Here is a 57,164-nt window from a genome sequence, read left to right on the forward strand (position 1 = left end):
CTGTTATGAAGTCTGTTTTCCTCGCTGCAAGGGAAGCATCGAAAAAATGGACTATGCCCATTCGAGACTGGGGTACTATCCTTAACAGTTTCCTGCTTATATTTGGTGATAGGGTCAGGCTTCTTGAAACCTGACCATAAAATCATAATTTAAAGTTTACACACTTATCGGGATAGTGTCCGTAAACCCCTTAACCCTGATCGTTTAACACTTAACATTCAACACTTAACACTCATCACTTCTCACTAACCACTAATCAACCAATCCCTAATTAACCAATCAACTATTCACTAAATAACTAATCACCAATCACTAAACCCCCTCAATCGCTTCCAAAATCATCCTACAGGCTTCTTCGATTTCGGTATGGCTGATAATCAGTGGAGGGGCGATGCGCATAGAGTCATCACAAAACAGGAACCAATCTGTGATCACGCCTTTATTTATGGCACGGTCAATAATAGGTTTGAGCACACCAAAGGATTCAAATTCTACAGCCATCATCAGTCCTTTGTTTCTAATGCCTTTGATAATGGGGTGTACCAATAATTTTTTGAATAATGCTGCTTTTTCTTCTACCTGATCCAAGAGGTTTTCTTTTTGAATTACCTGAATTGTAGCTAATGACGCTGCAGCAGAAACAGGATGCCCCCCAAAGGTGGTAATATGGCCTAACAATGGATTGTTTTTAAACACCCCCATGACTTCTTTATTGGCAATGAATGCACCAATCGGCATACCACCTCCCATTCCCTTGGCACAGACAAGTATGTCGGGTTCTATGTCAAAATGCTCAAAAGCCCAGAATTTCCCTGTCCTTCCAAATCCTGCCTGAATCTCATCCAGAATCAACAATGTTCCTGTTTCATTACAGCGCTTCCTCAATGCCTGAAAATATTCTTTACAAGCCACCCGGATTCCTGCTTCCCCTTGGATGGTTTCGATGATGACTGCAGCCGTATCATTTGTTATCTTATCCAGATGATGGAAGGCCCCATATACAATATTCCTGATCCCTGGTAATAATGGGCGGTAAGCTCTTTTGAATATTTCATTTCCACCAACTGAAAGGGATCCGTGTGATGAACCATGGTAAGCATTGATGCAGGAAATAATTTCCCTGCGATTTGTATAGCGTTTTGCCAATTTCAGGGCACCTTCTACCGCCTCAGAACCTGAGTTGACCAGGTACACATTGTCCAATTGTGAAGGGAGGGTGTCTGTGAGTGCTTTTGCCAATTTGACCTGAGGGCTTTGTACATATTCTCCATATACCATAAGGTGCAGGTATTTGTCCAGTTGCTCTTGGATAGCTGCCAAAACCTTTGGGTGACGGTGGCCAACATTGCTGACCCCAATGCCGGATATGAGATCCAAATACTTTTTTCCATCCGGTCCATACATATAGACTCCCTCGGCTTTTTCGATTTCAATCAAAAGCGGAAAATCCGTGGTCTGGGCAAGATGGGAAAGGAAGAGTTGGCGGTTATTCATTTTTAGACTGTTAGTTGCAAGAGATTAGATGCTAGAGTTAAGAGACTAGAGGCAAGAATCAAGAGACAAGAATCAAGAGAAAGAACTTTGTACAAAGTACCAAGAAGCTATTTTGTTCAAAAGTTCAAATGTTCACTAAATCCAAGAACAATTTTTACTTTTTCCCACCCTGCATCCTGTCCCCAAGCTAAAAATATCCATAGAATATTTTCTTAACGCTTGGCCCTCTTGGCTCTTTATACCCTGAAAACTTAAGACATTTTAGACCCGTAGCAGATACTATACCTTCCTAAACCGGTAGAAGATGCCCAAAGGCAATTTCTTACCATATTTATCTTTAAGGTACAATTCCCCATGTTCTGCGTTAGCCACATCACCAAAATTGGACTGGATCAGGTTGGCCGCAATCATGGAGCTAAAACTGAGGGAATACATGTTAAGTATCAGGAAGTGCTGATTTGGGTCCAACAATTGTGCACAAAGCTTGAGCATTTCATTGATCTGTTCTTCTAGAATCCATTTTTCCCCATCAGGTCCTCTGCCATAGGCTGGTGGATCGAGTATAATACCATGGTAGGTGTTGCCTCTCCGTACTTCTCTTCTGATAAACTTCATAGCATCATCCACAATCCAACGGATGCCTTCAAGTCCTGAAGCTTCCATATTATGCTTGGACCAGGTCACTACTTGCTTTACAGAATCAAGATGTGTCACATCAGCCCCACAGGCACGGGCTGCTACTGAGGCGGCACCAGTATAGGCGAAGAGATTAAGAACTTTTGGGTTTTTAACCGGAAAAGCCTTCAAGGTATCTGAAATATAGTCCCAATTGACAGCTTGCTCTGGGAAAAGCCCAATATGCTTAAATGAAGTCATGGCCAAATTAAGCTTCATTTTCAGACCATCCTGATTTTTATACTTTACCTGCCAGTTGTGCGGAATTTTACTCAATTCTTTCCATTGGCCTTTTTCCGGATTATTTTTTTCTTTGGCAAAATGGGCATGGCTTAATTTCCTCCATTCTTCCTCGCTCAGACTTTTGTCCCAAATGGCCTGTGGTTCGGGACGGCTAAGGATATAGGGACCAAATCTTTCCAGTTTTTCAAATCCTCCAGTATCGATCAGTTCGTAATCTTCCCAATAGATGGGGCAAAGTGATAGGATGGTTTCTTTCATTTTGCAAAATTAATGGAATAATTGAACAGGATTTTGATTTTAATTTTGCGAATAGAATCAGTAATTTAGGATTATATTCAAAATCTGCTAAAAAGAAATGAAAAAGATAATTTTCACGTTGGCATTGGGTCTGGTATTGCTGGTGGATTTGGCTTGGTCACAGTCAGTTTCTACTCTTAAGCAGAATGACATTGACTATGGACGTGCGTTTCGGTTAAATGCAAAGAGTGATGGGGTTAAAGGAACTCCTTTCCTTTACGATGAACCAAAATCAGCCAAAATATCACTGATAGGAGGAAAGGTTTACGAGGATATTCCATTCAACATTCTTCCTGAAAAGGAAGAAATCTACATACAGACTGGTGGTGTAGATAGTGAACCTCTGGTATTGAAAAACTGGGAATGGCTCCAAACACTTGAGGAAGAACCCAAACTTTTCCGGTTGGAATACCTGGAGGGAAAACAAAGGATTGTTGAAGTATTGTTTGAAAAAGACAAGGAAAAGTTTGTTGCCATCCACAGCAAATATTTAGTTGAGCCCACTGTACTAAAGGATGGATATACTGGGCCACAATATGATACTTACAAACAAAACACGAGATTTTATAGAATTTCTGGTTTATCAAGCAAGGAATTCAAGTCCAACAATAGTAGTATTAAAGAATTGGCAGGACCTAAATTCAATGAGGTGAATGCCTTTATCAAGACCAATAACATCAAGGCTGACAGGGCTTCAGGTATGAAACAGATATTGGAATTTATCAACAGGTAGAGATTCCTAGATGAGCTCTCATATACCTAGGAAGAAAAAGAAATTGATAATAATCATTGGAAAGGGCTTTTGGAAATGGCATTACAGCCATTTTTCCAAAAGCTCTTCACTTTTTAACCATAACTTTTCCCTCATGTTTTTAGATATGGCCATCCTTGAGGGGGATGCAGGTTTGGAATTTTTGAAATAGAATCCATTTTGTGATTCCGGTAATTGTGTTTTTGCAAGGAAAACCGTCGTTTTGGCTCCATTCTGGGCATTGATCATAAATGGCTTGGCTATAGTCCAGAAAAGTTTAAAAATACCGTTAGCTTCATTTCCAAAATTGGTTTTCACGACCCCGGGATGCAGGGCATAGGACTTTAAGCCTTCCTTGCCAAATTTTTCAACCAATGACTTTGTAAATAGGATGTTGAAAAGTTTGACATTGGCATAAGCAGTAAAAGCACTGTATTTTGTTTGACTGTAATTGAGGTCTTCGAAATTTACTCTTGCTACTTTATGTGCTTCCGAACTAACATTGATGATTTTGGGGTTTTCTGCCTTCAAAAGTGCAGGCATCAATTTATTGGTCAAAAGAAAATGCCCCAAATGGTTGGCTGAAAGTGTCAACTCAAAGCCATTTTTGGTAATAACTTTTTCCGGAAATATACCACCTGCATTATTGATCAGTAAGTCAATGCTATCAGTCAACCTTTCGATTTGTTGAGCGGAATTATTTACCGATTCAAAATCTGCCAGATCGGTGTAAATAAATTTGACTTTATTTTGCTCTTGGAGAGGAAGTTTGGCTATTTCTTCTTTGGCTTTAGCTTCATTTCTTGCCAAAAAAAATATTTGTTTACAGATTGGGGTCAATTGTTGGAATGTCACTGCCCCAATCCCTGATGTAGGTCCCGTTATGGCTAATTTCATAGGTGTTTTTCTTTTTAAACCTGATTACAGGTAATTTGGTTTGAAAAGAAAATTCTGTTGAAACTAAGTAATACCAAGGATTCCGCAAAAATTTGTACTTTTGGGTCGAAATAATTTCAAAAAATCACCCAAAACAAAAGTATAGGACTGTTGAGTTCACGGGTATACTTTTGGATATCAGTCAATTAAATAGAGGCTATTAAGTTAGGGGCTACATTTAAATTACAAGGTTTTGGAGGTTAAGAAACCCTTTATTGATATTGAGCAAGTTCTCAAAAGCAAAAATGCCAAATTACATAAATGGCTGCCCGGTTTCGTTATCCGGTATATCAAAAAGATAGTCCACGAGAAAGAAATCAATGCCATAATGGCGAAAATTGGGCATTTGCAGGGATTGGATTTTGTGCATGCCCTGATTGATGAGTTTGGTGTAATGGTAACCATTACAGGTGAAGAAAATATACCATTGGACAGGCCAGTGATTTTTGCGTCCAACCACCCATTAGGAGGGATGGATGGAATTGCATTTATGCATGCTTTAGGGAAATACCGGACCGACCTCCGCTTTTTAGTCAATGATATTTTGACCAATATTAAAAATTTTGAGCCCATATTTATCCCAGTCAATAAACATGGTGCTAATAGCCGAGAAGTCACCAAATTGATAGAGGAGACCTATGCAGGGGAATTTGCTGTTTTGGTTTTTCCTGCTGGTTTGGTATCAAGAAAGCAGGCAGTAGGTATCAAGGACCTTCAATGGAAGAAAAGTTTTATCTCCAAGGCAAAAAGATATGAGAAGGACATCGTGCCTGTCTATATTGAAGGAAGGAACTCTGACTTCTTTTATAACTTAGCAAAATTGCGTAAAAACCTGGGCGTCAAGGCAAATATTGAGATGTTTTATTTGGCTGATGAAATGTTTGCACAAAGAGGTAAAAAAGTTGTCATCCATATAGGAAAACCAATTTCTTACCATTATTTTGATCAATCAAAAAGCGAGAGCGATTGGGCTGAAGAGGTCAAAAATCAGGTTTACCAAATGGCCGAAAAAAAATAACTATGCAAGCAATTATACCCGAAACAGATCGTGGACTATTAAAGAGTGAGTTGACACCTGAAAGATTTCTCAGGTACACCAATAATGGAAATAACCATATATATCTGGTTGATTATCACAATGCTCCCAATACTGTTAGGGAAATAGGACGATTGAGGGAATTGACTTTCCGGGGTGCAGGAGGTGGCACAGGCCTTTCTTTGGACCTGGATGAAAATGATACAATGGATAATTGTTACAAGCAATTGATCACCTGGAGTCCTGAGGATGAGGAGATTGTGGCAGGATATAGACTTATCAAATGTGAAAATGCAGGTTTGGACAAAGATGGAAATATCAATCTTTCTACAGCTCACCTTTTTTCTTTTTCAAAAAAATTCCTGGAAGAATACATTCCTTATACCATTGAATTAGGGAGGTCATTTGTTCAGCCCAAATACCAACCAAGTATTGATAACAGGAAAGGTCTCTTTTCGTTGGATAATCTTTGGGATGGTTTGGGCGCCGTGGTTATGCTCAATCCCGATGTCAAGTATCTTTTTGGAAAAGTTACCATGTACCCTCATTACAATAGGGAGGCACGAGATTTACTACTTTATTTCATGCATTTTTATTTTCCAGATCCGGATAATTTGGTTAGGCCGCTTGAACATTTGAAACTTGGGTATGAGACAGATCCTAAAAACTTCGAAGGTTTATTTGATGGATTGGATTACAAGGAAGGATATAAACTGCTCAATAGTAAAATCAGAGCATTTGGAGAGAATATTCCTCCTTTGATCAATACCTACATGAACTTGTCCCCTACCATGAAAACCTTTGGGACAGCACTTAACGATGAATTTGGAGCAGTAGAAGAAACAGGAATATTGATTACCCTGGAAGATATTTACGAAAGTAAAAAGCATAGGCATTTGGAAACCTTTGATCGGGACAGGGTGTTTGGAAGTCGATGAAGCTACAAGATAAAAAGACAGTGATTCTGGGCGCAAGTGCGAATCCTGAGAGATATGCCTATTTGGCAGCAGAGATGTTAACTGAACGAAATATTCCTTTTGTGCCGGTTGGTATTAAAAAAGGAGATGTTTTTGGACAGTCCATATTGGAAATCAAAGAAAAGCCTCACATCCCAGATGTTCATACCGTGACGCTTTATATTGGTCCACACAATCAGCCCGAGTGGTATGATTACATTTTTTCTTTAAATCCTCAGAGGATCATTTTCAATCCAGGTACCGAAAACCCTGAGCTTTATGACCTGGCCAAATCTAAGGGTATTGATGTATGGAAGGCATGCAATCTTGTATTATTAAGGACTGGCCAATTTTAAGATTTTTTGGTTTCTAAAAAGGAATTCATGTACCAAATATGTGGAGCTGATATCAGTGAAACCAGAATAAAAAAGAGTAAAGTAAGTTCTTCAGGTTTGCTTTCAGGATAAAAAACAGCCAAAATGATCATCATTCCTACTAAGCTTACAGCGGAAAATGGAATCATCTTTATCACAAAGTTTTTAAAGTGATTTTTACCTAAATATATTTTCAAAGACTGGTATTCCTCCTTCATACTTGGGAGTGCATGCCAAAAGCCAAAATATATTACAAAGCTGGTTAAGAGTGGTAATTGGTAAAGCAGAATACCTAAAGCAAGCATTTCAATTACATAAATATGCCATCGAAGAGGTAGGTTCTTTACAATCAATATTAGACTCAAAGAGAAACTGCACAAGATAATTGGCCAAGCCAATACTGCATAAGACTCCAATTGCATTAGGTTGTGTAGAATAATTGATGTCTGTTCAAAACCTCCCCAAAGGATTACAGAAATGTAATATGTACCTATAGACAGATAGGTTAAATTTTTCCAAATTGTGATTTTTTTGCCTATAAAATGGCTTTGACCAAAATGAAATGCTGACATCAAAAGGAAAGCAACCAATGCAAGGATGGGAAAAAAGACCCATACTATCATATATGCGAATATGATTGCCAGGTATTTGAAAATGAAAGTTATCAATTCCTTATTGCTGATCCTTGGATTAAGGATTAAATAATCCAAAGCTCCATGGGGTATACCAATAGTTAAGATTATGGTTCCAAAAAGAATCCATTCAAAAATTTCATTGTCCTGAAATAAAAGCATATATAAAACAGATAGGGCAACTCCAGTTATTTTCCCGATGATTTCAATGTTTTTCATAATGCAACAGGGATTTGATAAATATGGAGAACTGAAGTCTTGACAGAAGTTTGATGTCATCCAAAAAACTACTCTCCTCATTAAGAAAACGAAGGATATCAGGTCCTGTATTCGATTCAAAGAGATTGATGAATACCTCAGGAAGTTTTTTTGGCCACTTTTTAGCAATGTTCAGTAATATATTGTCATAAAAATTATATTGCCATTTTCTCTTCCATATTAATGCTTTACCCTCAGCAGTTGCCAGAGAATTGACAATTAATTGGCAATGCTTTTGAATATTATGAAATGTAAATCCTGTGCTTGGTTTACTGCAACCCGCTAAAGTGCCTATTGGAATGATATTAAATGCTGGGGCTTCCGTAAGGGAATATGTAGTCATAGGTATGCTCCCTTCTTCCCGAAAAGTGATCTCATATCGATCTTGCCCTAATTGATTCCGAATGAAATGATTTATTTTTGATTCCATGAAGCTTCTGTCCATTTGATCAGTAGTAAATTCAGTGTATTCAATCAATGCTTCATTTTCTTTGAAAGGTAGAACATAAAAAAAGGCAGTCTTTGATGTTTTTTTTTGATCAAAATCCATCATGATTGCAGTGTCTACTTCAAAGCATGCTTTTTTTGTTTTGACTTTCCATCCAAGAAAAACCTGTTTGAGTATTTTGTGATGACGCAAGTTTGTGGAAGAATCTGGAACGCTGTTAAAAACCATTTCTGCATAAAAACTTCCATGGTTTTTTGTGCTTACGGTAACACTATTATTTGGACTGCTTTCTATAGTTTGGACGCTGTCTTGAATAAAATGGATATTGGTGAAATTTTTAATCTTGGCTAATATTTCACGGTAAAAATCAGAGGATCGGATGTGGTAATAGTTAAGTTTACCCAAATCTTTTTTTAGCTTTTTTTCCCCTTGAGAAATAACTATGTTTTTCCAGAAGGTCAATGGGCTGTTCTTAGGATGTATGTCCAGGGGCGTTTCGGCCCAATAACACCATGTTCTGTCATTTGTTTTTTTGTCTGAAATGTCTATGATCAGGATTTTTTTATCCCGGAGTTGGCTGTTGAGAAGGTGATAGACCAAGCTCATACCCGCGCAACCAAATCCTGTGATGATATAATCATAAGTCAACAAATGCTTAGACATGGTATTTTGGTTAAATATTGTTGGACTTTCCGAAAAAAATAAAAGAAGGTTGTTCCAAGTCTGGAACAACCTTCAAGATTAGACTAAGCGACAACTGCATTTTTGTTTTTTGCTGTTTCGGCTATGGCTACAGAGTAGATTACCAGACCAAATCCAATTTTGTTGATGGCATCAGCTAAGTTGTAGAAAAGGTCAATACTGCTTACCTCAAAGGCTCCGGATAATAAGTTACCTGGCAATACCATGTATCCGATAGGATAGATCGACCAACCTAAGGTTATGAAGATTTTTAAAAGGAACATGGCCTGGCCCAGTGCAGGGCTATTGGAAGTTTTTGCCAATTTTGCCACATCTCCGGCAAATACCTCATAAACAATGTAGAGGTATCCGATTGTAGAAATTATTCCCCACATTATATTGTTTTCGATCCCTGAGGTTTCCCCGATATATCCTGTGACTAGCATGAGAAGAGAAGCAACAATTAATTTGAATAAGGTTGCACCTTTGGCGCCAAATGGTTTGGTCAACAGGTAAAATTCAACGCACATCAAAGGTACAGTCAATGTCCAGTCCACATACCTGAATGCAGTCGGGCTTTGTCCTGTTTCTAGGTAAAAGTCCCGCATGTAATAATAGTGGACAGCAGCAATACCTGTAATAAGTCCGGATACCAATAGGGAGGTTTTCCACTTCCCATCTACTGATCCTCTTTCTACAAAAAAGAATACAGCAGAAGCAAACATAGCCATATACCCAATAAAAAAGGTAATAGCAATTGGGTCACTGTTGATGATCTTGTCAAGACCAACCAAATCTGCGGTTAAAATGGTGTTCATAGTTAATTGTTTTAGAGTGTTGAAGAATTTTGAAATTTTATATTGGTGATTTAATGATTGATAAATTAATCAGAATTAAATTTGTTTAATGAATTATCGAAAAAGGTAAACAAATGTGTATAAACGTTTGGTTTTTAATGTTGAATTGCTCAAAATAGTGATCGGTAAAAAATCATCAGATACTGATAATTTGGGCAATTGAAGAATAAAATTCTGTATAAGGATTAATCGGTAAAATGGCCTTTTTGGATGTTGAAAGGATCGGATTTCATATTGAAAAAAGGTATGTGCTCTCGTTTTTTTTGCGTATTATTACGGGTTGATTATTGATAGAAAAAATCTCTTTTTTCAGTTAGAAAAAAGCGTTTGAACTTGTTATGAGCGAAAATAAAGAAGGAAATCAGAAGGATTATTCAGCTGGTAATATCCAGGTATTAGAAGGTTTAGAAGCAGTAAGAAAAAGACCCGCCATGTACATTGGGGATGTAGGCATCAAAGGTTTGCATCACTTGATTTGGGAAGTAGTGGACAACTCTATTGATGAGGCTTTGGCGGGACATTGTGATACCATCTATGTTATTGTCAATGAAGATAACTCAATTACAGTAGAGGACAATGGTAGGGGAATTCCTACCGACATTCACCCTAAGGAGAAGAAGTCTGCTCTTGAGGTAGTTATGACCGTACTTCATGCCGGAGGTAAGTTTGATAAAGATACGTACAAAGTTTCCGGAGGTCTACACGGTGTGGGTGTATCCTGTGTGAATGCCTTATCCACTCATTTAAAAGCTACGGTACACCGTGACGGAAAGATATTCGAGCAGGAATATAGTATTGGGGTTCCCCAGTATCCTGTTCGAGAAGTTGGCACCACTGATAAAAGAGGGACCATTATACATTTCAAGCCTGACCTCAGTATATTTACCGTTGGAGAATACAAGTATGAGACCATTGCCAACAGGTTGAGGGAACTTTCATTTTTGAATGCAGGTATAAAAATCCACTTAAAGGACCTTCGTGAATTAGAAGAAGATGGAACACCAAGGTCTGATATGTTTTTTTCCGAAGGTGGATTGGTGGAATTTGTACAATACTTGGATGAGACAAGGGAAAAAATAATCGAAAGCCCAATTTACATAGATGCAGACAAGAACGCTGTACCTGTGCAGGTGGCAATGAGTTACAATTCCTCTTATTCTGAGAATGTAGTTTCCTATGTGAACAATATCAATACCTATGAGGGGGGGACCCATGTATCCGGATTTAGAATGGCATTGACAAGGACTTTAAAGACTTATGCAGATAAATCCGGGATGTTGGATAAACTGAAAATTGATATTTCAGGGGATGATTTTAGGGAAGGATTGACAGCAGTTATTTCTGTAAAGGTAGCAGAACCTCAATTTGAAGGTCAGACTAAAACCAAGTTGGGTAACTCAGATGTTTCCGGTGCCGTTAATAGTGCGGTATCAGAAGTTTTGCAGACCTGGTTGGAGGAGCATCCAAAAGAGGCAAAAATAATAGTTGGAAAGGTAGTCCTGGCCGCTCAAGCAAGGCATGCTGCCCGAAAGGCCAGGGAAATGGTACAAAGGAAGAATGTTCTTGGCGGTGGAGGCCTCCCTGGAAAATTGGCTGATTGTGCCAATTCAGACCCAACTGTCTGCGAGCTTTACCTGGTGGAAGGTGATTCTGCAGGTGGTTCAGCTAAGCAGGGCAGGGACAGGGATTTTCAGGCAATCTTACCATTGAAAGGTAAAATCCTTAATGTGGAAAAGGCACATGAACATAAGATATATGACAACGATGAGATCAAGAATATCCTAACTGCGCTAGGAGTGAAGTTTGGTACTGTCAATGATGAAAAGGAACTGGACCTTTCCAATTTGAGGTACCATAAAATTATCATCATGACGGATGCTGATATTGATGGATCTCATATCAGAACTTTGATCCTGACTTTATTCTTCCGCTATATGAAGACCTTGATTGAAAAAGGGTATGTTTATATTGCACAGCCACCTCTGTACCTTCTCAAAAAAGGTAAAGATGAAAGATACTGCTGGACAGAAGATGAGAGAAAAATACTGATCAAAGAAATGGCGGGAGAGGGGAAGGAAGAATCAGTTAATATCCAACGCTATAAAGGTTTGGGTGAAATGAATCCAGAGCAGTTGTGGAGCACTACTATGGATCCAAATACCAGGACGCTAAAGCAGGTAACAATTGAATCTGCCGCAGAAGCCGATCATTTATTCTCCATGTTGATGGGGGATGAGGTTGCCCCAAGAAGGGAATTCATCGAAAGGAATGCGAAGTATGCCAAGATTGACACTTGATACTTCAACCGATCATGGAAAAAGGGGCCGAGTGCCCCTTTTTTTGTAATAAATTCTTAAACTTACGCATGATGAATCATGCCGATAGATTGTTAGATTTGCATTAATCCGTAAGGCTTATGAGAATAGCAACAACAGATAGATTTGATAGTATCATTGAAAGTAGTGACCTGGTCAGCCGTGACCTGAGTTGGATAAAATTCAATGAAAGGGTATTGGACCAGTCCAAAAAAGAGCGCAGATCAATTTTTGAAAAATTGAAGTTTTTGGCCATTACCGCCTCTAATTTGGATGAATTTTTTATGATCAGGGTAGGGTCTTTGTACAATTATCTTGATTATGAAAAAGAGCGTGTAGATTATTCCGGCTTAAGGGAAGAGCCATTTAAGATGAAGCTGATGTTGGAGTGTCAGCAATTCCATAAAAGACAGCAGGAACACTTTCTGAAAAACCTGTTGCCCAAAATGTCTGAAAGTGGATTCATTTTAAGCAATGTAAGAAACCTGGAACCAGAAGAGCAGGAATACATCAAAACATACTTCAATAAAGCAGTGTATCCTATGTTGACTCCCATGGTGTTTGATGGATACAGAACATTTCCTATTCTTATGAACAAGCTCCTCATTTTTGGGGTGGTTACTTTGGCTCCAGGAGACAAGAAGGAAAACAGAAAACTTTCATTTGTACAGATTCCGGCAAATATCCCGAGGTTTTTTGAAATCGAGCGTGAGGATATGGTGGTTTATGTACCTATTGAAGAAGTAATTCGGGAGAACATTGTTTCTTTGTTCAGAAACGTAAACATTGAGTCCATTAACTTATTCAGGATCACCCGAAATGGTGATTTTACCCTGGAAGAGAGTGAGGATATGGATGCCAACTTTCTGGAAGAAGTTAAAAGAAAATTGAATGAAAGAAAAACAGGAAGGGTTGTCCGAATTGAGATTGAGGAGGGTTATTCCAAATGGATGATCAGCTTACTCAAAGACCGTTGGAATATCAAGGATGACAGCATTTTTAAAGTGGAAAGAGCCAGTATGTTGGACTTCACAGGGTTGTGGCAGGTAGTTGGTAACCGCAGGTTCAAGGACAAAATTCCACAGATGCCAGCCCCTGTTCCCCCGATTTCTTATCCTCAGGATGGAGCAGATGAAATTTTTCAAGTGCTTAAGAATAGAGATATTCTTTTGCACCATCCATACAATAATATTGATCCTATTCTGGACTTAATTGAAAAGGCAGCCGATGATCCCAGCGTAATGGCCATAAAAATGACCATTTATAGGTTGGCCAAAGATTCTAGAATAACCAAAGCATTATTGAGGGCAGCGGAAAATGGTAAACACGTTTCTGTGTTGTTCGAGGTAAAGGCCAGGTTTGATGAGGAAAATAATATCCGTGAAGCCAAAAAACTCCAAAAAGCAGGATGTTTTGTGATATATGGCATCAGTAACCTTAAAACTCATACTAAGCTTCTATTAATCGTCAAAAAAGATGATAATGTAGTGACACGTTTTGTCCATTTGGGTTCAGGAAATTACAATGAAGATACTGCACGGTTATACACAGATATTGGCTTATTGACTACCAATGAAGTGCTTGCCAATGATGTTTCTGAATTCTTCAATGTAATCACAGGCCATTCTATGCCTACGGTGTACCAAAACCTGATTACTGCTCCGAGGGATATGAGAAATCAGTTGATCGAATTCATAGAGCAAGAGGCAGAAAATGCCAGAAATGGACTTCCCTCCGGCATATTTATCAAGGTCAATTCATTGGAAGATTCTGAAATTATTTATGCCCTTTACAGAGCGTCCCAGTCGGGAGTTCCAATAAAATTGATTATCCGAGGGATTTGTTGCCTGAGGCCTGGAAGAAGAGGTCTTAGTGAAAATATTGAGGTAATATCCATTGTAGGTGACTTTCTTGAACATTCTAGGATTTACCATTTTCATAACAATGGCCACACCAGGACCTATGCCGGTTCGGCAGATATGATGGTAAGAAGTTTTGATAAAAGGCTTGAGTCTTTGTTCAGGATTGAAGACCCGGTACTGGAGAAACAGCTGATGAATATTCTTGCTTACAATTTGAAAGATAATGTTAACGCTTACACCATGCTGGAAGATGGCAAATATGTACCCAAATTGCCTCAAGCTGATGAAGAAGAATTCAATGTTCACAAGGAGTTTTTCCATGTGACCCTTGAAGAAGTAATGAAAGTCAAATTGATTTGAAACCTTAAATTAATATAGGTAGATCCTGCCAAGTCAAAAAGCCAAATTCCTGCCAGATATGCTGGATTTTGGCTTTGGCTTTGTAGGTTTTTTTGTTTCTCAGTCTTTACCCAAATAGGCGTTTTTTATTTTTCTTGTAAAGCACTTGCATCAATCCATCTTTGAGTCCAACGTCAGGTACAATCATCTTTTTGGAATTGGCTGCGGTCATTGCAGCGAGATAGATTTTAGAGGCGGGAATAATGACATCTGCCCTGTCGGGGTTAAGGTTCAGTTTGTTGATTCTTTCTTCATAAGTGAAGGATTCAAGGAATTTTTGGATTTCCTTTATCTTGTCAATTTGGATAAAGGTCTTATTTTTTGGGGGATTACTTAGTTCGAAGATTTTACTGATATTTCCACCTGTTCCTATACAGGTAATTTTTTCCTTATTTCCAATATGCTCTTCAATAAACTTATTCATGCTTTTCCAAACTGAAAGTGGAATATTGTCCTCGAGGGCACGGACTGAACCAATTTTGAAAGATTTGGATGCAATTTTGTTTTTTTGTGAATAAATATTCAATTCAGTACTTCCTCCTCCTACATCTATATGCAAGTAGGATTTATCGTCGATATAGGACCAAAGCGCCAGGTTGATAAGTTCTGCTTCCAACTTTCCATCAATGATTTGTATCTTCAAACCGATGTCTTCCTTAACTTCTTCTACGATTTCTTTCCCATTTTCTGATTCCCGCATAGCAGATGTGGCACATACCATATAATCATCTACCTCATACAGGTCTATCAACAGCTTGAATGCTTTCATCAATTTGATGAATTTCCTTTTGTTCTTTTCGGAAATCCTGTTGGTGTGAAATACATCTAGACCCAATCGGAGAGGAAACCTCAGGTATTCCAACTTCTTGAAATTGGTGTTTCCTTCATAATAGGTTACAGTGGTGATTTGGAGCCTAATGGCGTTAGAACCTATGTCGACAGCAGCTAATCTCAAAATATTGTAAAATGGTTGATTTTCCAATATAACTTAAATCTTTGGAATTGTGCCAAATACTTTGGGTTTTGATTGGATTGGAGGGAATTTTGGAAATATTACTTTAAGTAGATTACATCCTTTGGTAATAATGCTTTTTCAGCCTTTTTTTGACTTTGTAAAAATTGAATATCCCTAAAAGTAATAAACCCAGACTCAGTCCAAATGCCAGGTATCCCAAATCCCTGACATGATCCAGTGCATTGACTTCCATCAGGGCTGTACCACTTACTAAAAAATATAAGGAGGTCCTGATATAAGATAAAAGCGTCCTGTCATTGGCTAAATAGGTTCTTTGGCGGGCGAGATAATCCCTTACAATTAATTCGTTTTCGCTTAAATTCTCCTTTTCCATAACAACGAGGTTTTAATGATTTGATTGCTTTATTTTTTCTTCTGATTTTACTTTTTGAGCACTAATTTGGTAATTTGTTGGCTATCTTACCCAATAATAGCTCAGTTTAATTACTTTTGGACCTTGATGATTCAAAAACAAATTTTAGCAACAATATATTCATGAGCAGACCTAATTTTGATGATATTTTTATGGAATTGGCGGTGAATTTGGCCAAGAGGTCTCATTGCATCAAAAAGCACGTAGGTGCAGTTTTAACCAAGGATACAAGAATTATTTCTATTGGTTACAATGGTCCTCCGGCAGGAACACATAACTGTGATGAGGAATTCCCTGATACAGGATGTGCCAGGGACAGCAAGGGAAGTTGCACATTGGCCATTCATGCAGAACAGAATGCTATTCTCTATGCTGTTAAAAATAATGCTTCTGTCGATGGGTCCACCTTATATGTTACTTTAGCACCCTGCCTTGCCTGTGCGCGGATCATTTATTCAATTGGTATTGTCAAAGTGATCTATATGTATTCATATGCAGAATATAAAGGCTTACCTCATGATGAAGGGCTGGCTTTTTTGGAGAAATTTGGTGTGGAGGTAGTGAAATATGGAAAGGAAATACAGTTTGATGATCCATTGATTTAAATAAAATTCACTTCTGGGTGTAGAAGTATTCCAAATTGTTGTTTGACAGAATCTTGTATTTTTTTGCTTAGTTCCCGAATCTCAGCTCCATCCCCACCTCCATAGTTGACCAAGACCAGGGGCTGATTTTTGTGTACACCAATTTTACCAAAAGTTTTTCCTTTCCAACCGGTTTTTTCAATTAGCCAAGCTGCCGGTATTTTTACGCCTTCATCCATTGGAAATGAAGGAATATCAGGGTATGCTTCTTTCAATGCTGCAAATTGATTCTTTGAGATTGTTGGGTTTTTGAAAAAACTCCCAGCGTTTCCAATCATCTTTGGATCAGGCAGCTTGGTCTGCCTGATATGGATGACCGCATCGCTGATGTTTTTGATATTGGGACTGGAAATTCCCATATCTTCCAAAGTTTGCTTGATGGCTCCGTATTCAGTGTGTAAAACAGGTTTTTTACTCAAACGAAATACAACTTTAACAATTATGTATTGGTCTTTCAATTCATTTTTGAAGACACTTTCCCTGTATCCAAAATGACAGGTATTCCAGTCGAAAATTTTTTCTTCTAGTGTTTCTCGGTGGATAGCCTTAAGTTGGTGAAAAACTTCCTTTAATTCTACCCCATAAGCTCCTATGTTTTGCATTGGAGATGCCCCTACAGTTCCTGGGATAAGAGAGAGGTTTTCTACTCCTCCCCAGTTGTTTTCGATACAGTATAAGACAAATTGATGCCAGTTTTCACCGGCACCTACCTCTACCAGTATTTCCTCATTATTTTCTGAGATCACTCGAATTCCCTCAATTTCGATCTTGAGGACCAAGGCCTCAATATCCTTGGTGAGCAGGATATTGCTTCCACCGCCCAAGATAAAAACAGGGACATTAAGTGCCTTTGATCTTTGGACTGCAGATTTGACATTTTCTTCAGTTTTTGCCTGAACAAAAAATCTTGCTTTTTTGTCTATTCCAAAAGTATTATATGGAAGAAGTGAGATGTTTTCCTGTATATTCATAAGCAAATTTGTCCTTGCGAATTAAGTAAGAATTTGATCAAATTGAAAGGTTAAAGGTTAAGGCTTCTAAATTAACTGTATGAAGGAATTGGTAATTAATGGTGTAAGAATACGTCCAGGTCAGACTATTAATATTGATATTGCCATTGCAAGGCTGCCAACGCATACTTTGATTGATTTACCAGTGTATATCAAAAGGGCAAAGGAGGATGGTCCGGTTGTACTGATCTCAGGTGGGGTCCACGGGGATGAAATCAATGGAATAGTAGCCGTCAGGAGAATGTTGGAGGAGGAAGTTATCCATCCCGTTAAAGGGACGATCATCTTTATACCTTTGGTCAATATTTATGGTTTTTTGAGCAATTCAAGGACTTTTCCAGATGGAAGAGATCTCAACAGGAGTTTTCCCGGAAGCAAAAGAGGTTCATTGGCTTCCCAAATTGCTTATATCCTTATGAATGATGTGATCCCTATGGTGGATTTTGGTCTTGATTTTCATACCGGAGGTAGAATGCTTTCCAATTATCCTCAGATAAGGGTTGACTATAAGGATAAGAAGGCACTTGAACTGGCCAAGGCTTTTGGAGCGTATTTTACACTGAATTCACCCCTTATTGATAAATCATTTAGAAAAGAGGCATTTAAAAAAAGGAAACATATCCTCGTATATGAGGGAGGGGAGTCCATGAGATTGGATGATTTTGCTGTAGAAGAAGCAGTGCTAGGTACCAAAAGGATGCTTGCCTATTTGGGTATGATTGATGAGAAGTTTGAACAGTCCCCAACGCTTTTGATACAGGAAAGCTCTTGGGTCAGGGCTAAAGTCTCAGGTATATTTTCTGCATCCGTTAGATTGGGTGATGAAATAAAAAAAGGACAGATTTTAGCAAAGATTTCAGATCCTTATGGTCGGGTAAAAATCCCTATCAAGGCCATCCACAATGGGCATGTGATAGGATTGAACAATAATCCAGTAGTCAATGCAGGAGATGCTTTGGTCCATGTAGGAAGGGTACCAATATAAGAAAAGGCTGCCATTTTTGGCAGCCTTTTCTTATATGCCTTCATTTATTACCAGATCTTATAACCACCCTTTTTCTTAGATAATGGGAAATTGATAAAATGAATATATCATCAAATATTACTCTGTTCGGATTGATGCCACCATGGGTAAAAAGAATTCTCCATCAGTAATTTTAAATGCCTTACGAGCTGATAGTTCGCTTGTAGATTCCAATGGGTCAAATACAATCGCTTCGAATGTCCCATATGCCCCTTCAACTGTAAGGTCTGTGAAAGTCAACTTCCCATCGTCTCTGGCTCCTAAGTTTTCACTCTGAAGTAAGCTGGCAAGATATGCTCTGCCATTTTCATCGTAATAGACAAATGTCAGGGTTGGGGCCAGAACCCCATTGACCATAATTGGATTTTGCATTTCATAGGTTCTCTCCAAATCACCGGTATACCTTAACCCAATGACCATAGAATTTTTCTTGGTATCCTTTCCACTTACCATTGTGAAAGTGGCCAATTTTAGACCGCTTGGAGTATCAATAAATATGATATCGGCTTCCGATGTGGCTTTAAATTCTCTTTGCACCCCTTCAAATTTGAAACGGTAATAGAAATCAGGTCTATTATCCTTTTCACAGGAAGAAAAGACAAGGAATATAAGCAACAATACCAGGTAATTTCTTAAAGCGTTCATTTTGGTTGTAATTATTAAGCCAATAACAAGACGATTTGTGACAGTCTCTTGTTTACTTGTTAGGATCAAAATTAAGGTAAAATTATATTTATCTCGATGAGATGGACTTAAAAAAAGTTAAGCACAATAGATTTGAGGGTTTTCCAAACCTATTGTGCTTTTATCTTTTGAAATAATACGATTTTATTGGAAGTATTTTTTTAGGCCCTCCAATTTTTTGTCAAGAGAGGCTGAAACTGCATCATAAGCAGCTCTGTTAGGCAGCAATTCATTGACAGAGAAATAATATTTGATTTTAGGCTCAGTTCCTGAAGGTCTTGCAGAAATTTTACTTCCATCTTCTAAATAGAACTGTATCACATTGGACTTATCCATTTTAAGTACAGATTCAGTTCCTTTGGCAATGTCATAGACCTTACTTTCTTTGACGTCAACTATTTTCACTACTTTCAATCCATTCATTTCTGTAGGTCTGTTTTTCCTAAAATCAGCCATAAGTTTCTGAATCTGCTCAGCTCCGTCTTTTCCTTTTTTGGTTACAGAAATCAGGGATTCTTTGTAGAACCCAAAGTTCATATAAATTTCAGCCAGTACATCCTGAATGCTCATGCCTTTGGTCCTGTAGTAGGCAACAATTTCTGCTACCATCGCACAGGCAGAAACTCCATCTTTATCCCTGACAAAATCACCGACCAGGTAACCATAGCTTTCTTCTCCGCCTCCGATATACTGTTTTTTACCTTCTAGATTTCTGATCACTTCTGCAATGTTTTTAAATCCGGTCAATACCGAAAAGCAGGTCACTCCAAAACCTTTGCAGATTTCATCGATCAATTCAGTAGTGACGATGGTATTTACCATGAATTCATTTCCGGTCAATCTGCCTTGCTCTTTCCATTTGCTAAGAAGGTAATAGGTCAATAAGGAACCTGTCTGGTTACCGTTAAGTAGTTCAAATCCGCCTTTACCATCTGGTACACAAGCAGCATATCGGTCTCCATCTGGATCACAGGCCAGGACCAGTTGGGCATTTACTTTTTTACCCAATTCCAAAGCCATGGTCAGTGCCTCAGCTTCTTCCGGGTTAGGGTATATTACAGTAGGAAAATTACCATTGGGCTCAGCTTGTTCCTTGACTACATGGATGTTTTGGAATCCAAAAGTTTTTAAGGCTGCAGGAACCATTTTGCCTGAAGCTCCATGGATAGGAGAGAAGACAATAGGCATTTCTTTCTGAAGGCCGTTTTCCAAGGGGGAGAGACTGAGTTTTTTGACTTCGTTCAAGTAAATCTGATCAAAATCAGACTCTATATACTCAATCAGTGCGTCATTCTTTTCCCATTTGACATCATCCATGGAAGTGATTTTTTGTACCTCTGCAATGATGTTATTGTCATGAGGTGCTACCACTTGGCCACCGTCATTCCAATAAGCCTTATAGCCATTGTATTCTTTCGGGTTATGGGAGGCTGTTACCATTACACCGCTTTGGCAACCAAAATAACGGATGGCAAAGGAAAGCATTGGGGTAGGGCGCAATTCCCTGAAATATTTGACTTTGATGCCATTGGCTGTAAACACATTGGCTGTGGTATCTGCAAAGAGCGTATTGTTGATCCTACAGTCATGGGTAATGGCCACCTTGATTTCTTGATTAGGGAAGCTTTCCAACAGATAATTGGCAAGACCCTGGGTAGCCATTGCCACAGTGTATACGTTCATCCGGTTTGAACCCACACCCATGATGCCCCTGAGCCCACCTGTACCAAATTCCAGGTCTCTATAAAATGAATCAATCAATTCTGTTTTATCAGGAGCATCCAATAATGCCTGTATTTCTTGTTTGCTTTTTTGATCAATGTTACCGTTCAGCCAGCTTTGTGCTTTGGCTATGATATTGGGATCTATTGCTGTCATTTTTTGTAAAAAGTTTAAATGAAATTCCAAGATAAAGATTTAGCCAAAAATTGCCATGGATAGATGTGATTTAAGCACAAAAAAGGCAAGAAATACAAAATTTATTTTCCTATCCGATTATGATTTTGAGCCTGACGAAACCCAATTCATCATCAATGTTTTCATGGAACCAAATCATACCATCCTTTACAAATAAATTCCCAGGAACTTTATTGTAACCGGGTACTTGCATTTCCCCCAACATCTTGAATTCTTGATCAAATACAGTCAGGTAAACATTAGCTTTCTTTCCGTCTTCCTGATTTGGGATCCTGTAATAAGATAATCTTAGAAAAGTTTGATTATGATCGTCCCAATACCATTTACCAAATTCTATTTGTTCTTCCACTATTCTCATTTCGTTCCTGAAATCTTCAGGTGTAGAAACCAAGGACTTATAAGTGGGTGATTTGGTGTCAGGAGTCAATGTACTTTTAAATTCAAAATGAGTTAATTCTTCAGTTTCAGGATCCAATAAGTATATTTCATTGACAAAATTTGAAGATATAAGCACCTTGTCTCCAACCTTTACATGGTATATTTTTCCGAAATAATTGATTTTTGGATTTTCAAGCTCAATTTTAAATTTTTCAAAATCTTTGATGGGATCGAAATTGATTAAATTCAATTCTCTAAGGCCCAACTGTAGTTTTACAAGATAAGGTTGGATTTCCTGTACACTCAAAAGTCCTGTCAAAATGGTGGAATCATTGAGGAACACCAGATCGTTTTTGAATCCGAAATTCCCGATGTGATCAGGTATTTGATAATCTTTTGGGCTGAGGGGTATTTCTTTAATCAATTTTCCCTCGGTAGTATAAATCCCGCTTTTTTCAAGGCCCATGATGAAGATTTTATTGTTTTCCAATGCAATAAGCTTTTGCTGAAAACCACTAAGCGCATCAGGTCCGTCTTTTGCAAACTCCACTTGGTCCAATAATACCAGCTTTTGTAGGTCGATGATTTCCAGAGAATGGCTTTTCCTATCAAAACAAAAAAGTCTGTCTTTTTCTGGATTTAAATCAAAATTCACCATGTTTACTGCCGTCATGATGAGCTTGCCTTTTGAATCTATGGTTACAGTATCCTGCTCAATTTTAAAGGAAAATTCACCGGAACTGCCCGTTTTCTCACCGTTTTTACCACAGGCTGTAATGAAAAAAATGATGATGAGGAGTTTTAGATTTTTCATAGACTAAATAGTTTTTAACAAGAATAAAAAAATAGTTGTAAAAATCAAAAGAAGTTCCGGGAAATTAGTTGGTGAAGTTTCCTAATTAAAAGGACGGAATCTTCATTGAAAGCAGAAAACAAAAAAAAATCCAGCATTTCTAAGTCTTAATTTGATCCTTAGAAAATGCTGGATTTTAATATTTATGATAAGATTACAGGTTTCCTCTCAGTTCCTGTTCTCTTTCTATAGCTTCAAACAATGCTTTGAAGTTTCCTTTTCCGAAGGAACGGGCTCCTTTTCTCTGAATGATTTCATAGAAAAGGGTAGGCCTGTCCTGAACAGGTTTGGTAAAGATCTGCAAAAGGTAACCTTCTTCATCTCTGTCCACCAGAATGTTTAGGTCTTTCAACGGTTGAAGGTCTTCGTCTATTTTCCCGACCCTTTCGAACAAATCATCATAATAGACTGCTGGTACTTCCAGGAATTCGACGCCTCTTTTTCTCAATTCAGATACTGTATGGATAATGTCATCGGTAGCAATGGCCATGTGCTGAACGCCTGGGCCGTTGTAAAAATCCAAATACTCTTCAATCTGGGATTTTTTCTTGCCTTCAGCTGGCTCATTGATGGGGAATTTGATATACCCATTGCCATTGGATACCACCTTGGACATCAGGGCAGAATATTCTGTGGAAATATCCTTGTCATCAAAAGTGATCAGGAGGTTGAAGCCCATCACTTTTTCATAGAAATCCACCCATTTGTTCATTTCGCCCCAACCTACATTGCCTACGCAATGGTCAATGTATTTTAAGCCAATTGGAGTGGCTTTATATTCACTTTTTCTTTCCTTAAATCCAGGAAGGAAAACACCAGTATAATTTTTCCTTTCTACAAAAGTATGGATGGTCTCTCCATAAGTTCTGATGGAAGCTACTTTCACTTCACCAAACTCATCAGTCAATGTTTTCGGTGCTTCATAAGATACAGCACCTCTGGAAGTGGTTTCTTTCCAGGATTTTTCGGCATCATCTACCCAGAGCGCCAATACTTTTACGCCATCTCCATGTTTTTTGATATGGTCAGCGATAGGGTGGTTTTCCTGAAGAGGGGTGGTAAGAACCAGTCTGATTTTATCCTGCTTCAAAACATAAGAAGCCCTGTCCCTGACGCCTGTTTCAGGACCGGAATAAGCGATCAGTTCGTATCCAAAAGCATATTGGTAATAAAGTGCGGATTGTTTAGCATTACCTACGTACAGTTCTACATAGTCGGTCCCATTGATGGGAAGGAAATCCTGTTCCATGTGATGTGTTTTTTGGGTTTACAATTCTTGGTGCAAAGATAGCAAATTTGGAGAAGCTTTATAAGGATTCCTATGTCTAAAGGAAGGGAAGCTTATGCCTGGCCATTGGAATTGCTAAGCAAATAGACTATGCTGAGAAAAGCCCAAGGTAATACCCAAGAAGTCCAGCCTAGGCTTGGGAAGCCGAAAAAAATGAAAATATACCAAATGGGGACAAAGACCAATCCAATGACAAATTTGAAAGTTGCTGTGAAAGTAGGATCTTTTATCTTTCCCTTAACCCAAAGCCAAATCCAGTAAACCGGAAAATGAAATACTTTCATTACTTTGTTGGCCAAATAGGGGCCTGATGAAGTTTCATTTTCTTGACTTAATTCTTGGCCTTCAATAAATTGTTTTACTAATGCTGGATCGGTTAGGTCTATTTTTTCATTGTTCATCTTTTTCAGCCATTGGCTGTAATGTTCTCTTGGAATAGTCGTTACCAATGGGCTGAGCCTAATTGTTGTCTCTTTGATAATGCCCTCATAGTTTTTAGGATAATAAGTATTGGCTGGAAATGCTTCACCAATGTAAATGCCTACCTTAGTTCCTGATTTTTTATGGTTGCCATAATTGATGCCTATGGGCAAAATGAGAAGTTCCAACTCAGGGTTTTCATCTAAGGTCTGGAAAGCGATTCTCGCAAAGCCTTTCTTAAGAGGTCTTAAACTCCTGTGCAAATCGTGGTTGCCTTCCCCAAAGATCAAGAGAGAGCCATTATTGGACAGGATTTTCACAGATTTTTCAAAGGTTTCTTTGTTTTTGCCCATATTGTCAATGCCGTCCCTGACCCGGTAAATTGGAATCATTCGGATAAAGGCCAATAGCTTGGATGCAATGGGATGCTTAAAAGCTGAGGCACGGGTTAAAAAATGAGGGTTAAGTTGGGTATGGGTAGCTATCAATATGGGATCAATCAATGCATTTTGATGATTAGCTACTATCAGCACTGCTTTTCCCTTTGGAAGATTTTCCTTCCCAAAGACAGAGATTTTTTTGAAAAATAGATGCAGTGCAAACCAAACAGCCCTTTTCAGCAGGGAGTTAAAGGCATTTTTCATGATTGTTTTTTTCTTTTGCCAATTTCAACCGCTGACAGATAAAGTCTTTCGGCTTTGGAAAGTTTTCCAGATGGTGGCTACCGTCATTCCGGAGATAATGTGCCAGATACCCCACCAAGCAGCAATGATGGCCATTCCCCCCAAACCTTCAAAATAAGTGAAAATAAGTACCAAAGCCAATCCAGAATTCTGAATGCCAGTCTCAATGGTCAAAGTTTTAGTGTCTTCGAGGGACAAGCCAAAACTCTTGGCAGTAAAGAATCCTCCTGCAAGCGCCAGGAAATTATGGGCCAATACCCATACAAATATCAATGCAATGAACCGGATAAAAAGGTCATAGTTACCAATGAATGCAATAACCACAAAACCAACAAAAATCAGCATGCTCATTGGTTTTAAAATTTTTGTAGCTTTTAAAGACCATTCAGGATATAGGGTGTTGATATACATTCCGAGCACCAATGGAATACCCAGAATCAGCGCAACGGTCTGAAAAACATCAAAAAAAGGAAGTGAAATTTCCTTTAAAAGCGAAGCCGAAGGTCCATAAAGCCTTGACCAAAACCCAAAGTTCAGTGGGGTTAAAATTACTGAAAAGGCAGTGGAAAAAGCAGTCAGAGATACTGAAAGGGCTGTATTTCCTCTTGCTAAATGGGTCATGAAGTTTGATATGTTGCCCCCAGGACAGGCGGCTACCAACAACATCCCCAAAGCTACAGAAGGAGGGGGTTCCAAAATATGGACCAATATTAAAGTCAGGGCAGGTAAAAATAAAAACTGTGAAAGTAATCCTGCTGTGAAAGCCTTAGGATGTTTGGCAACATATCTGAAATCTGATACCCTGAGGTCCAAGGCCACACCAAACATGATGATGGCCAAAGAAATATTTAGAATAAGAAGTGAATCTTGATTGAAATTGAGTCTGCTTGTGTCTAGAGCTTCCTGCATAGGCGATGGGTAAGAATATTTTTGGAAGGTAGTCAGACCTCTTTAAAAAGACAAGTTTACAGGAATGAGGTATCAGAAGAAGCTTCTTTTGTCATCTTCTCTGCTATGTCTTTACCTAAATATTGGTCAATGAGGTAATGCCCCAAATAAAGTAAAGGAGTCAGTAGAATGGCTACTGAGAATTTGTAAACATAATTGATGATCCCAACTGAAGCTACCTGAGCCCATGACCAATTACCAAATACATAAAAAGCGATGCCCAGAACCACGAAAGAGTCAATAAATTGGGATACCAATGTGGAACCGGTGGCCCTTAACCAGATCATTTTTGGTCCTGTGATTTTCCGTAGTTTTTGAAATACGTACACATCAATCAACTGGCCCAATAAAAAGGCGGTCAATGAACCGATGATGATACCCAATCCCTGTCTGAAGATGATATTGAAAGCATAATTGATATTGAAGGGATTTCCCTCTGCATCAGGACTATTGACATCCAACCAAAAGGGAGCCGGGGGAAGCTGTGTCACACCTGCAATTACAAAAAAGATGTAAGCAATAAAAAATGCGGTTACAAAACTGATCTTTCTGACCCCTTTTTTTCCATAATACTCATTTATGATGTCTGTAGTCACAAATACAACAGGCCAGATAACTGCACCAGCGGTCAGGTTGAAGTCCAAAATATAGTCCCCGAATATTGTCCAACCTGCAGGTTCCCAGCCTAATGTCAGTTCACCGGAAAAAATTTTAACTCCGATGATTTCGGCAAGGATGGCATTGGTAAGAAAAATACCGCTCAGAATGATGAAAAGGTTAGTTTTTTTAGATTGAAACTCCTTTTCTTGTATAGTGTTTTCCATGTTTTATTGAGTAAAAGGAAGGATCAATCTATACTGTATGTGACACCTTCCTCGCTTAAATAAGAATGTGGGAATTCAGCTTTAGCTTCATCCAAAATCGGGCTTAGGTCAAGATAACGGGTAGAGTAATGGCCTAACAATAACTTTCTAACGCCAGCCGCACTTGCTATTTTTCCTGCTTGGGCAGCGGTGCTGTGGTAAGTCTCTGTAGCCCTATGTTCCTCATCATTACCAAATGTTGCTTCATGGTAGAGCAAATCTGCTCCTGAAATGTAAGGTATGAGTTCTGGATCATAAATTGTGTCCGAGCAATAGGCATATGTTCTCAATTTTCTTTGAGGATGGGCATACTCTTCTACCCCATAAATAATGTTGCCATCTTCATCGGTAAAATCTCTACCTTCCCTTAATTGGTGAATAGCTTCGATGGGAAGCTTATTTTCTATGAGTTTTTCTTTGATCAGATTCCTAAGTCCTGGTTTTTCCTGAATTAAGAAACCTGTGCAGGGTAGTCTATGTTTGAGCGGAAAGCTAAAAACTTTTAAATGCTTTTCTTCAAGGATCAATTCCTTTTGATCGGGATTTGTAGGAACAAATCTCAGCGGGAAATTAAGTCGGGTATTGGAATGTCTCAGCTGGACGGTGATGATTTCATCTAAGCCATTTGGACCAAAGATGGTCAATAGTTTTGACCTTTTGTTGAGGTGAAAACTGGAAATCAATCCCATTAACCCAAAGTAATGGTCTCCATGAAGATGGGAAATGAAAATAAAGTCAATTTTTGAAAACTTGAGTTTGAATTTTCTGAGTTGGATTTGGGTGCCTTCTCCGCAATCTATCAGCAAATAATTATTGGCAATATTAACCAATTGGGAGCTTTGATTTCTCCCATGTGATGGTATCGCGGAGTTTGACCCTAATACAGTTACCTGAAAATCTAAGCTCAATCTTCTTCTTCCTCCTCTTCGTTTTCTGCATCAATTTCATGCATAAATATGGCTTCAGCAGCCTCTTCCAGGGTTTCTACAATATGAAAAACCTTATCTAGCATAGAAATCTTAATCAACTTCATAACATGATCCTGAAGACCGGCTACTATAAAAATTCCCCCATTACGGCTAAACTCCCTATTACCTACCAATAAAGCACTCAGCCCACTAGAATCAGCATATTTTACATGGCTCATGTCAATAATGAGGTTGTTATAACCTTCAGCATGAACTGTCAATAGTTCAGACTTTAATTTGGGAGACAATGCGGAATCCAATTTTTCCTCCATTGGAGTAAAGATCACAAATTGCTCTTTTTTATCTACAGTATATTTCATAATATTTTTGTTTCTTAAAGTTGGTTTAAAATGGCAGTTTCAATGCTCTTTTCCAAATCATTGTTTGCTGACTTTACAAATTTATCTCCAGTGATTTTTTCATATAATTCAATATACCTTTCGGAAATTTGATTGACAAAATCATCTGGCATATTTGGGACACTTTGTCCTTCTTTTCCCTGGAATCCATTTTGAATCAACCATTGGCGGACAAATTCTTTGGACAATTGTTTTTGTGGAAGTCCTGCTTCTTGGAGTGCTTCATATCCTTCGGCGTAGAAATACCTGGAGGAATCTGGCGTATGGATCTCATCAATCAAAAGGATTTCATCTCCATATTTCCCAAACTCATACTTCGTATCAACCAGGATTAGACCTTTTTCCAAGGCCATTTGACTACCTTTTTCAAATAGGGCATGGGTATATTTTTCAAGAACAGCGTAATCTTCAGGGCTAACGATTCCTTTTGCCAAAATTTCTTCTTTTGAAATATCTTCATCATGTCCCTCAGAGGCTTTTGTGGTAGGGGTAATGATGGGTTGTGGCAATTTGTCATTTTCCCTTAAGCCATCTGGTAAAGCAACACCGCAAAGCGTTCTTTTACCTGCTTTATATTCCCGTGCAGCGTGTCCTGCAAGATATCCCCTTATGACCATCTCTACTTTGAAGGGTTCGCATTTTTTTCCAACTGTAACTTGAGGATGTGGTACAGAAGTAACCCAATTGGGAACTATTGCAGCTGTGGCCTGAAGAAATTTTGCAGCAATTTGATTGAGGACTTGACCTTTATGCGGAATAGCTCTTGGCAGGACAACATCAAATGCTGAAATCCTGTCCGATGCTACGACGGCCAATTTGTCTTCGAAGATATAGACATCTCGGACTTTTCCTTTATAAAAGCCTATCTGTCCAGGAAATTGAAAATGGGTTTCTTTGATTGCTGCGCTCATATTCATTACGGTTGAACAAAAATAGAAAAAGCACCTCGTTTTGGATGATTGTTTTTCTTAAAACTTTATAAAAACTTTATTGATGGTCAATCGATGAAACCAATTTGCCTTCAATATACTTTTTCTCGCTGGTTAGGGTGCCATCCTCCAAGAAAAACAATTGCATTCCATGTAGCATACCAATGCGATAGGGACGGACTTCCCTCACTTGGCCGGAGGAGTAATAAAATTTAGCCAACCCTTCTTCTTTTCCTCCTTTAAAGTAAATCTCCCTTTCCGGTTTACCGTTTTCATAGAATCCCAGTAAACTTTCCAATTGACCGTCTTTGTTATATTTAGCTCTTTCCCTTATTGCTCCATTTTCATAATAGGCCACCACTTCACCGGAAGGCAGCCCCTTCTTGTAAAGTACGGTCTCTTCAATTTTTCCATTTTCAAAAAAACTTTTGAACTGTCCAACCGGATTTCCATTCTGGTATTTACCTTGGCGGGCTATTTGCCCATTGGGGTAATAAGCCACGGTCTCTCCATGCTGATAACCGTTTTTATATTGAAACCTGGCTCTAACCTTTCCACTTGGAAAATAGTTTTCCTGTAAGCCATGAATGACTCCCATATTATAAGTTGTGATGGATACTAATATTCCGTCACCATCATAAATTTCTTTAATTCCATGGATAACACCTTCTGAAAATGGTGTTTTTTCTATAAGTCCACCCTCTTCATCATAAGTATAAGTCAAACCATTAGGTTGGTTATTTTTGAAATTGGCTTTTTGCTTTAAACTCCCATTTTCGTAAAAAGTAAGCACTTCCCCATTCAGTTTGTTCTGGACAAAACTTGCTTTTTGGGATATTGTGCCGTTTTTGTAAAAACTAGTCGTTGGACCTTCCCTTAGGTTATTAACATAGTTCACTTTTCGAAGTGTATCCAAAGTACCTGGGAAATAATCCACAAAAAGGCCTTCTTTTTTTCCATTAATGAGTTGACCGGTAACAGCAAGACTACCGTCCTCATAATAGAGACGGTAGTCACCTTGTGGTATTCCATTGGATGTTTGATAAACCTCCTTTATCAATTGCTTATATTCATCATAATAAGTCCTGACCAAGTCCTGAGCTACAATCTTCTGGACCGATAGGAGAAAAAATAAAGAACAAAACAATTTGATATGACTCATTACAATATTTAAGTTTATGTTATCCGCAATGAAACCGGTAATCATTACAAATGCGGTTTTTAACCACACTGATAATTATTGGTATTGGATCCACCTTGGTGGACAAGCGTTTCCTGTATAGGGTTCTAATTTACAGGTAAATTCCATGAAATTCAGGTAGTGGTATGATTGCGGATAATCATATTAAGGTTTTCAGACTTTTTCAATTACAATAGCAGATGCACCACCTCCGCCGTTGCAAATTCCTGCGACACCAATTTTTCCATTTTTTTGATGAAGGACTGAATTGAGTGTTGCTATAATTCGGGCTCCCGATGCACCCAGTGGATGACCCAATGATACAGCCCCGCCATACACATTCAGTTTGTCCATATCCAGGTTCAATTGTCTTTGGTTGGCAATAGCCACTGCTGAAAACGCTTCATTTATTTCATAGAAATCCACATCTCCTTCCGAAATCCCGGCATTTTTGATAGCTTTTGGGATTGCCAGGGCAGGGGCTGTAGTAAACCAAAGTGGATCCTGTGCTGCATCTGCAAACCCTCTGATTTTGGCAATTGGTTTCAAGCCCAATTCCTCGACTTTCTCTTTGCTTGCCAATACCAATGCAGAGGCGCCATCATTCATGGTAGAAGCGTTTGCGGCAGTTACAGTTCCGTCTTTTTCAAATACAGGTCTTAGTGAAGGAATTTTGTCGAAGACAACATTCTTGAATTCTTCATCTTCGTCTACAATAATAGTTTCCCCTTTTCTGCCAGTGATTTCAACAGGTACCACTTCATCTTTAAATGCTCCGGACTTCCAAGCTTCCGCTGCACGGGTATAGGATTGAATGGCATAATTGTCCTGATCCTCTCGGCTGATTTTCATCTCCTTCGCAGTATGATCAGCACAATTTCCCATTGGAAATTTGTAATAAACCTCAAAAAGCCCATCTTTTACAAGGCCATCTACCAATTCAGCATTTCCGTATTTGTAGCCAAACCTTGCCTTGGGAACATAGTAAGGGACATTCGACATACTTTCCATACCACCTGCTACGACCAGGTCATTTTGCCCGGTCATGATTGACTGTGCTCCAAACATAACGGCTTTCATTCCTGAAGAGCATACTTTGTTGATGGTAGTACATGGGACATGGTAACCAATACCTGCACCAATGGCAGCTTGCCTTGCAGGAGCCTGACCTAAATTGGCAGAAATTACATTTCCCATCATTACTTCTTCCACTTCTTTGGGATCAACGCCAGCTTTATTTAAAGCACCTTTGATGGCAATACTGCCTAATTCCACAGCTGTCAAACCTGATAGTTTGCTTCCAAAACTTCCGAGCGGAGTTCTGACAGCTGCTATGATATATACTTCTTTCATTTGGGTTTATATTTAAGTGAAAATTAAATTTCAGGTTTGCAATTTTTCGTTTTTTAACGTTTGATAGCTATTGAATGAAGGACGCGCTATCTCTTCATAACCATTTTTGGTCTGATGCTTAAATCAAGAGTTTAAGGCTGCCAATTACCATTCCGGTAAACCTCTATCAGGTCTTTTGCTTGGTTTTTTCCTATTTTGCTGGATATAACGTAGTTCTGCAGCATTCATGGCTTCCAAAATCTGGGCAGCTTGTTCTGGCGTCAGGTTCATTTCCTGGAGCTTTTCCTTTAGCTTTTCCATGGCTTTTTCTCTATCACTTAAGTCAGACTCCAAATCTGATGGTTCATCTGAATCCCTTTCTTCTTGGGACTTTTCCCCTGATTTATCTTCTTTTTTCTGGGATTCGGATGCTTTATCTTCATCCGTTTTCTCATCTCCTTCACCATCTTTCTTTTCCTGAGATTGCTTTTGTTGGTCTTGATCTTGTTGATCCTCCTGATCTTGCTGCTCATCCTGATCTTCACCCTGATCTTCCTGCTGTTGCTGTCTTTCGGGGTCTTCTTCCAGCCAACGGCTCAGCAATTCATAGTTATATCTTGCCTGTTCGTTGTTAGGATCCTTAATTAGGGCAAATTTGAATGCAGTCAATGCTTCCTGATATTTGTTCTGTTGGGCTAGGATGATGCCGTTTTGATTTGCTGCAAATGAAGCTATTAATTTATCTGTTGAACTTTGAAGGCTTTGATAAGTTCTTTGGGCTTCTTCTGTTTGTCCATTATAATGATAACTCAAGGCAAGATTGTAGCTCGCGTTTGGGCCGCTGATCCCAAAATCAGAAGATAGCTTCAAGTGATCCGCCACAGATTTTTCATAGTCTGTAGCAGCATAGCTTTTGGCAGCTTCCTTGATTGCCTTGTTTCTTTTTCCGATTTCAGTCCAGGAACTTGGAAGCAATAACAAGAACACAAATAGGTATCTCAGTAGCATCATTATAATTTAATTAGCGCCTACAAATTAATGGTTTTGAAGGGTAGGATCATATCAATAACTGCCAAACATATTCCTATAAGCAGGAAATAGAAATATTTATTGGCAGAAGCCTCAATCATCCTCGTCCCGGTGACAGTTCCTTCCAGCCTTTCAATGGCCAACATCAGATCGTTGATTTCCTGAGCTTCATCCGAAAGCTCAAAATATTGCCCATCGGTCTGATTAGCAATAAGTTTCAAATTGCTGGGCTCTAAGCGTGTAATGGCAGGTTGGTTGGTTTTTGGATCAATAATCAGGCCATTACCTCTTGGTATGGTACTTCCCTGGGAGGTTCCTACACCAAGGGAAAAAACTTTAATTCCCTGCTCCTTTAATTTATTGGTCAGATCTCTGAAATTATCAGCGAAATCTTCCCCATCAGATATAAGAATGACTGTTTTTGATTTGATCCCATTGCTTTCTTCTGTTTCAAATTTACTCAAAGCCATGGTTAAGGGAGCACTGATATCTGTACCTTGATTGGGGACCAGCCCTGTATTTAAGCCATCTAGGTGAAGTTGGAGTACGTTTTGGTCAAAAGTTAGAGGGCATTGGATAAAAGCTTCAGAGCTAAAGATGATCAATCCAATTCTGTCTCCGGCAAATCTTTTGACAAGGTTTTTCAGTTCAAATTTTATTCTTTGCAATCTGCTGGGGCCTATATCTGTAGCATTCATGGATTGAGATAGGTCAATTGCAATAAATATATCCCTTCCCTCTTCTTTAATTTCTTTAAGTGATGTGCCAATGGAGGGTCCGGCTAATGCAACTAGGAACATTACAAAATAAGAAATCCGAAGCAGGAGCTTAAAAACAAGTCTATGTGTACTAACCTTTAGCTTTTTATTGATTCTATAAAACCTAAATAAATAGACAGCGTATAGCATAGCAAAAAACACTGCTAGCCAAATAATCAGTTTTACGTCAGGATATGCCCAAATCATGGCCTGAAATTATAAAATAATGCTGAAAAGAAAAGGATTCATAAAATATTGCCCTAATTTTCAACTGCCATTTCCCAATCAGGGTTATATTAAATAAAACGTTACCGAGTGTATGAGGGTTATACCTTTGTTTTTTTATTTATTGATGCTTTTTCTTCCTCAAGCCATTTGGGCCCAAGAAGGTGAATTTTTAAAAGGAAAGGTAGTTGAAATTGATTCTGAAATGCCACTACCTGGGGCAAATGTGTACTGGGAGTCTTTCCCACTTGGGGGGGTAGTAACAGATTTGGAGGGGAATTTTTCTATTAAAGCTATTCCATTACCAGCTAAACTGGTGATTTCATTTTTGGGATTTGAAAAATCTGTAAGAAATATCAGCAATAAAGATTTAGAAAAACTTCAAAGGTTTTTCCTTAAACCGGAGGAGCTTAATTTGGATGAGGTGATTGTCTCGGGGAGGGCTCCCGACCAAAATGTAAAAGGTCTTGATTTAGGGAAATCCGTTGTTCCCATTGAGACCATCAAAAACATTCCAGCCTTGTTTGGGGAGGTGGATTTATTGAGGAGCTTACAGCTCCTTCCGGGAGTGCAGACAGCAGGGGAGGGCACAACAGGGCTTTTTGTTCGGGGAGGTTCCTCAGATCAGAACCTTGTTCAACTGGATGGGGCGCCAGTGTATAATCCCTCCCATTTTTTTGGATTTTTCTCTGTATTCAATCCGGATGCACTCCAAGGGGTAGAATTTTACAAAGGGAATATTCCTGCAAGTTTGGGAGGACGGATATCTTCAGTTGTGGACGTATCGCTCAGAGAAGGGAATTACCAAAAAATCAAAGGTGAGGGAGGAATTGGTACCATCAGTTCGAGGTTGACTTTGGACGGCCCATTATTTTCGGATAAGTCTTCTTTTGCTGTGTCCGGAAGACGGACCTATGCAGATATGTTTCTCAGGTTTTCAAATGATGAAAATTTAAACAGCAACTCTCTTTTTTTTTATGATTTAAGCGGCAAATTCTCTTTCAGGTTAGGTGACCGGGATAAAATCAGCTTCTCCAGCTATTTCGGTTCTGATTTTTTAGGCCTTTCCAATCAGTTTGGCTTTGGCTGGGATAATTGGGTCAATTCTTTAACCTGGGCTAGAAAAATCAATTCGAATACCTATTTTGATCTGAATGCATACCGGAGTCGATACCGCTATCTTGTGGGTTTCGATGACTCGGATACAGGATTTGAATGGGACAACATCCTTTCTGAAAGTGGACTAAAAGCACATTGGTCTAAGCTTTTCAATGAAACAACCCAATTTGAATGGGGTTTACATTCGCAATTTTATCATTTTTCACCTATTAGTTTGCGGCCTTCTGAAGGATCTAATATAGAGCCAATTGCCACCAATCAAAGAAACGGGTTACAGAATAATTTATTTATTTCATTTGCCAAAGAACTGAATTCGAAATTGGCGATGGAATCAGGCCTTAGGTGGGGATTTTATAATCAAGTGGGAACTGGTGTGCAGTATGTATATGAAGGTGGAGTCCCAGGTCCAAATATAAGCGTATTGGACAGCATAACTTTTGGTAGATTTGAAAACATGAAATTTTACCAAGGATTAGAGCCTCGGATTTCCATTCGTTATTTGGTTCAGGAGAGTTTAGCGATAAAAGCAGCATTTAACCGAAACTTTCAATATGTACAGGTTGCTTCCAACAGTTCTGCAGGATTACCAATAGATCGTTGGATTCCTGCGGGGACTTATATTCCACCGATCAGAGGGGATCAGGTATCCTTGGGTTTGTTCAAAAATCTAAAGGATAACCGATGGGAGCTATCATTGGAGGGTTATTACAAGGATTTTCATAACATCATTGATCTCAGGCAGGGAGCCAATATTTTATTTACCGATAATGTAGAGACTGAAATTCTCTCTGGTATAGGATATGCATATGGGCTGGAATTTTTGGTAAAAAAGAACATGGGAAAGACTACTGGTTGGTTGGGTTACACCTATTCGAGGACTTGGAGGAAAGTGGTTGGCATCAGCGGTGACGATTGGTACAATCCTAGATTTGATAGACCACATGATGTAACTTTGGTATTGAATCATGAATTTTCAAAAAGATGGTCAACCAATCTCACATTTGTTTACACCACAGGGCAAGCTGTTACATTCCCAATAGGTTCTTATGAAATGGATAATCAGCGTGTTCCTTTGTACGGGGTTCAAAGGAATGCTGATCGCTTTCCTGATTATCACCGTATGGATGCCTCTGTAACATGGAGAAATATAGACAAAGGAAGAAAATGGAGAGGCAGTTGGAATTTCAGTGTTTACAATTTATACGGAAGAAAAAATCCATTTTCTTATCAGTTTACAAACATTATCAATGAGCAGATTAATTTTGACCCAAGATCCGGGGAGGAGATTTTTAGTAGGAGGCCTGGTGTAGTGATGACATATTTATTTACCTTTCTTCCCGCTTTGACTTATAATTTTCAATTCTGATATGAGAAATCTAATCCTGATATTGATCTTGAGTTTTGGTTTTTTTTCCTGCCAAGAAGAGGTGTTTTTGGAGCTGAATACGGTAGATCCCATGCCCGTAATCGAGGCTGTTTGGACAGATATGGGAACCATGAATTATGTAAAGTTAAGTAAGTCAAGGGATTTTTATGAAGAAGAAGATAATGAGTTGATCAAAGATGCTACAGTTTTTATTCAAAATCTAAATTCAGGTTTAGTGGTGCCGTTTCGGTATACGGAGCAAGCAAGAAGGTATTTGCCACTCAATAATGCCCGAGGCAGAAAAGGAGATAAGTATAGGCTTACAGTACGCTGGAAGGACAATGAATACCAATCTGAAGGTCTGCTATTACACCCTCCAAAACTTGACAGTATAAGGTATGAATTTAAGGACAGCAGGTTGTTTAGGGAAGAAGGCTACTATGTTACTCTTTATGGAGATATTCCATTTGCAGAAAACAACAATTACAGAATCCGAATTGTCAGAAACGATACCTTGCTAAATAGCAGGAATGATTATTTGCTTTTTGATGATACATTCGGGACTTCTATCTTAAACAATGGCTTTGAATTGGCTGGATTTCCCTTTCGTGCCAATGATAGAGTAAGGTTGGAACTATTCCGTCTCAATAGAGATGCATTTGATTATTTAAACCAATTGGTGGCTCTGCTATTTAATGATGGAGGATTGTTTTCTCCTCCCCCTCAAAACCCGGCTTCCAATATTCGACTGGTCAGCGGAAAAACAGAGGCATTGGGTTATTTTATGGTAAGCCCGGTATTGATTGAGACCCTGGTGATAAGTCCGGACTTAAAAACCTCAGATTAAAACCCATAATTCTGACATTTGATTACTTTTGGGGTATGATTGATTTTGACCTAAAAGGAAAAGTAGCGGTAACCTGTAAAGACCGCTTTGCTCCTTACCTTGAGCAAGAACTACAGGATTTGGGTTTTCGCCCCAAATATGTAGGAAGAACCCACATGGAATTGTTTGCCTCTTTGAACGATTGCATTTTTCTAAATCTGCATTTGAGGACGGCAAGCCAAGTCTTATATGAAATCAAAACCTTGTACCTCCACAAAGCTGATGATATTTACAGAAGAATAAAGGCATTGCCTTGGGAGGATTACCTTGATCCGGATACTTATTTTTCTGTGATCTCCCATGTGGATAATGAGACCGTAAATAATCCCCTGTTTGTCAATGTCAGGATAAAAGACGCTATTGTAGACAGGTTCAGGGAGAAGTTTGGTAAAAGACCGAATTCGGGATCAAGCCTGGATGGGGCCGTTATCCAAATGTTCTGGAAAGAACAGCAGGCCACCTTATACATCAACACTTCTGGAGAAACCATTGCTAAACACGGCTATAGAAAAATTCCTGGACATGCCCCCATGCTAGAAGCTTTGGCTTCAGCCACTATTTTGGCAAGTGATTGGGACCAAAATAGCCCTTTTATCAACCCTATGTGCGGTGCAGGGACTTTGGCCATTGAAGCCGCATTGATGGCTACCCAAAGATTTCCTGGACTTTTCAGAGACCATTATGGTTTTATGTATGTCAAAGGGTTTAGTGAAGAAATTTATCAAAAAATCAGGAAAAAGATGGAGGACAAGGTAATTGATAGACCTGGTCTCCGGATTATAGCTTCTGATATCAGTGAACAGGCCGTATTGTTTGCAAGGGAAAATGCAGGAATTGCAGGTGTAGAAGATCTGATAGATTTTGAGGTTTGTGATTTTGAAGAAACTACTGTGCCCCAAGATGCAGGAGGAGTGGTCTTTTTTAATCCGGAATATGGGGAAAGATTAGGTGAAGAAGGAGACCTGGGAGATACATACAAAAGGATGGGTGATTTTCTCAAACAAAGATGTGCCAGCTATTCAGGATATATATTTACCGGAAATATGGCATTGGCCAAGCGGGTTGGATTGAGGACTTCCAGAAGGAAAGAATTCTATAATGGAACTATTGATTGCCGTTTACTTAAATATGAGTTGTTCAAGGGCAAAAAAGAGATATAAAAATCAAGAGGCTGTCAATTGTGAGACAGCCTCTTTGATTAATTGATTTTTTTACTCAATTCATCCATTTTTCTATTTAGATCCAGTATTGCGGCACTATATCTGTCATCCCATTCTTGCAATCTGTCTTTGGACCTCATTTCAATTTCATATTGGATACCGGGAAGTACCCATGAGGCATAACCACTGAAGGGGTCCGTGGAGGCATAGAGGGATCTGTACCAACTTCCAAAATACATACCCTTGGAATCGATGAAGCTCTTTTCAAAATTCAAGAGTTCTTTGTTGATTATAGCTGATTTTTTGGAATCAGGGTTTCCGCTTTCAAGGAATGCATTGATTCTGGATTCCAACGTTGCTGCGCTTTCTTTTAAAGTAGCGATTGCAGACCTTGATTTTTCAAATCCTTTGAAATCTGCATGAAAGCCCTTTACACCTTTTTCTGCATTGTCAAAGTGAACTTCCAGGTCTTTGGCATACCTAGTCAATTGATATGGAATCAGCTCAGCATTGGCCAACCGTAAAGCGATGATACCGATGAGCTGCTCCACTGTTCCACCCATTTTGAAGGAAGGGTCAGCAAATTTCTCATAAAAATACATGTCATCGTAGTTGGTGTGATATAAAGAAGGGCCTCCTGCACCACCATTGATAGAAGGTACACCTACATGCATATAGAAAGCGATATGGTCTGAGCCGCCGCCTAAGTTGCCGATATTAGGTTCATCGCTTTTTCCCGCCCAAATTTCATATACTGTTTTTGTGGAATCAGGATAGATAACCTCCTTGGCAGCATCCATGATGATTTTTTTAAGGGTAGGGGAAGCAGAAGCACCAAAATTTCTTCCACCTACAGCAGCATCCAAGTTGATGTAAGCTACTGCTTTGGCATTTAATTCATCTCTAAACTGTTCTACCCATTCAGTGGATCCGATAACACCATGCTCTTCAGCATCCCAGTGGGCAATCATGATGGACCGGGATGGTCTTATACCCTGTGAGGCTAATTTTCCCAAAGTTTCTGTCATGCTCAAAAGCATAGCTGTTCCTGAGTTTGGATCAGTGGATCCAAATGCCCATGCATCATAATGACAGCCCAGGATAATCCATTCATCCGGATGGGTAGCACCTTTAAGTGTTGCCACTACATTGTTTGCTCTGACAAATCCTCTTTCTTGCTCAACTTTTAACCTTACCAATAAATCAGGCCCACCTTCCAAACGATAGGTGAAAGGAAGTCCTCCCTGCCATGCAGCAGGAACTGGTTTACCGTTCATTTTTTCCAATATTTCCTGTGCTGAACCATAGGAAATCGGAGTGACCGGTATGGTATGGAGTCCTTTGACTTCTTTGGGGTCCAATCTTTTGACCTTGGTTTTGCTGTCCAAAGGCAAAGCGGGCTCGAATGGAGTCAATGGATCCCCTGTCCAATCCACTGTTAGCAAGGAGCCTCTTTGGATGGAATTGTCATTAAAAAGAAAACCCTCTGGATAGACTAGGCCTCTTGAAAAGCCTGCATCTGCAGGATCAGTGAAAATAATCAAACCTGCTGCTCCATATTCTTCAGCAAATTTGGCTTTATAACCTCTAAAGTTCCCGCCATATCTGGCCATAACAATTTTACCTTTAAGGTCAATTCCAAGTTCCTTTAACTTTTCAAAATCCGCCTTGGTACCATAGTTGGCATAAACCACCTGGGCAGTGACATCACCACTTCCAGAAAAGGCATTCCAACCTTTCTTTAGCTCCGGATGGTAGGAAAAAGGATTGTCTTTAATAATATACTCTTGTTGGTTGAGAGGTTTTCGGATTGGATAAACCAGTTCAATCAGAGATTCCCCTTGCCCTTTGGTCAAATAGACGTCGTAGGGATAGACTTTTACCTCCCAACCAGCCTTCTGCATAGTCGAAACCATATAGTCTTTAACTTTTTCATTAGCTTCGCTACCTGCTACATGGGGATGTTCTGTTATTGTGCTCAGATGGGTTTTGAACCTGCTAAAATCGACTGATTCTTTAAACTGATTTTCAATTTGCTTTTGCCTGGTTGCAGAATTCTTGGCAAATCCATCCAAAGTTTGGGCATGGACAGAAAAACCGGATAGCAGGGCAAAAGTAAATGTCAATAAGTAGGTATTCTTCATAGACTTTATTCGTTGGAAATTGATCATCTACAAATTTATTTAAAGTAAAGGTTTATGGCAGTTAATCTTTTTGAATGGTTGAATTTCGTTATGGTCAGTTTTTGAATTACAACTTAGCATTCTGGAGAAAGGGATGTATTATGTCTGTAAAAAATATACTGTCATTTTTTAACCAATGCATCAGTCTTTCTCATTATTTTGTTCAAAAAGCCTTAATATTAGGTGAAATTTGCACTTTAGCCAATCAAATGGTGTTTACTTCAGGCATTATGTTGAAAGTAGAAAAAAATAAAAAAGTGGGAGATAATATAGAATTGGTTCCACAGCTGACCTTGGACTGCGTAATATTTGGTTTTCATGAAGCATCACTTAAGGTATTATTGTTGAAATGGAAAGATACAGATTACTTCAGTCTTCCCGGAGGCGCAGTGAAGCAAATAGAGTCATTGGATGATGCGGCCATTAGGATATTGAAAGAAAGGACTGGTCTTGATAGAATATTTTTACGGCAATTTCACACCTTTGGAAAGGTTGAAAGGTATGATAGAGAAGAGATCAAGCAAAAGCTTTCCCATTTGGTCAATCCTGACTTATGGTACAAAAGGCCAATATCAGTAGGTTATTATGCACTTGTTGATTATGAGGAAGTATTCCCCAATCCTGATAGCTTATCTGAGTCTTGTGCTTGGTGGGACCTCAATGAAATTCCCGAATTGTTGTTTGATCATAATGAAATTTTGGAGAAAGCCCTTCACGCACTGCGTTTGGAACTCAGTTTTCAACCTGTAGGTTTAAACTTACTTCCGGAGAAATTTACCATGCCGGATATGATGCGGATGTATGAAGCGATTCTCGGGAAAAAAATAGATCCCAGGAATTTTCAGAAAAAAATCCTTAAATCAGGAATTGTGATCAAACTGGATGAGGTAAAAAAAGGAGTGGCTCATAAGTCCCCTTTTCTTTACAAGTTTGATGAAATAAAGTATGCTGAGGTATTAAAAGAAGGAGGACTGTTTTTTATTTGATTCTCTACCATTATCTTCAATGCGATAGTTAATAGATACATGGATTCCCTTCGGATTTTGCATTTACAAAAAACTGCCTATTCCTTAATCATTTTAGTATTGGTGGTCTGGATAATGAAATCAGGTTCAGTAATCTTGATACCTTTGTTCTGGGCGGCATTTTTTGCCTTTGCACTTTATCCAGTGTCCAATTGGTTGGAAGAAAAGGGGTTTCCAAGAGCTGTGGCCATTGTATTAACTTTGATTTTGATCACCTCATTAGCTGTCTTTTTGTTTTATTCACTTACAGATCAGGTCATTGGCTTGATTAAGGATATCCCAGATATTAAGGCATCTTTTTTTAAGAAAGTAGATCTTTATCTGGAGGATTTTGGTGGTTTTATTCAAGGGGGATCGGAAATGCCTTCTGCTTCTGATTTACTGAACCCCCGTAATCTGGAAGCTGCCTTATATGAAACCGGAAGGTCCTTGGTTTTATTGGGGGTGATGCCTTTGTTTATTTTTCTGATGTTGTTTTATAAGGACTTTTTCAGTGAATTCCTTAGAAAGTTATCAAAAGATGGTGAGCCAAGGGTTTTGATTTTTATCAAAGACTCGGGAAAAGTAATTCAGTCTTATTTGCTGGGAATGCTTTTAGTTACAATCATAGTAAGTATAATTTCCGGATTGGTTTTTTACTTTTTGGGAATTAAATATTACCTCTTGTTTGCGGTATTTATTGCAGTGATGAACCTGATTCCCTATGTTGGGGTGATTTTCAGCTCATTGCTTTTGGTTTTTTATGTACTATTGACCACGGACAGTATGTTTTACCCATTGGCTACGGTATTTTTGTTATGGCTGATCCAGTTTGTTGAAAATAATTTCATTACCCCAGTAGTAGTTGGAGGAAAAGTAAGGGTAAATGCCTTTGCTGTCATTTTGGCTATTTTGGTGGGAGGCTATATTTGGGGTGTTTCCGGAATGATATTGTTCATCCCTCTTGCCGGTCTTTTAAAAATTACTTTTGAAAGGATTCCTTCACTAGCAGCTTACGGTTATTTGTTAGGGGATGTTTATCCTGTAATAGAAAAGCGGGAAAACTTTTATAAGGCATTCATAAGATTGATAAAACAAAAAAAGAGGCCTTCATGACCTCTTTTTATGTGCGCACGAGAAGAGTCGAACTTCCATGCCCAAGGGCGCTGCCGCCTGAAGACAGTGCGTCTACCAATTTCGCCACGTACGCAAATCGATATGTAAATTGTCGGGATGACAGGATTACAACCACCCCGTGCAAATCTTTATGTATCAGTAAGTTACAAAACGTAATTTCAGCGGGTTCACCGTTCAGTTCTCAATTTATTCGAACTGGTTTGAGTGCATTTGGTGAACTCCGAAACCTTTGTAAATATACAAAAAAGCCCGCTTTTTGGGTTCAAATCGTGGCAAAAAGTGCTAAATTTTATTGGTAACTGGCGATAGATTTTAGTGCCGTTTGACTGCCTTCATCTGGCAAGGTCAATCGGTGATGTAGCGCTCTACAATGGACGGTGCAAGGCCAGTGAATTCGCAAAATTCGTTTACGCTCACGAACTGGTGTGACTCTTTAGCAAGCTCCTCCCTAATCCTGTTAAGGAGCTTCCTGCCGTATCGTTCACTCTTGCCAGTGATCCGCTGCACGTCTTTTGGATAAATACAGGCTCGTTTGGTTTCGATCATACTTTATCTATACTTCATGTATGCTTTTGGTGTACTGTAAATATACGGAATGCCATTGGCAGTTCATTTTGAACCATTCGGAATAAACGGTATTCAATGTTCCTAACCGGAACCTGTTTTTTGTCTGCCCTTCGTAATTATCGGATTTTCGAAGAGTTGCAACGAAGCAACAAATCAAAATTCAAATGATATGGCAAGACAAGCTGGGATTATCAAGTTGAAGGGCAAAGTCGGTGACATGTCCTTTTACAAAACGAAAGATGGCTACCTGGCCCGGGAAAAGGGTGGGGTGGACAAAGACCGGATCCAGAATGATCCGGCTTTTCAGCGTACCCGTGAAAACGGTGCTGAGTTTGGCCGTGCCGGTGCAGCCGGACGGACTTTGAGAACGGCCTTTAGGCCGCTACTTCTGCGTACCTCTGACAGTCGGTTGACCTCCAGACTGACCAAAGAAATGGTGAAGGTGATCAAAGCGGATGCAACCAGTGCCCGTGGAGAACGGAACGTTCTCGATGGTGAGCTGGAGCTTTTGCAGGGCTTTGAATTCAATGCAAATGGCCGTCTGGGAGCTACAATATATGCGCCATTTGACGCAAGTATTGACAGAGCTACTGGTGAAGCTGTAGTCAATGTGCCGGGCTTTGTTCCCCAAAATACCATTGCTGCGCCTCAAGGTGCTACGCACCTGAAATTTGTATCTGCTGCGGTGGAGATTGATTTTGAGGCCGATGACTTCACCCTGGTTGCTTCTGAAAGTGGAGAGATTGAAATCGGGCCACAGGCGGAAGCTGCGGTGAACCTGTCCAATGGTTTGCCTGCAAACAGTACCAAGGCACTAATGCTGGTTTTTGGTGTGGAGTTCTATCAGGAAGTGAACGGTAGCTTCTACCCACTAAAAAACGGCTCCTACAACGCCCTGGCGTTGGTGGCTATTGATGGTGCTCCTGCAGTTCAGCAAACCTAATGTTGGTTCGGATGGAATTGATTCTCACAAGAAGCTATTATCCGGAGGGAACCAACGGAAAGCTCTGTGATGGTGAGCAGCTGGTCTGCTCCACCATCGAGCTTCCCTGGAGGGAAAACCAGCGGATGGTATCGAGCATCCCGGAAGGGAGGTATGAGCTTGTAAAGCGATACACCGATAAACGGGGCTGGCATTTGCTGGTGAAAAATGTACCCAATAGAAGCGGCATCCTTTTTCACCCTGCCAATGACGCCCTGAAGGAACTGAAGGGCTGTATAGCCCCGGTTTCAAAGGTCATCGGTCCAGGTAAAGGGACGGATTCCAAAACTGCCGATTCCAGGCTGAAAACACTTGTGTTTGAGGCCATGGAAAGAGGCGAAAATGTATTTCTCAATATTCAAAAAGCAAAAAGCGTATGACGATCATAGAAAGGGCGAAAGCCCCAACACCCAAGTTTTTCAAAGTGCTCCGAAACGTGGGTTTGGCACTAGCGGCAGCTGGTGGCGCTCTGTTGGCAGCACCAATCAGTTTACCGGCCGGAATAGTTGCCCTGGGCGGCTATCTCACCGTAGGTGGGACGGTACTGACTGCAGTCAGTCAGGTGACTGTAGAGGATGGTGCAAAAGCGGACAGGAAAGATGGCTAACCTGGTAAGTGGAGGAGGCACGAAGGCAGGAACTGCCGGAGGCACGTTGCTGAGTGTCCTGGTGAATATCAGCTCCGGGGATATCCTCCACACCTGTGTATTAGCTGCTGTTGGAGCGGTAGTGAGCTTTACCGTGTCCATTCTGCTAAAGGTGCTATTCCAACGGTTCAAAAGAAAACATCCACCTCCGAAGGGGATGTGATTCCCGCAAGTCGGGAAAGTTTGTGTTCCTCTCAATTAAAAGGCCTCCTCGTGGGGTCTTTTTTCATTCCAGGAGGATCCGGAACATAATTGCTCTTTTTACCTGCTTCACAAGCTCCACCTGCTTTTGGAGAATCTTGGCTTTCTTCTCAAAGTACTGAAGGAGTGCCAATGACTTTAGGTACTTCCCACGGTCTTTCAAGGCCTTTTCCTGCCCTGCCAGCAATACCGCTCTGGCATCACCTATCCTGATGAATGGGACAACAGAACCGGTCAAGTGTGGCGTGAACGCCTGTGCCTGCCAAAGACCGTAAGAGAGCCAGAAATAAAAGTTCCGTGCCTCTTCCGATTCTGTGGTGATGGCGAAGCAATTGGGACAAGGGGTATCGAGCGGCTTTCCCGCATTCAGCCCTTTGGACAAAATGAAGAAATGTGGCCGGGCACTGGAGAAGCCTGCATTGTAGGTTTTGATCTGAAAAGTGTGCATAGTATGAGCATTTAAAGTTTTGCTCGCTGCGCTTCGCACACATTTCAAAAGAGAAAAGAAAAAAGGGAAAAAAAGAAAAGAGAAAGCCTTTGGTCAGGTGGGCATGGACAGGGCAGTCAAGGTTTTTTGGAAAAATACTTCCGCCAATTGGCGGAGGAGATTTTTTCAAAAACCCGAAGGGCTTGACCTTGACGGTCCTGATTAGGGTTGGCCTAGTGCGGCCCGCCTAACTTAGTTGCACTCTTTGTTTTTGTTCTTCTTTGTCCGACACCAGAGAAAAAAAGAGCCCCCCTAAAAGGGAAGCTCTGAAAGGCACAACTCGAACCATAGAAAGCGAAGCGTATAATCTGTGATACCACAATGCTGAACGCCTGCATGGAACGGACGACCTGAGGTGCGAACGCCCGCCAGCAACCACCGGCTGCCGCAACGGACTCTAAATAATAACTTAAACATAATGCCCTTCATCACAGGAACGGTGTGATTGCGGCAAGGGCTGTGAAAAAAAAATACTACCTGAAGGGTGGAGATTTTTTTTGAAACAGGCGAAGCGGACCCTTGCAAGCTCTCACATCCGCATGCCTGTAACTTTGCTTTATGTTTTGGTTATTTTGAACCCGCTCTAATTGATGTTATTTACAATATCTCTTTCATTCAAGTAGTTGTTCAATTCATCAAACCTTAAATCCTTTAATTCATTATTCTCCCTGAGCTGGTCTATCATTATTCTTAACGAACGCCTTTGTCTATCCTTCCCTACTATTTCATTAAACCACTCAATACCATTGAGATTAGGGTCGGGTGACCTTTTATTGGTGAATTTGACGATGCTTTCGAGTCCTGACTCTGGAATAATATCCCATGAAATACAAAGCATATTAATTGCGGTAAGTAGCTCCCGATTGAAGGGATGTATTAATGCTTTGTCCTTGGATCCGGAAGAATTACTGTTGCCTGGAGAGTGATTCCCCTGCTCATGTATTAAAGGATTAAAAAGAGGAAGTGGGTCGTGTTTGATAATATCTAGAAATTCGTTGGCACAATGAGTACCGACAAAAAAGTATTTCGATTGAGCGTCATAATCACCCCTGGGTCTATACGAAAAGATGTAGTATTTGTCATCCAATGCCCCACAACAGCCTTGTTTGTGTTGACCATTAAGAAGTTTTAAGTAGTTAACGGGTTGAATATAAAATTTTCGGTTGAGTTCTTCCTTTCTTTTTCTGGTTCTACAATTCATAAATAATCAATATTGTTAGCTGTGGAAATTGAATTTAGTGCGGGAACGCAGGAAAACCAAAACGGCTGGACGGAGGCTGTGGAGCGCAGCGTAATGGACGAACGGCCAAGCCAGCCGAAGAGAGGAACGAACGGAGGCTTGCGAGCCGTCTGCGAGTGGAGCAAGGGGGCTAGACCGGAAAGCAGTGAGGTACGAACTGCGGGGGCTTGCTATGTGTGAAGTGGAATGCAGGGCTTTTGTAATTTGATCCTCCACAAAAGCCCGGAATGGAACGGAACTACACAAGGGCTGGCGTGATTTTTTGCCTTTTGAGCGTTGGCCGGGTATAAGCGATTACCTGTGTGTTGGGAACCGGGGTTGGTGCAAAAAGCATGACAGTCCCGCAGCCCGCAGCGACCCGCAGGCGAGCAAAAACACTGGCAGCCGGTGGATTTTTTGCGGCTGAACGAAGTGCAGTGAGCACTGCCAAGCTGAAGCAGACCGCTTTCAATTAAACAATTCCTGCAAAGCCTGGCAAGCGCAACGAAACGAAGAGAAGCGGCAAAAAAGACAGAGTAGGCTGCCGTGAGGATGACAACCGAGTTGCAAGCAGCATGACAGGCTCGGAGCTTTAGCGGAGACCTGTAAGGCAACACAGCTTATTTTTTGACCTTAGAAAATAGACCCTTTCAAAAAATGGGCTGTGGTGGCCTGGCATGATGCTATGCCGAGGGCGGAAGACGAACACCGCTTTTCCTGCGTGGGGTCAGGGTTGGGAAAAGCAAGTGTGGCACGGTATGGAATGGAGCGAAGTGGAATGGAATAACGGGCTACTCTTGCTGTGCGGTGCTGGAAGCTTGTGAGTGCAGCGCAGCGGAATGAGCAGGCTGGAGGCACAGGGGTGTGGGGAGAGACTATCTTCGGTAAGGGATTGACCTTAATTCGCTTCTCTTTGAAGGAGATCATGATGTATGTTAGACATCACTCAGTAATTCCGCTTTACACTTTCTTAAAAAGTACTTGAATTGAAGTAAATCAGATTGGCTTCTGACATCATTATTGAAAGTAGAAGGCTTACCATAAATCAAGGATTCAAAAGTGATTAATACTTTGTTCGTGCTAAGGCCATCGTAAAGGTTTATAAGCCCATCAAATATTTGGTCTCCCATCATGATGAAAACTCCTCGGATATTCAGGCTTATGCCGTGTTCAAAACTCATTATTTCTGATTCTAATAATTCCTCAGAAATTAGACCTCTATCTAACAGCTGTTTTACAAATTTCTTTCTAGCCTGATAGGCATTAAATTTTTCTTGATCAAAGGTATACTCGTTAATCTGGACTGTAACTTTTTCCAAATCGAGAAATTTGCACAAAGTCATTCTGTGCTGGCCGGTGGTAGTAAAATAAAGAGAGCCAAACTTTGAAACTGTTCTGGATTCGTTGTAATCACTTTGGGCGTGCTCGATCAACTCTTCATGAGTCATGTTTGAATGACGAATATCCTTAAACCTTTTCAAATTGTTCAATAAGTCAATCCAGGTAATATCACTCTCATCGTTATAAGCATAGGCGTATTGAATACCTTTTATATCTAGCGGACTAATGATTCCTCTGTAAGTCTTTGTTGAATTCCGAGAATAGAACCTATAGTTCTCAATTTCATTTATTCTGAGAACCTTTTCAGTATGCCACTTTTTAGGACGAATTGGGCATCTTTTTTTCAGCCAATCAAGATTGCTCTGCTTACTCTCCACCATAGATTTCATCAAATGTTGAATAGTTCTTAAAGCCTTTCCCTCTGTTGATCCTGCCTTGCTTTGTATTGTCGATGCGATGCTGGAGGAACAAACATAGAGCCTCAAACTGGGCTTCTGGGACTTGGTAGGCACTGGCTTTAAATTCCTTTTTGATGATGCCCCAAATGGCAGCATAGTTCATTTTGGATTTACCAACATCGCCTTCCTTGTATTCGTTATATCGATCTATCAGATGCTTCACATAGTTTTTCAATTCCGCTTTTTTACCTATGGCACCATCAGCGAATTCCATCTTTGGTTTGCTTCTGGATTTATAAACAATGGTCTGTGCACTGATCGAATTGGCCACTGTAGAGTTGGACACATTGCCTTTGATGTTGATGGTATTTGATGACTTTGCACTGGATTTGCCTTTAGCTTTAATCATAAGATAGTTCTTGATTTGTTTGACCTCCTCCTCACTAATATCACCTTTTGTAATCTTGGAATGGCAAATCGGGCAAAGCATCAAAAGGTTGTCAGGGGAATTGTTTTCGGGAATTTCGTCAATATGATGAATTTCAAAATGATCTACATTCTGATCATCACAGATTGGGCACTGGGAGTTAATCTCTTGCTGTAAAAGAGATTTCGTTTTTTGGGGTATGGATTTTCGAGCTTTGGCCATGGTCTAACTTTGCTTCAGTAGTTGGTACAATTGCTGGTTGATGAAAATATTCTCTTTCCCGATAGGTTCGAGTTTTAGGATTCCAATGGATTCCAAAGTCTTTAAGTACCTGGAAGCGGCTTTTCTTTCTACGCCCAGCCCATTAGAGATATATTCTATTTTGGTATAGGGGTGAACAAACAATTGTTCGATCAAGTCTTTCGAGTAGATTTTAGGGGCTTCATTTTTTACCTTATCCTGAATCTCATTGAAGATGCTGTTGATCCCATGGATCTGGGAAATGGCCTTTGTCGCAGTATCCTCAATGGCCTTAAGCATAAACAATATCCAACCTTCCCAATTGTCTTTAGTCCTCACCTCTTGTAGCAATTTGTAGTAAGCTCCTTTGTGGCCTATAATGTAGCCACTGAGGTACAGCATGGGTATTTCCAACAGATTGTGAAGGATGAGGTAAAGCACGTTAATAATCCTGCCCGTCCGGCCATTTCCATCATAGAATGGATGGATGCTCTCAAACTGGTAGTGTTGTATGGCCATCCTGATCAGGGGAGACATTCTATCGGGTTCATCATTGATAAAGTCTTCCAGATTTTTCATCAGTCTGACTATTGTTTCTTTATCGTCCGGTGGTGTATAGATGGTTTTACCCGTCAGATCGTTTTTTAGGGAAGTACCAGGTAGTTGTCTAATTCCGGCCTCATTCTCTTCCAATATGGATTGAATCCGGACAATACCATTGGTGTTTAGGAAGCCTTTCTTTTTAATCTCCTCAAAACCAAAGAGCAGGGCTTCCCTGTACCGTAGGACTTCCTTGGTCGAAGGATCAATTGTCATCGACTTGGCTGCCAGAGCCTGATAGAGCTTGTCATGCGTGGTAATGATGTTCTCCACCTCTGAGCTAGCCTGTGCTTCTTTGAGTACAATGGCATTGATCAAAATACCCTGGTTGGGCAAGGTCCTTGCCAATCCCTTCAGCTCTGCAAGGGCAACAGCAGCTTTACTTTCCTGTTTGAGGATTTGGATAGTCTCTACTTTTTCCACCGGAGGAGGTAGAAGAGGCAAATCATTGAGTGGTTTCGATGGATCGATATTCTTCATTCCTATTAATTACGTGAGACAAAAATACAAAAATTGGGACATGAAACAAGTTATATGTACCGTGATGGGACATGAGACAAAAACATTAAAAACGGGACATGAAAATCTGCACATGTACCACTAAGGGACACGTCATATCCTTTTGTCCTTGGCCTCCTTCTCAAAAGCTATTACATTCATCATCTCCCTCATCCTTGATCTAACCCTATTCCCATAACAGTTCTCTATCTCACTGGCGGAAAGGTTGGTCGTGGCATGCGTGAGCATGTGGCGGCTGATGAACATATCATAGCGGCTCAAAAGAATCTCGGCCATTACATTGGTTTCGTTTCCATAATACTTGATGTTGGATTCCACGCCCAAGTCATCAAAACAATAGGCTTTAGGGATCAGCTCTCCGCTTGTTTGCTGGAAGGCTGCTTTGGAGTATTTGTTGATAACAGGATAGCCGTCCTGGATGAATTCCAGGGTGATATCACGAGCGGATTTGATGATGTATTGCTCTTTGGGAGCCAACATAAACCGTAGAAGGGTCATCAGGGAAGTTTTGCCACAACCGACCGGGCCGGTTAGCAAAATGCCTTTGTGTAGGTCAATGCCGTGCTTTTCAGCATTGGGTTTGTCCTGGTAGAAGTAGACCAGAAGTTTGAATATAATCAAGTGGTCTTCCTTCCATATCCGGAATTTTGGACTGGTGTAGGCCTTGCCTGCTTTCTCCAGAAATTCAAGGCATTTGTCGAATTGGATGATGTTGCTTTGAACACTCTCTGAGCAAGACTTAGAGTGGCTCGCCATAGTCTTTGCCGGTTCCTGAGTGGAGGTTTCCGGGTTTAGGACGTGGCTGATGGTTTCGCTGATCTTTTGCATAGGTATTGAATTTTTGAGCGTTCAGCATCCAGTTGCGGGCGGCTGCTTTCCAGTCTTTCATCTTGGAGCGGCCACCTACCAGCCAGCCATTGCTTTGGAAGTAATTATAAAACTTCTCAGCCTCCACGGATGGATAGCCTTTTTCATCAAAGTAGATTTTGACATGTTCTTCCAGAGGTGGAATTTCCGGGCCATAGCCGGTCATTCTTTCTCTTTTAGCGGAACTTTTCTCTTTCTTCATTTCCGAATCATTTGAACTTGTCTCAAAATTTTTAGCTCGCTTACCCAAGTTTGTTTCGTTTTCATAGTTTAAAGGGTTTGTATTGTTTGTATAAGGTCTCACAGCTATTTCACTGCCTGTATCAGTACCCTTATCATCACCTTTATCAAAACTGTACAGGTAAATGAGGCTGCCCCGATGCGGATTGTATGACGGTTCATAACGGATATACCCGAATTGATCCAACTGTTTCAGGCACTTGGTGTAGGTGTTCACCGAACCGATTTTTGACAACCTCATCAACTCGTCCCGCGACACGGATATCGGGTTCTTGAAAAAGTTGAGGTTCCACCGCCTGAACAAGGCCATATACAGACTGATATGGTAGGGCGTGAGCCTGGTATCTGCATCCATCTGCTGGAACGCTGCGGAAAGGTGCCTGATGTAGTTCATGCCCGGCCATGTGCTTTACCTCAAGCGGTTCTGAAACTTATTGGACTGGAGCATGGACTGAATGTCGGTATAGTCATAGTAGATTACGCCCCCGATCTTGGTAAAAGGCAATGTGCCGTTCACCCGCAGGTTCTGCAAGGTGCCGGGTGAAATACCAAGGAGCTTGCGGACTTCATAGGATTTCAGCCATTTCTTGGTTGGCTGCCCGGAATGTTCTTTGAGTAGCCTTTTGAGATCTTCCAGGAGTTCGATCTTGAACTCACGAAGGTCGTCCGTGGTAATTACTTCTGCTGCCATATCTTAACAAATGTTGATTGAATAGCGAAGATGTTCCCGTTTAGTGGGTTTTATTCACAAGGCAAACCGAAGTTGGGAAAGATTTTATTCTATTTCTCATCAGCTTCATCCATTCTGCGGATAAGGCTTTCATGCAGGGAATCGAGGAATTTCGTCCTTCCTGTCTTTCTGATACGTATTTCGAGGAATGTGCGGTGGTATTGTCCTAAATCAACTCCAAAAGTGTCTTCCATACATTTGGAAATTTCTTTCAAGTCTGCTCTACCATGGTTAAAAACCCCACGGGCATGGAGGGCGTACATCAGCTCAATCAACGCTACTTTGGAGTCTGTCCATGTTATTTTCACCTTCGGTTCGACTTGTGATTTTCCGTTGTTTAAATCTGTCAAGCTCAGCTTGTTCAACTCATCTTCCAGATAGACATTGAGCAAGTCATTTGCGAGAATGTTAGAAACCTTGAAATCGTGGCTGGTGGAGAAATTGGGATCTGTCTCGAAAAAGAAAGAATCAAGGGTTAACCTGATATCCTGTTTGCCCCGGACAAAATATTTGTGGTCGAGGTAATTGCTATTGGTTCGATAATAGCGATAAAATTCCAGGTTGTTATCGAAATACCGTTTGAGTTTGTCAAGCTCATTTTGATAATACTTTCTTCTGACCTTGATGCCGCCATTGGGCTTGTTAGTTTCGATATTGAACACACTCAGATGATAGATCAGCTTGCTGATGAACTTGGGTTTGATCTCCTTGAAAAACGAGATTTCATCGTTTTGTGAAACCAATGGCTTCTGTTGCAAATCATCTCTCAACTGGTTGATGGCCTGAAGGGCTGTCTGAAAACTTTGCTCTGATTTTTTGAGAATGTTGTCTTCTTCCAGATCAATCATTCTAAGCTTGTCCTCTAAATCTTCATATAGGTGGTTGTAAATTTCAGACATTTAAAAAGTGAGTTTGTTATTTTCATAGCTTAAAGTATTCTTAGTTTCGCTGTATCCTTACCGCATTCAATATCGCCAACAGTGCCACACCCACATCGGCAAATACAGCTTCCCACATGGTAGCCAGGCCTCCGGCTCCCAGTGCCAACACAATGAGCTTCACCCCAAAGGCCAGGCTGATATTTTGCCATACGATCCGTTTGGTTTGCTTGCCGAGCTGGATGGCCGTGGCAATTTTGGAAGGCTGGTCGGTCTGGATGACCACATCGGCCGTCTCGATGGCGGCATCACTGCCCAGGCCGCCCATGGCCATGCCCACATCGGCCAGTGCCAATACAGGGGCATCATTGATGCCGTCTCCCACAAAGGCGATGACACGGTTGGCGTCTTTTTTCAATTCTTCCACTTTCTGTACCTTTTGTTCGGGCAGCAAGTCGCCAAATGCCTTGTCTATACCAAGTGTTTTTGCCACTTGCTGGGTCACAGCGTCCTTATCTCCGGACAGCATGATCAGTTCCCGAACCCCTGATTTGCGTATGGCTTCTATGGCCTGTGAGGCATCCTCTTTGAGTTCATCTGCTATCACCAGGTATCCCGCATATTTTCCGCCTACTGCCGCATGGATGACGGTATTGACCTCCCCGGCAGCATCAGCACAGGTAACGATTCCTTCCTTGGCCATCAGTTTTTGATTGCCGATCAACACTTGCTTTCCCTGCACCTTGCCTTTCAGGCCATGCCCTGCCACTTCTTCCTGTTGTTCGGGTTCTGAAATGTCTTTGCCCTGCGTCCTGGCATACTCCACAATCGCTTTGGCAATGGGGTGGGTGGATTTGCTTTCCATGTCTGCCGCCAGGCTAAGCCAGTCGATAGTGATGCCGTCCATGGTTACAGCTTTTTGCACTTCAAATACTCCTTTGGTCAGGGTTCCGGTTTTGTCCATCACCACGGTATTGACTTTTGTCATGAGGTCGAGAAAGTTGGAGCCTTTGAATAGTATCCCTTTGCGGGAAGCTGCCCCGATCCCTCCAAAGTAGCCGAGTGGTATGGAGATCACCAGCGCACAGGGGCAGGAGATCACCAGGAAGATCAATGCCCGGTAAAGCCAGTCTTCAAACACATAGTTTTCTACAAAAAAGTAGGGCAGGAAGGCCAGTCCAACTGCAAGAAAAGTAACGATGGGCGTGTAAACCCGCGCAAACCTGCGGATGAACTGTTCGGTTTTTGCCTTACGGGCGGTGGCGTTCTGCACCAGCTCCAGGATGCGTGCCAGCGAACTTTCGTTGAACAGCCTTGTGACTTTCAGTTCAATCAGCCTGTCGAGGTTGACCATGCCTGCCAGCACATTTTCTCCTTTGTTGTAGGTAGCCGGTTTGCTTTCACCCGTCAGAGCCGAAGTGTTGAAGCTGCTTTTTTCGCTCAGCATTTCCCCATCGAGCGGCACTTTTTCTCCGGGCTTAACCTGTATGGTTTCCCCGGTTTGTACTTCCTCCGGGTGTACGGTCACCGTTTGGCCGTTTCGTTGCACGGAGGCCGATTCAGGACGGATGTCCAGCAGGGCTTTGATGTTACGTTTGGCCCGGTTCACAGCTCCATCCTGAAACAGCTCACCGATGGCATAGAAAAGCATCACTGCCACTGCCTCGGGATACTCGCCTATGGCAAAGGCACCCAGCGTGGCTATGCCCATGAGGAAAAATTCCGTGAACACATCGCCCTTCAGTATGGCCTTCCAGCCTTTGACCAATACCGGCCAGCCCACAGGCAGATAGGCCAGCACATACCAACAGATGCGGATCCAGCCCTGGAAAAATGCAGGCTGTCCCAACTGGTCAGCCGCAATTCCGGCCAGCAGCATGGCAAGGCTCACAATACCACTGCCCCAGGTTTGCAGGAAAGTGGAGGAGGTTTTTTCTTCTTGTTTCTTTTGTTTGTTTGGTTGCTGGTCGGTATCACAGCAAGCTTTGTCTTCTATATTGTTTGTATTGGCCATGATCTTGTCAGTTTTAATGTGTGAAAAAGGAAATGATCCCTGTAAGAATGAGTATGCCTCCTGAAACCAGCCCGGCATTGTGTTCCAGCCTGTGCCAGTTGAAGCGGTGCAGTCCTTTTTGTGCCAGGTACACCCAAAAGGTGATCCCCAACACGGAAACGATGGTATAAAGCAGGCCCACTGCCAGGATCATCGGCCAGCCGTACGTCCCTGCCATCAGGAAGTAGGCTTCAATCTCCAGGCAGGGCGAAAGAAACATCATGAATACCAGCAAGGTCACCACTTGTGTTGCTCCAGCTTTTTCCAGTTTTTGTTTTTCAGCAATGTGAAAGTGGTGGTGATGGTGGTGCTGGATGATAAAATACAAGCCGATGGCGATAAGCAATGAGGGAATGACCCAACGGGTGTAACTGTTCAGCGTTTCCGCCAATGACAGGCTGAACAAGCCCAGAAATACACCTAGCATAAACGTACTCAACGAATGGGCCAAAGCCGCCACAGAGGCAATGCGAACCGTCTTGCTTCCTTGCCAGCCAAACCTTTCTTTCAAAGCCAGTACCGGCAGCCAGTGGCTGGGGATCAGCCCATGAAGGAGGCTGAGCATGATGGTACCGGTGAGTAAAGTGGTCATGATTGATCGGCCTGGGTTAAATTCTAAAATTCAATCTCGTTTTTGATAAAGTCCTTTGCGCCTTCCGGGCCTGATAATTCGAGCCAGACCGGAGAATCCTGATGGGCAACTGTAAGACCCAGTATTAAAAAGTCACAACAAAGCCGTTCGGTCTTGATGAAATTGTTCAGCAGATATAGTGTTTGATCCGAGCTGTCAAATCTGTACCTGAACCCATTGGCAAGTTCCTGTTTTTCCAATACCCGCACTTTTAATGAAGCTATCACAGTAGCTTTTCTTTGCCTCAGCTCAGTAGTTGTGAGTTTGCAATTGATCGTGTTTTTGTCCATTGTGTTGGTTTTAAGAAGTCCGGGACATGGGTGATAATGAGCATTGAATCACACCCAGTTAAGTGTTTTACCTGAAAATACGTGTAAACCCGATGCACAGCCATTGCAATTTTTAATCCGCACATTTTCCACAAACCCCCTTTACTACCAGGTTAGCTTCTTCGCCATTGAAGTCTTTTGGCAGATTAATTTCCGGGATTTTGTATTTGGGTAAACAGAAGGTTTCGCTGCACACCCGGCAATGGAAATGCACATGCAAGTCCCTTTCGATATTGCATTCACATCCCTCTTCGCAAAGCGCATACTTTGGCGCTCCGGTACCGTCATCAATGCTGTGTACCAGTCCGTTTTCCTGAAAGGTTTTCAGGGTACGGAACAGGGTAACCCTGTCCGATTTTTCAAAGGCTTTTTCCAGGTCGGAAAGGCTGATGGCAGCCTCCTGACCGGACAGGGCTTCCAACACCAACAGCCGCATGGCTGTTGGTCGGATATCCTTTTGCTTGAGTTTATTTTCAAGTTCTTTGATCACCATTGTTGGCTCTTTTAATGCCCATGTCCACCGCCTTCTTCTTCAGTATTTTTGGCCTTCGCCAAGAGCGTAAAGGCACCTTTGGTGACCAGTTCAATGGCACTCAAATCCTGCGCTGAATCAGCCAGCGAAATCTGAGTATAAGCATCCTCGGTATAGCCTTTGATGACTTCCAGCATTTCAAAATTGTGCATGGTTTCATCGTTTTCTGATTTTTCGCCTGCGTATGCAAAAACATAGTGCTTGCCCCCGAACCGCACAATGGATTCCTCCGGAACAGCCCAGACTTCATTGCTATCAGTTTCCACTTTGGCCGCCACATACATACCTGGTTTCAAATCTTCATACATTTGTTTCAAATGTCCGTGCACAGTTACCGAACGGTCTTCCCTAACTCCACTGCCCACCAGGAATACTTCGGCCTCCCGCCACTCATCGGGAGCATTCGCCAGGGCAAAACGGATGCGCTGACCTTCTTTGACCCGTGGGATGTCGTTTTCATATACCGTCAGTTCCACATGCAGGTCTTCGGCATTGGTGATGTCCATGATCACATCCTGTGGGTTGATGTACTTGCCTACATTGGTGTACACCTCTCGAACTGAACCGTTTACCGGGGCATAAATATTGACAGACGCTGAAACGGTACCTTGACGTATTTTTGCTGGATTGAAACCGATAATTTTCAAACGTTCTTCCATGCTTTTAATTCGGGCCTCATTGGCCAGGTAGTCACTTTTAGCCTGTTGAAAGGTTTTGCCAGAGGCCACCTTTTCATCAAACAACTCCTTCTGACGGTCATATTCTGCTTTCAGAAATTCCTGATTGGCCAAGCCCTCAAGATAATCCTGTTGGAACTGGATAAACTCCGGATTTTCAATCACTACCAAAAGCTGACCTTTTTTCACTTTGCTGCCCGGCAGCATTTCGGTATATTTCACAAAGCCACCATAGGGCATGTTGATGGAAATATTGCTCTGAGGAGGCACGCCAATCACTCCATTAACCCGTAGCTCAGAACCGATAACCTTTCTTTCGGCATTTCCAATCTGAATGTCTGCCTGATCGTATTGTGCCTCAGTGAGTTCTACCGTATTCTCACCTTCTTCGTGATGCTCCTCTGTTGTTCCTTCATTTTTTGAACCACAGGAGGCAATAGTCAATCCCAGTATAAAAACTATTGAGATTCTGTTGATGTATTTGATTGTATTTTTCATTTGTTGATTTCTTTTTATTGAACGCCTGAGATAAACTCGATCTGGATAATGGTCTGGTTGTATTGGTTGAGAATGTCCAGGTAATTAAACCGGACTGTCAATGCCCGGTTAAGTCCCTGGATGTATTCTACATAGCCAATTTCACCGCTTTCA

Annotated in this window: 56 protein-coding genes, 1 tRNA gene and 1 pseudogene (1 of these 58 running past the window's edge); 18 read left to right on the forward strand and 40 right to left on the reverse strand. The window is 40.7% G+C overall.

From position 1 onward, the window contains the following. Positions 1–134: pseudogene (locus CLV48_RS20875) on the forward strand (IS256 family transposase); the annotation flags it as partial. Positions 135–312: 178 nt separating this feature from the next. Here CLV48_RS20875 and CLV48_RS00010 read toward each other — a convergent pair. Beyond that, positions 313–1,494 carry an aspartate aminotransferase family protein gene (locus tag CLV48_RS00010; RefSeq protein WP_106565216.1) on the reverse strand — a complete coding sequence of 394 codons (1,182 nt, stop codon included), beginning with the start codon at positions 1,492–1,494 and terminating at the stop codon, positions 313–315. A gap of 279 nt (positions 1,495–1,773) precedes the next feature. Then, positions 1,774–2,670: a class I SAM-dependent methyltransferase gene (locus CLV48_RS00015; RefSeq protein WP_106565217.1), complete on the reverse strand. Its 897-nt coding sequence runs from the start codon at positions 2,668–2,670 to the stop codon at positions 1,774–1,776. A 97-nt stretch (positions 2,671–2,767) separates the two neighbouring features. On the opposite strand from CLV48_RS00015, the gene CLV48_RS00020 reads away from it, so the two are divergent. Further along, positions 2,768–3,442 carry a hypothetical protein gene (locus tag CLV48_RS00020; protein ID WP_106565218.1) on the forward strand — a complete coding sequence of 225 codons (675 nt, stop codon included), beginning with the start codon at positions 2,768–2,770 and terminating at the stop codon, positions 3,440–3,442. 81 nt (positions 3,443–3,523) lie between these two features. Here CLV48_RS00020 and CLV48_RS00025 read toward each other — a convergent pair whose 3' ends face one another. Further along, the gene (locus CLV48_RS00025) at positions 3,524–4,357 is read right to left on the reverse strand and encodes an SDR family NAD(P)-dependent oxidoreductase (protein WP_106565219.1); all 834 of its coding nucleotides are present in this window, start codon (positions 4,355–4,357) and stop codon (positions 3,524–3,526) included. Between the two features lie 232 nt (positions 4,358–4,589). On the opposite strand from CLV48_RS00025, the gene glsA reads away from it, so the two are divergent. Genes glsA through CLV48_RS00040 form a run of 3 tightly spaced genes read left to right on the forward strand, consistent with a single transcriptional unit; the run spans position 4,590 to position 6,744 of the window. After that, the gene (gene glsA / locus CLV48_RS00030) at positions 4,590–5,414 is read left to right on the forward strand and encodes a lyso-glycine lipid O-acyltransferase GlsA (protein WP_106565220.1); all 825 of its coding nucleotides are present in this window, start codon (positions 4,590–4,592) and stop codon (positions 5,412–5,414) included. A gap of 2 nt (positions 5,415–5,416) precedes the next feature. Then, positions 5,417–6,370, forward strand: coding sequence for a glycine N(alpha)-acyltransferase GlsB (glsB, locus tag CLV48_RS00035; protein ID WP_106565221.1), 954 nt, complete (start codon positions 5,417–5,419; stop codon positions 6,368–6,370). Next, entirely contained in the window at positions 6,367–6,744 is a 378-nt protein-coding gene (locus CLV48_RS00040) for a CoA-binding protein (protein WP_106565222.1), read from the forward strand. The genes glsB and CLV48_RS00040 overlap by 4 nt, the downstream gene beginning before the upstream one ends. On the opposite strand, the gene CLV48_RS00045 is transcribed toward CLV48_RS00040, so the two are convergent. The 3 genes from CLV48_RS00045 to CLV48_RS00055 form a co-directional block, all read right to left on the reverse strand. Beyond that, the gene (locus tag CLV48_RS00045; protein ID WP_106565223.1) at positions 6,741–7,613 is read right to left on the reverse strand and encodes a Brp/Blh family beta-carotene 15,15'-dioxygenase; all 873 of its coding nucleotides are present in this window, start codon (positions 7,611–7,613) and stop codon (positions 6,741–6,743) included. The two genes, CLV48_RS00040 and CLV48_RS00045, sit on opposite strands and share 4 nt — an antisense overlap. Further along, positions 7,600–8,763 carry a lycopene cyclase family protein gene (locus CLV48_RS00050; protein ID WP_106565224.1) on the reverse strand — a complete coding sequence of 388 codons (1,164 nt, stop codon included), beginning with the start codon at positions 8,761–8,763 and terminating at the stop codon, positions 7,600–7,602. The genes CLV48_RS00045 and CLV48_RS00050 overlap by 14 nt, the downstream gene beginning before the upstream one ends. An 83-nt stretch (positions 8,764–8,846) precedes the next feature. Beyond that, a complete protein-coding gene (locus tag CLV48_RS00055; protein ID WP_106565225.1) occupies positions 8,847–9,599 on the reverse strand; it encodes a bacteriorhodopsin in 753 nt (250 codons plus the stop codon). Between the two features lie 377 nt (positions 9,600–9,976). Between CLV48_RS00055 and gyrB the strand changes: the two genes are divergently transcribed. Together gyrB and ppk1 are read left to right on the forward strand one after the other, a co-directional pair. Then, positions 9,977–11,935, forward strand: a complete 1,959-nt coding sequence (gyrB, locus tag CLV48_RS00060) for a DNA topoisomerase (ATP-hydrolyzing) subunit B (RefSeq protein ID WP_106565226.1) — start codon at positions 9,977–9,979, stop codon at positions 11,933–11,935. A gap of 119 nt (positions 11,936–12,054) precedes the next feature. Then, entirely contained in the window at positions 12,055–14,175 is a 2,121-nt protein-coding gene (ppk1, locus tag CLV48_RS00065; protein WP_106565227.1) for a polyphosphate kinase 1, read from the forward strand. Positions 14,176–14,281: 106 nt separating this feature from the next. Here ppk1 and CLV48_RS00070 read toward each other — a convergent pair whose 3' ends face one another. Together CLV48_RS00070 and CLV48_RS00075 are read right to left on the reverse strand one after the other, a co-directional pair. Next, positions 14,282–15,169 carry a Ppx/GppA phosphatase family protein gene (locus tag CLV48_RS00070; RefSeq protein ID WP_106566048.1) on the reverse strand — a complete coding sequence of 296 codons (888 nt, stop codon included), beginning with the start codon at positions 15,167–15,169 and terminating at the stop codon, positions 14,282–14,284. Positions 15,170–15,281: 112 nt separating this feature from the next. Then, positions 15,282–15,563 (reverse strand): DUF202 domain-containing protein, encoded by a 282-nt coding sequence (locus tag CLV48_RS00075; RefSeq protein ID WP_106565228.1) that lies wholly within the window; start codon positions 15,561–15,563, stop codon positions 15,282–15,284. A 161-nt stretch (positions 15,564–15,724) separates the two neighbouring features. Here CLV48_RS00075 and CLV48_RS00080 point away from each other — a divergent pair, with 161 nt between their 5' ends. Next, positions 15,725–16,207, forward strand: a complete 483-nt coding sequence (locus CLV48_RS00080; protein WP_106565229.1) for a deoxycytidylate deaminase — start codon at positions 15,725–15,727, stop codon at positions 16,205–16,207. On the opposite strand, the gene murB is transcribed toward CLV48_RS00080, so the two are convergent. After that, positions 16,204–17,217: a UDP-N-acetylmuramate dehydrogenase gene (gene murB, locus CLV48_RS00085; protein ID WP_106565230.1), complete on the reverse strand. Its 1,014-nt coding sequence runs from the start codon at positions 17,215–17,217 to the stop codon at positions 16,204–16,206. The genes CLV48_RS00080 and murB overlap by 4 nt on opposite strands. 79 nt (positions 17,218–17,296) lie before the next feature. On the opposite strand from murB, the gene CLV48_RS00090 reads away from it, so the two are divergent. Then, positions 17,297–18,241, forward strand: coding sequence for a succinylglutamate desuccinylase/aspartoacylase family protein (locus CLV48_RS00090; protein WP_106565231.1), 945 nt, complete (start codon positions 17,297–17,299; stop codon positions 18,239–18,241). Between the two features lie 117 nt (positions 18,242–18,358). Here the strand turns inward: CLV48_RS00090 and CLV48_RS00095 are convergent, their stop codons facing one another. The 14 genes from CLV48_RS00095 to CLV48_RS00160 form a co-directional block, all read right to left on the reverse strand. Continuing rightward, the gene (locus CLV48_RS00095) at positions 18,359–18,925 is read right to left on the reverse strand and encodes a hypothetical protein (protein WP_106565232.1); all 567 of its coding nucleotides are present in this window, start codon (positions 18,923–18,925) and stop codon (positions 18,359–18,361) included. A gap of 183 nt (positions 18,926–19,108) precedes the next feature. Continuing rightward, the gene (locus CLV48_RS00100; protein WP_106565233.1) at positions 19,109–20,842 is read right to left on the reverse strand and encodes a phospho-sugar mutase; all 1,734 of its coding nucleotides are present in this window, start codon (positions 20,840–20,842) and stop codon (positions 19,109–19,111) included. A 109-nt stretch (positions 20,843–20,951) separates the two neighbouring features. Then, entirely contained in the window at positions 20,952–22,073 is a 1,122-nt protein-coding gene (locus tag CLV48_RS00105) for a DUF4221 family protein (protein WP_106565234.1), read from the reverse strand. A 193-nt stretch (positions 22,074–22,266) separates the two neighbouring features. Further along, complete coding sequence (hppD, locus tag CLV48_RS00110) at positions 22,267–23,361, reverse strand: 4-hydroxyphenylpyruvate dioxygenase (RefSeq protein WP_106565235.1); 1,095 nt, start codon at positions 23,359–23,361, stop codon at positions 22,267–22,269. A 92-nt stretch (positions 23,362–23,453) separates the two neighbouring features. Continuing rightward, entirely contained in the window at positions 23,454–24,464 is a 1,011-nt protein-coding gene (locus tag CLV48_RS00115; protein WP_106565236.1) for a lysophospholipid acyltransferase family protein, read from the reverse strand. A gap of 24 nt (positions 24,465–24,488) precedes the next feature. Then, positions 24,489–25,412 (reverse strand): bile acid:sodium symporter family protein, encoded by a 924-nt coding sequence (locus tag CLV48_RS00120; RefSeq protein ID WP_106565237.1) that lies wholly within the window; start codon positions 25,410–25,412, stop codon positions 24,489–24,491. A 56-nt stretch (positions 25,413–25,468) separates the two neighbouring features. Then, positions 25,469–26,275: a queuosine precursor transporter gene (locus CLV48_RS00125; RefSeq protein ID WP_106565238.1), complete on the reverse strand. Its 807-nt coding sequence runs from the start codon at positions 26,273–26,275 to the stop codon at positions 25,469–25,471. Between the two features lie 23 nt (positions 26,276–26,298). After that, positions 26,299–27,222, reverse strand: a complete 924-nt coding sequence (locus CLV48_RS00130; RefSeq protein ID WP_106565239.1) for a ribonuclease Z — start codon at positions 27,220–27,222, stop codon at positions 26,299–26,301. After that, on the reverse strand, positions 27,219–27,602 hold the full coding sequence (locus tag CLV48_RS00135) for an STAS domain-containing protein (protein ID WP_106565240.1): 384 nt from the start codon (positions 27,600–27,602) through the stop codon (positions 27,219–27,221). Before CLV48_RS00135 ends, CLV48_RS00130 begins: the two co-directional genes overlap by 4 nt. Before the next feature lie 14 nt (positions 27,603–27,616). Then, a complete protein-coding gene (locus CLV48_RS00140; RefSeq protein WP_106566049.1) occupies positions 27,617–28,552 on the reverse strand; it encodes a phosphoribosylaminoimidazolesuccinocarboxamide synthase in 936 nt (311 codons plus the stop codon). 76 nt (positions 28,553–28,628) lie between these two features. Continuing rightward, positions 28,629–29,732, reverse strand: a complete 1,104-nt coding sequence (locus tag CLV48_RS00145) for a toxin-antitoxin system YwqK family antitoxin (protein ID WP_106566050.1) — start codon at positions 29,730–29,732, stop codon at positions 28,629–28,631. Between the two features lie 192 nt (positions 29,733–29,924). Next, positions 29,925–31,103 (reverse strand): acetyl-CoA C-acyltransferase, encoded by a 1,179-nt coding sequence (locus tag CLV48_RS00150; protein ID WP_106565241.1) that lies wholly within the window; start codon positions 31,101–31,103, stop codon positions 29,925–29,927. Between the two features lie 144 nt (positions 31,104–31,247). Beyond that, complete coding sequence (locus CLV48_RS00155; protein WP_106565242.1) at positions 31,248–32,093, reverse strand: hypothetical protein; 846 nt, start codon at positions 32,091–32,093, stop codon at positions 31,248–31,250. A gap of 17 nt (positions 32,094–32,110) precedes the next feature. After that, positions 32,111–33,076, reverse strand: coding sequence for a vWA domain-containing protein (locus CLV48_RS00160; protein WP_106565243.1), 966 nt, complete (start codon positions 33,074–33,076; stop codon positions 32,111–32,113). Between the two features lie 112 nt (positions 33,077–33,188). On the opposite strand from CLV48_RS00160, the gene CLV48_RS00165 reads away from it, so the two are divergent. Genes CLV48_RS00165 through CLV48_RS00175 form a run of 3 tightly spaced genes read left to right on the forward strand, consistent with a single transcriptional unit; the run spans position 33,189 to position 37,625 of the window. Then, positions 33,189–35,579, forward strand: a complete 2,391-nt coding sequence (locus CLV48_RS00165; RefSeq protein WP_106565244.1) for a TonB-dependent receptor — start codon at positions 33,189–33,191, stop codon at positions 35,577–35,579. A 1-nt stretch (position 35,580) separates the two neighbouring features. Then, positions 35,581–36,426, forward strand: coding sequence for a DUF4249 domain-containing protein (locus CLV48_RS00170; RefSeq protein ID WP_106565245.1), 846 nt, complete (start codon positions 35,581–35,583; stop codon positions 36,424–36,426). Positions 36,427–36,461: 35 nt separating this feature from the next. After that, entirely contained in the window at positions 36,462–37,625 is a 1,164-nt protein-coding gene (locus tag CLV48_RS00175) for a THUMP domain-containing class I SAM-dependent RNA methyltransferase (protein WP_106565246.1), read from the forward strand. 38 nt (positions 37,626–37,663) lie between these two features. On the opposite strand, the gene CLV48_RS00180 is transcribed toward CLV48_RS00175, so the two are convergent. Continuing rightward, positions 37,664–39,769, reverse strand: coding sequence for a M28 family peptidase (locus CLV48_RS00180; protein WP_106565247.1), 2,106 nt, complete (start codon positions 39,767–39,769; stop codon positions 37,664–37,666). Between the two features lie 74 nt (positions 39,770–39,843). Between CLV48_RS00180 and CLV48_RS00185 the strand changes: the two genes are divergently transcribed. Beyond that, on the forward strand, positions 39,844–40,794 hold the full coding sequence (locus CLV48_RS00185; protein ID WP_342748279.1) for an NUDIX hydrolase: 951 nt from the start codon (positions 39,844–39,846) through the stop codon (positions 40,792–40,794). Between the two features lie 39 nt (positions 40,795–40,833). Beyond that, positions 40,834–41,928 (forward strand): AI-2E family transporter, encoded by a 1,095-nt coding sequence (locus tag CLV48_RS00190; protein ID WP_106565248.1) that lies wholly within the window; start codon positions 40,834–40,836, stop codon positions 41,926–41,928. Positions 41,929–41,940: 12 nt separating this feature from the next. Here the strand turns inward: CLV48_RS00190 and CLV48_RS00195 are convergent. Then, positions 41,941–42,022 (reverse strand) — tRNA-Leu (locus CLV48_RS00195). A 663-nt stretch (positions 42,023–42,685) separates the two neighbouring features. Here CLV48_RS00195 and CLV48_RS00205 point away from each other — a divergent pair. Genes CLV48_RS00205 through CLV48_RS00220 form a run of 4 tightly spaced genes read left to right on the forward strand, consistent with a single transcriptional unit; the run spans position 42,686 to position 44,307 of the window. Further along, entirely contained in the window at positions 42,686–43,459 is a 774-nt protein-coding gene (locus CLV48_RS00205; RefSeq protein ID WP_106565249.1) for a hypothetical protein, read from the forward strand. An 11-nt stretch (positions 43,460–43,470) separates the two neighbouring features. Further along, positions 43,471–43,878: a DUF5675 family protein gene (locus CLV48_RS00210; RefSeq protein ID WP_106566052.1), complete on the forward strand. Its 408-nt coding sequence runs from the start codon at positions 43,471–43,473 to the stop codon at positions 43,876–43,878. Further along, positions 43,875–44,105 (forward strand): hypothetical protein, encoded by a 231-nt coding sequence (locus CLV48_RS00215; protein ID WP_084121500.1) that lies wholly within the window; start codon positions 43,875–43,877, stop codon positions 44,103–44,105. The genes CLV48_RS00210 and CLV48_RS00215 overlap by 4 nt, the downstream gene beginning before the upstream one ends. Then, positions 44,074–44,307: a hypothetical protein gene (locus tag CLV48_RS00220; RefSeq protein ID WP_245889433.1), complete on the forward strand. Its 234-nt coding sequence runs from the start codon at positions 44,074–44,076 to the stop codon at positions 44,305–44,307. The genes CLV48_RS00215 and CLV48_RS00220 overlap by 32 nt, the downstream gene beginning before the upstream one ends. 63 nt (positions 44,308–44,370) lie before the next feature. Here CLV48_RS00220 and CLV48_RS00225 read toward each other — a convergent pair whose 3' ends face one another. From CLV48_RS00225 to CLV48_RS00305, 15 genes are all read right to left on the reverse strand, one after another. Continuing rightward, positions 44,371–44,793, reverse strand: a complete 423-nt coding sequence (locus CLV48_RS00225; RefSeq protein ID WP_106565250.1) for a DUF6943 family protein — start codon at positions 44,791–44,793, stop codon at positions 44,371–44,373. A 622-nt stretch (positions 44,794–45,415) separates the two neighbouring features. Then, positions 45,416–46,033, reverse strand: coding sequence for a hypothetical protein (locus tag CLV48_RS00235; RefSeq protein ID WP_106565252.1), 618 nt, complete (start codon positions 46,031–46,033; stop codon positions 45,416–45,418). 953 nt (positions 46,034–46,986) lie between these two features. Next, positions 46,987–47,499, reverse strand: coding sequence for a hypothetical protein (locus tag CLV48_RS00245; RefSeq protein WP_170068967.1), 513 nt, complete (start codon positions 47,497–47,499; stop codon positions 46,987–46,989). Positions 47,500–47,758: 259 nt separating this feature from the next. Next, complete coding sequence (locus CLV48_RS00250; protein WP_106565255.1) at positions 47,759–48,439, reverse strand: HNH endonuclease signature motif containing protein; 681 nt, start codon at positions 48,437–48,439, stop codon at positions 47,759–47,761. Positions 48,440–48,442: 3 nt separating this feature from the next. Further along, positions 48,443–49,537 carry a Fic family protein gene (locus tag CLV48_RS00255; RefSeq protein ID WP_106565256.1) on the reverse strand — a complete coding sequence of 365 codons (1,095 nt, stop codon included), beginning with the start codon at positions 49,535–49,537 and terminating at the stop codon, positions 48,443–48,445. Between the two features lie 132 nt (positions 49,538–49,669). After that, on the reverse strand, positions 49,670–50,332 hold the full coding sequence (locus CLV48_RS00260; protein ID WP_106565257.1) for a P-loop NTPase family protein: 663 nt from the start codon (positions 50,330–50,332) through the stop codon (positions 49,670–49,672). After that, positions 50,316–50,942: a hypothetical protein gene (locus tag CLV48_RS00265; RefSeq protein ID WP_211299870.1), complete on the reverse strand. Its 627-nt coding sequence runs from the start codon at positions 50,940–50,942 to the stop codon at positions 50,316–50,318. The genes CLV48_RS00260 and CLV48_RS00265 overlap by 17 nt, the downstream gene beginning before the upstream one ends. A 150-nt stretch (positions 50,943–51,092) precedes the next feature. After that, on the reverse strand, positions 51,093–51,374 hold the full coding sequence (locus CLV48_RS00270) for a helix-turn-helix domain-containing protein (RefSeq protein ID WP_073094955.1): 282 nt from the start codon (positions 51,372–51,374) through the stop codon (positions 51,093–51,095). Between the two features lie 89 nt (positions 51,375–51,463). Further along, positions 51,464–52,312, reverse strand: coding sequence for an RteC domain-containing protein (locus CLV48_RS00275; protein ID WP_106565259.1), 849 nt, complete (start codon positions 52,310–52,312; stop codon positions 51,464–51,466). Between the two features lie 40 nt (positions 52,313–52,352). Continuing rightward, the gene (locus CLV48_RS00280; RefSeq protein WP_106565260.1) at positions 52,353–54,305 is read right to left on the reverse strand and encodes a heavy metal translocating P-type ATPase; all 1,953 of its coding nucleotides are present in this window, start codon (positions 54,303–54,305) and stop codon (positions 52,353–52,355) included. A 13-nt stretch (positions 54,306–54,318) separates the two neighbouring features. Next, the gene (locus tag CLV48_RS00285; protein ID WP_084121511.1) at positions 54,319–54,936 is read right to left on the reverse strand and encodes a hypothetical protein; all 618 of its coding nucleotides are present in this window, start codon (positions 54,934–54,936) and stop codon (positions 54,319–54,321) included. A gap of 23 nt (positions 54,937–54,959) precedes the next feature. Next, on the reverse strand, positions 54,960–55,265 hold the full coding sequence (locus CLV48_RS00290) for a hypothetical protein (RefSeq protein WP_106565261.1): 306 nt from the start codon (positions 55,263–55,265) through the stop codon (positions 54,960–54,962). Positions 55,266–55,377: 112 nt separating this feature from the next. Beyond that, positions 55,378–55,797: a Fur family transcriptional regulator gene (locus tag CLV48_RS00295; RefSeq protein ID WP_170068968.1), complete on the reverse strand. Its 420-nt coding sequence runs from the start codon at positions 55,795–55,797 to the stop codon at positions 55,378–55,380. An 11-nt stretch (positions 55,798–55,808) separates the two neighbouring features. Further along, positions 55,809–57,011 carry an efflux RND transporter periplasmic adaptor subunit gene (locus CLV48_RS00300; protein ID WP_106565262.1) on the reverse strand — a complete coding sequence of 401 codons (1,203 nt, stop codon included), beginning with the start codon at positions 57,009–57,011 and terminating at the stop codon, positions 55,809–55,811. A gap of 14 nt (positions 57,012–57,025) precedes the next feature. Next, a protein-coding gene (locus tag CLV48_RS00305; protein WP_106565263.1) for a CusA/CzcA family heavy metal efflux RND transporter crosses the window boundary here: on the reverse strand, positions 57,026–57,164 show its final stretch. 4,238 nt of this gene lie beyond the right edge of the window; only the last 139 of its 4,377 coding nucleotides appear in the window; its start codon lies off the right edge, out of view; it ends in the stop codon at positions 57,026–57,028.

It is taken from the genome of Cecembia rubra (assembly GCF_003014575.1).
Classification (GTDB): Bacteria; Bacteroidota; Bacteroidia; order Cytophagales; family Cyclobacteriaceae; genus Cecembia_A; species Cecembia_A rubra.

Excerpts from the sequence above, each read along its gene's own strand:
- CLV48_RS00010 (WP_106565216.1), bottom strand. The coding sequence starts at position 1,494 with ATGAATAACCGCCAACTCTTCCTTTCCCATCTTGCCCAGACCACGGAT.
- CLV48_RS00015 (WP_106565217.1), bottom strand. The coding sequence starts at position 2,670 with ATGAAAGAAACCATCCTATCACTTTGCCCCATCTATTGGGAAGATTAC.
- CLV48_RS00020 (WP_106565218.1), top strand. The coding sequence starts at position 2,768 with ATGAAAAAGATAATTTTCACGTTGGCATTGGGTCTGGTATTGCTGGTG.
- CLV48_RS00025 (WP_106565219.1), bottom strand. The coding sequence starts at position 4,357 with ATGAAATTAGCCATAACGGGACCTACATCAGGGATTGGGGCAGTGACA.
- glsB (WP_106565221.1), top strand. The coding sequence starts at position 5,417 with ATGCAAGCAATTATACCCGAAACAGATCGTGGACTATTAAAGAGTGAG.
- CLV48_RS00040 (WP_106565222.1), top strand. The coding sequence starts at position 6,367 with ATGAAGCTACAAGATAAAAAGACAGTGATTCTGGGCGCAAGTGCGAAT.
- CLV48_RS00045 (WP_106565223.1), bottom strand. The coding sequence starts at position 7,613 with ATGAAAAACATTGAAATCATCGGGAAAATAACTGGAGTTGCCCTATCT.
- CLV48_RS00050 (WP_106565224.1), bottom strand. The coding sequence starts at position 8,763 with ATGTCTAAGCATTTGTTGACTTATGATTATATCATCACAGGATTTGGT.
- CLV48_RS00055 (WP_106565225.1), bottom strand. The coding sequence starts at position 9,599 with ATGAACACCATTTTAACCGCAGATTTGGTTGGTCTTGACAAGATCATC.
- gyrB (WP_106565226.1), top strand. The coding sequence starts at position 9,977 with ATGAGCGAAAATAAAGAAGGAAATCAGAAGGATTATTCAGCTGGTAAT.
- ppk1 (WP_106565227.1), top strand. The coding sequence starts at position 12,055 with ATGAGAATAGCAACAACAGATAGATTTGATAGTATCATTGAAAGTAGT.
- CLV48_RS00075 (WP_106565228.1), bottom strand. The coding sequence starts at position 15,563 with ATGGAAAAGGAGAATTTAAGCGAAAACGAATTAATTGTAAGGGATTAT.
- CLV48_RS00080 (WP_106565229.1), top strand. The coding sequence starts at position 15,725 with ATGAGCAGACCTAATTTTGATGATATTTTTATGGAATTGGCGGTGAAT.
- murB (WP_106565230.1), bottom strand. The coding sequence starts at position 17,217 with ATGAATATACAGGAAAACATCTCACTTCTTCCATATAATACTTTTGGA.
- CLV48_RS00090 (WP_106565231.1), top strand. The coding sequence starts at position 17,297 with ATGAAGGAATTGGTAATTAATGGTGTAAGAATACGTCCAGGTCAGACT.
- CLV48_RS00095 (WP_106565232.1), bottom strand. The coding sequence starts at position 18,925 with ATGAACGCTTTAAGAAATTACCTGGTATTGTTGCTTATATTCCTTGTC.
- CLV48_RS00100 (WP_106565233.1), bottom strand. The coding sequence starts at position 20,842 with ATGACAGCAATAGATCCCAATATCATAGCCAAAGCACAAAGCTGGCTG.
- CLV48_RS00105 (WP_106565234.1), bottom strand. The coding sequence starts at position 22,073 with ATGAAAAATCTAAAACTCCTCATCATCATTTTTTTCATTACAGCCTGT.
- hppD (WP_106565235.1), bottom strand. The coding sequence starts at position 23,361 with ATGGAACAGGATTTCCTTCCCATCAATGGGACCGACTATGTAGAACTG.
- CLV48_RS00115 (WP_106565236.1), bottom strand. The coding sequence starts at position 24,464 with ATGAAAAATGCCTTTAACTCCCTGCTGAAAAGGGCTGTTTGGTTTGCA.
- CLV48_RS00120 (WP_106565237.1), bottom strand. The coding sequence starts at position 25,412 with ATGCAGGAAGCTCTAGACACAAGCAGACTCAATTTCAATCAAGATTCA.
- CLV48_RS00125 (WP_106565238.1), bottom strand. The coding sequence starts at position 26,275 with ATGGAAAACACTATACAAGAAAAGGAGTTTCAATCTAAAAAAACTAAC.
- CLV48_RS00135 (WP_106565240.1), bottom strand. The coding sequence starts at position 27,602 with ATGAAATATACTGTAGATAAAAAAGAGCAATTTGTGATCTTTACTCCA.
- CLV48_RS00140 (WP_106566049.1), bottom strand. The coding sequence starts at position 28,552 with ATGAGCGCAGCAATCAAAGAAACCCATTTTCAATTTCCTGGACAGATA.
- CLV48_RS00145 (WP_106566050.1), bottom strand. The coding sequence starts at position 29,732 with ATGAGTCATATCAAATTGTTTTGTTCTTTATTTTTTCTCCTATCGGTC.
- CLV48_RS00150 (WP_106565241.1), bottom strand. The coding sequence starts at position 31,103 with ATGAAAGAAGTATATATCATAGCAGCTGTCAGAACTCCGCTCGGAAGT.
- CLV48_RS00155 (WP_106565242.1), bottom strand. The coding sequence starts at position 32,093 with ATGATGCTACTGAGATACCTATTTGTGTTCTTGTTATTGCTTCCAAGT.
- CLV48_RS00160 (WP_106565243.1), bottom strand. The coding sequence starts at position 33,076 with ATGATTTGGGCATATCCTGACGTAAAACTGATTATTTGGCTAGCAGTG.
- CLV48_RS00165 (WP_106565244.1), top strand. The coding sequence starts at position 33,189 with ATGAGGGTTATACCTTTGTTTTTTTATTTATTGATGCTTTTTCTTCCT.
- CLV48_RS00170 (WP_106565245.1), top strand. The coding sequence starts at position 35,581 with ATGAGAAATCTAATCCTGATATTGATCTTGAGTTTTGGTTTTTTTTCC.
- CLV48_RS00175 (WP_106565246.1), top strand. The coding sequence starts at position 36,462 with ATGATTGATTTTGACCTAAAAGGAAAAGTAGCGGTAACCTGTAAAGAC.
- CLV48_RS00180 (WP_106565247.1), bottom strand. The coding sequence starts at position 39,769 with ATGAAGAATACCTACTTATTGACATTTACTTTTGCCCTGCTATCCGGT.
- CLV48_RS00185 (WP_342748279.1), top strand. The coding sequence starts at position 39,844 with ATGGTTGAATTTCGTTATGGTCAGTTTTTGAATTACAACTTAGCATTC.
- CLV48_RS00190 (WP_106565248.1), top strand. The coding sequence starts at position 40,834 with ATGGATTCCCTTCGGATTTTGCATTTACAAAAAACTGCCTATTCCTTA.
- CLV48_RS00205 (WP_106565249.1), top strand. The coding sequence starts at position 42,686 with ATGGCAAGACAAGCTGGGATTATCAAGTTGAAGGGCAAAGTCGGTGAC.
- CLV48_RS00210 (WP_106566052.1), top strand. The coding sequence starts at position 43,471 with ATGGAATTGATTCTCACAAGAAGCTATTATCCGGAGGGAACCAACGGA.
- CLV48_RS00215 (WP_084121500.1), top strand. The coding sequence starts at position 43,875 with ATGACGATCATAGAAAGGGCGAAAGCCCCAACACCCAAGTTTTTCAAA.
- CLV48_RS00220 (WP_245889433.1), top strand. The coding sequence starts at position 44,074 with ATGGTGCAAAAGCGGACAGGAAAGATGGCTAACCTGGTAAGTGGAGGA.
- CLV48_RS00225 (WP_106565250.1), bottom strand. The coding sequence starts at position 44,793 with ATGCACACTTTTCAGATCAAAACCTACAATGCAGGCTTCTCCAGTGCC.
- CLV48_RS00235 (WP_106565252.1), bottom strand. The coding sequence starts at position 46,033 with ATGAATTGTAGAACCAGAAAAAGAAAGGAAGAACTCAACCGAAAATTT.
- CLV48_RS00245 (WP_170068967.1), bottom strand. The coding sequence starts at position 47,499 with ATGACTCATGAAGAGTTGATCGAGCACGCCCAAAGTGATTACAACGAA.
- CLV48_RS00250 (WP_106565255.1), bottom strand. The coding sequence starts at position 48,439 with ATGGCCAAAGCTCGAAAATCCATACCCCAAAAAACGAAATCTCTTTTA.
- CLV48_RS00255 (WP_106565256.1), bottom strand. The coding sequence starts at position 49,537 with ATGAAGAATATCGATCCATCGAAACCACTCAATGATTTGCCTCTTCTA.
- CLV48_RS00260 (WP_106565257.1), bottom strand. The coding sequence starts at position 50,332 with ATGGCGAGCCACTCTAAGTCTTGCTCAGAGAGTGTTCAAAGCAACATC.
- CLV48_RS00270 (WP_073094955.1), bottom strand. The coding sequence starts at position 51,374 with ATGGCAGCAGAAGTAATTACCACGGACGACCTTCGTGAGTTCAAGATC.
- CLV48_RS00275 (WP_106565259.1), bottom strand. The coding sequence starts at position 52,312 with ATGTCTGAAATTTACAACCACCTATATGAAGATTTAGAGGACAAGCTT.
- CLV48_RS00280 (WP_106565260.1), bottom strand. The coding sequence starts at position 54,305 with ATGGCCAATACAAACAATATAGAAGACAAAGCTTGCTGTGATACCGAC.
- CLV48_RS00285 (WP_084121511.1), bottom strand. The coding sequence starts at position 54,936 with ATGACCACTTTACTCACCGGTACCATCATGCTCAGCCTCCTTCATGGG.
- CLV48_RS00290 (WP_106565261.1), bottom strand. The coding sequence starts at position 55,265 with ATGGACAAAAACACGATCAATTGCAAACTCACAACTACTGAGCTGAGG.
- CLV48_RS00295 (WP_170068968.1), bottom strand. The coding sequence starts at position 55,797 with ATGGTGATCAAAGAACTTGAAAATAAACTCAAGCAAAAGGATATCCGA.
- CLV48_RS00300 (WP_106565262.1), bottom strand. The coding sequence starts at position 57,011 with ATGAAAAATACAATCAAATACATCAACAGAATCTCAATAGTTTTTATA.